The sequence below is a fragment of the Hyphomicrobiaceae bacterium genome, from assembly GCA_041397645.1.
Taxonomy (GTDB): domain Bacteria; phylum Pseudomonadota; class Alphaproteobacteria; order Rhizobiales; family Hyphomicrobiaceae; genus Hyphomicrobium_B.
In genome coordinates, this window is record JAWKWE010000005.1 from 400,896 (window position 1) to 456,948 (window position 56,053).

Sequence of the window (56,053 nt, forward strand, 5' to 3'; positions counted from 1 at the left end):
AAAGGCACGGCGATCCGGCGGCACAGCAAGCTGATCGAGCAACTTGGCGCAGCTCTCCGGCATCACTGGGCTGGCAAGGATGGCAAACTGGCGCACGCACTCCGCCGTCACATAGAGAACAGTCTCCATGCGCTCTGGATCGGCCCTTTTCTTCGCCCACGGCTCTTCGGCTGCGAAGTAGCGATTGGCTTGCGCAATCACACCCCAGACAGCGTCAAGGTAGGAGGTGATGGCCTGACGGTTCATCGCTTCGCGCGCTTGCGCGTAAAGCGCATCGGTTGCGGCGAGCAAAGCATTGTCGGCCTCGCTGAAATTGCGCGGGGTTGGGAGCTTTCCCTCACAGTTCTTGTAGATCATCGACAGCGAGCGTTGCGCCAGGTTGCCGAGGTTGTTGGCAAGATCGGCGTTGATGCGGTTCGCGATGGCCTCGGGCGAATAGTTCCCGTCCTGTCCCCACATCACCTCGCGCAGAAAGAAGTAGCGCACCTGCTCGCGTCCGTAGGCTTTGACGAGATCGAACGGATCTACGACGTTGCCGACCGTTTTCGACATTTTCTCGCCCTTGTTCAGAACGAACCCGTGGCCGAACACCCGTTTTGGCAACGCCACTCCTGCGCTCATCAAAAACGCGGGCCAATAAATTGCATGAAAGCGAATGATGTCCTTGCCGATAACGTGGACGTTGGCTGGCCAGTATTTCTTGCGAGGATTATCGCCCGCATTCAACAAACCGGTGGCGGTGATATAGTTGTTGAGCGCGTCAATCCACACGTACATGACGTGACCCGGTGCATCCGGCACCGGAATGCCCCAGTCGAGCGTTGAGCGGGAGATCGAGAGATCCTCAAGTCCCATCTTCACAAATGAGATGACCTCGTTGCGTCGATCGGGCGGAAGAATGAAGTCCGGGTTGGCCTCATAATGAGCGAGCAGCTTGTCTTGATAAGCGGAGAGACGGAAGAAATAGGTCTCCTCTTCGGTCCATTCGACGGGCGTGCCGTTCTGCGTTTCGAATCTCTGGCCGTCGCGGACTTCAGTCTCGCTCTCTTTGAAATAGGTTTCCTGACGTACTGAGTACCAGCCGCCATACTTTTTCTTGAAGATGTCGCCGTTTGCTTCCATGCGGCGCCACAGCTCCGCGCACGCCTCGTAGTGGCGCTGCTGGGTGGTGCGGATGAAATCATCGTTTGACAGGCCCAGCACGCTCGCCATTTCGACAAAGCGCGCTGCGTTGCGGTCAGCGAGTTCACGCGGGCTGATGCCTTCCTTCACGGCCGTCTGTTTCATCTTGAGGCCGTGCTCGTCGGTGCCTGTCAGGAAGAAGACATCCTTGCCGTCAGCGCGCTCGAAACGCGCGATGGCGTCCGTTGCGATAGCTTCGTAGGCATGGCCGATGTGCGGCACGCCGTTGGGATAGGAAATGGCGGTCGTGATATAGAAGGTCTCAGTCACGAATGATACTCGATCATAAAGAGATGTTGGTCTGCGCTACACGGCGAAAGCGCACCTCATCTCCGAGCCGCCGCTTCGAGCCGGGACAAAGTGTCTAGGATGAGCGACTTGCGATCGAGATTGAGCGCCGCAGCGTCCGCCTTGTCGCGCAGCAGTGTTTCCCACAACTGGGCATAGGTAGCAAGTTTGCCAGCCCCCATAAGCCGCTTTGCCGCTGCGATGTCGCCGCTTCTCCCCTCCCCCGTCGCGCCAGCCCGGACCAGTCGGTTGAGCTGGTCAAAGAAAAGATCGTAAAAAAGCTCGAATTTCTGCTCTTGAGCCGCCGGTTGCAGGTCGTCGGCAAGAGTATGAGCGCCAGCGATATCGAGTGCGGGCAGGTTTGCAAAAATCTTATCGATGTGCGCCTGCAGGGCCAGCCCCCCTCCCTCCATAAGGGCAAGGAGGCGGCGCGGGCTGCCTTTGGCGAGGCCTTCAAGATTGGCAAAGTCGTCTTCGTTGAGCGGAGGCTTTTCGGCGGCAGACAGAGCGGCTTGCGCTGCCTTGCGCAAATCATCCCCGCCAAGCGGCTCCAAGGCCAGTGTCCGGCAACGCGAACGTATGGTGGCCAATAGTCGCCCCGGCGCCGAAGATACGATCAAAAACACCGTGTTTGGGGGAGGCTCTTCAAGAGACTTCAACAGTGCATTGGCCGCGTTGATATTCAGTTCGTCGGCGCTATCGACGATCACCACGCGCCAGCCCTGCTCACCGGCACTCAGCGACAGGAAGGATCGCAGGCGGCGAACCTCGTCGACCGGAATGGTCGACGAAAACCGCTTGCCCTTAGGATCATAGGGCCGTCTGATGACGATCAGACCAGGATGAGAGCGTGCGATGATTTGCCGGGCGGTGGTCGAACCCGGCTCAATGACGAGCCCCGAGGCAAACATGCCGCGCTCGTCGGGACGCGCGAGGATTGCACCGGCCGCCTTGTAGGACAGCGTCGCTTTACCGATGCCTTCTTCCCCTGTCACAAGCCACGCATGGTGCATCTTGCCCGAGGCAAGAGCATTGGACAGCGTGGTCTCTGCCGCTGTCTGACCATAAATGGCCTTGGTCTCGCGTGGATGCGGAAAGCCTTCAAGGCGGTCAGCCTCGGGCAATGCCTCGATGTCGGCTGTAACGGGCGCACGCGCCATGGATCAAAGCACCTTGGCCAGAAGACGCTCGCTGACCGCCTGCCAGACGGCTGCCTCAACATTTTCGGGCGAGAGCAAGCCGTCGATGATCACGCAGCGATCAGGTTCGGCTTCCGCAATTTCCAAAAAGCCCTGACGAAGGAACTGATGCGTCTCGAGGCGTGCTGCATCATAACGCGATAGCGTTCCCCGGGAATTCGCCCGCTCCATGGCGATCTCCGGCGGCAGATCGATGATAAGTGTCAAGGACGGGTAGTCTGGAGCAACTGTGTACTTCTCTAACTGCGCTATGAGTTCACGCTCCAGGCGATAAAGCATACCTTGATAGACACGGGTGGAATCCATGAAGCGGTCGGAGATCACCCATGTTCCCTCATCCAGCGCAGGCCGAATGACGCCCGTCATATGCTCCGCACGCGCGGCAGCAAACAACAGCAGCTCCGTAACCGGATCCTGCGGATGATCTTTCAAAATGATGGAGCGGATATCTTCGCCCATCGACGTGCCGCCTGGTTCGCGCGTTACGAGCGTCGCGATGCCGGCGCCCTCGAGGCGCGCGGCAAGGCGCTTGGCCTGGGTAGACTTGCCAGCGGCCTCGCCGCCTTCGAAGGTGATGAATTTTCCGCGTGTCATGCCAGTTCCTGCTCGCCGCGCGCTCCGGGGTTCGCGCTCTTGCAGCGGACCTTACAGCGTCAAACGCCGCAACGCCATGATCACCAGAGTATCGATACCCCGCCACGCCAAACCGGCAGGTTCCACATCTTCCTGAGCGTAAAGGGGAATTTCGGCCGAGGCGCTGGATGTACTGGAGATCTTCAGTGTCGCCACCTGATCGCCTTTACGCACGGGCGGCTTGAGTGGCGCGCGATATACGATTTCAGCCGACAGGCGCTGATTGGCGGGGTATTTCGGCAGAGAGATGGTGACATCTCCCTTGCTGGTCAGCGGCACGAACATTTTGCTGCCGCCCCATACGCGCGCCCGTCCGACGACTTCATTGTCGTCAAAGACCCGAACCTTGCTGAAGGCGTTGAAACCCCACTCCAAGAGTTTGGCGGATTCGGCCTTGCGCGCATCTGCAGTCTGTAATCCGCTGACCACGACAATCAACCGTTTCCCGTCACGCACCGCCGACCCGACGAGGCCGTAGCCTGCCTCGTTGGTATGACCTGTCTTGAGACCATCAGCACCAATATCCAGAAACAGCAGCGGATTGCGGTTGTAGAACTTGTGCTTGCGGTACAGAAATTCTTTTTGTCCGAACACGGAATACTGGTCGGGATATTCCTTGATCAAGTACTGCGCAAGCAGAGCCAGCTCGCGCATTGTCATCAGCTGGTTTTCGTTTGGCAGGCCCGTCGCGTTACCAAAAGTCGATTTCGTCAATCCGATGCGGCGGGCCTCTTGCGTCATCAGTCTAGCAAAAGCGGCCTCGCTGCCTGCCATCGCTTCAGCGACTGCAATGCAGGCATCATTGCCGGATTGAATTGCGATGCCCCGGATGAGATCACCGACCGTTGCTGTGGTGTTGACAGGAACCATCATGGCCGACGTTCTCGACGGCGCCCCACCCTTGCGCCAGGCGTTTACGCTCATGGTGTATTCATCGGAGGTGGAAACCTTCCCCTCCTTGATCGCCTTGAACAGCACAGCAAGTGTCATTAGCTTGCTCATGCTGGCGGGGGGCGCAAGTTCATCGGCGCGCTGCTGGAACAGTACGGCACCAGTTGCCGCGTCGATCAGGATCGCTCGCGCGGCCTTCGTCGTGTAGCCTTGGTCGCCTTGCGCAACTCCAGGCAATACGCTCAAAGCAAGAAAGGCGAATGCAAGGATTGCGAGCGCCGCCTGCCGCACCGCTGGGATAGTGGATCTTGCCATTCAGTTCACTCTATCGGCCGCACAACTCTGCACCCCGGGGCCGAGGAATCCCGCATGCCCGGAGTGTCGCGGCCAGCATAGAAGCTGTCAACGGCACAATCGTGAAATTACGGACCTATTCGGCAACAACAATCCCGCCACTGAGACCGCGCGCAGAAATATGCGCTAATGTGGCATGGGCCTCCTCGGCGGCCATCGGGCCAATCCTGACGCGATAAAGGCGTTCCTCTCCCATCGCGACGGGAGCCACTTCGACCGGGCCCAGCGTACCAAGCTCGATTCGCAGCCGTTCGGCGCGGTCACGCTCGCGGAACGTTCCGACTTGTACATAGGCCGGCGCGTTCGATGACAGAGTTCTATCGATCGAGCCTGTCATCGACCTGCGGTCAGGTGCGCGCGGCGATGCCTTCCAAACCAACCCGCCGCCAGCGTCCGGCAGCGCACTACGTTCAACGGATCGATAACTGCTGCTCGGAGGCGGAGCGGCGACCGCCATGCGCTGCGCAGTCCAAGTTCGTGAAGTTGCTGCCCGATCCCATTGTGGCGACGGATCTGAGGCCGGCATAGGTTTGCCTGCAAGTGCTGTGCGGTAGGACGTGGGCGACCATGAAGTGGTTGATGCTGCTGCGGTGGGCCTTGGTGCCAGCAGACGCTGGGGCGGGGGGGCTGCATAAGCGACAGCCGAACCGGAGCCTCCGTTCCAACGCTGGCTTGCGAGAAACATACGTTCCCGGCGATCATCGCCGTTGAGCGGCGCACGCCCAGCATAGCGAACACGTACGCGGGCGCGACCTTGTCCCAGATATCCGAGAGCCTGTGCGGATGCATGAGACAGGTCTATGACCCGGTCCTTGACGTAGGGCCCACGATCGTTGATGCGCACCAGTATGGTGCGATTGTTCTGAAGATTGGTGACGTAAGCGTAGCTTGGCAGCGGCAGCGTCGGATGCGCCGCCGTCAGCGCGTGCATATCGAAGAGTTCGCCGTTTGCTGTCTTGCGGCCGTGGAAATCATCGCCGTACCACGAGCCGATGCCGACGCGATCATATCCCGGCTCCTCGCGCGGCACATACCAGCGACCGGCAACCTTGTAGGGGCTACCTAGTTTGAAAGTTCCCCCGCCTTTGCGCAGTGGTCCGCGCGCGCTGGTCACTCTTGGGGAGCTCGAAACGCCATATTCGTCTTCGCTGAACGCGGGTCGCGACAGGCGCGTTGCAGATGGGCCGTCTCCGCTGCCCGAGCACGCGGCAAGAAGAGCTGCAACGCTGATGGCGAGCCCAAAATGGGGCGCCAAAGCCAACCATCCGCGTTCTGACATCAGACTAATACTCTTGCACGCATACCAAAAACGGCCTCGGATGATGTTCTCTAACCAGAGAGATTGTCCTAAGCAGGCCAGAAGCATGGCAAAATAGGCTTAGCGGGCGGTAAACGCCGTCAGGTCTTGAGACGCGGCCATGAACCGTATAGGAACGCAGTCCGCAGTGCAGGACCTCTGCGCGCTGGAGGGGTGGTCGAGTGGTTTAAGGCACCGGTCTTGAAAACCGGCGTGGGCGTAAGTCCACCGTGGGTTCGAATCCCACCCCCTCCGCCACTTGCCCCCGCGAAAGCATTCTCCCGATCCGTCAGCGGCCGGATTTTTCCGTTGTATTCGAGGGTTATGCGGGAGGGGCTGTTAACCGGCCAACGCCCCGAAGGGCGGACACGCGTTCTCTCCGGGCCGATATTCTCCGGACCTGTTAACCGCCGCGCTTTCGGTGAACAGCTTTAAGTCATTGCTTTCAAGTGATCTTTCGAAGTCCGTGATGCACGCGATTTGGAAAATCCATCTGGATGGCGGATGGAACAGAGATCGAACGCCGCCCGTTGCGCGCTGGTTCGGCTGCGGCTGGGACCAATCTCACCCCAGCCGCTGTTCGTGCTTTGTGCTGAGTCAACCGCGTGTTACGGTCATGAAAAAGTGTGAGGCGAGCAGTTGGCCCAGAAGTCAGACATCGAATGGACGGACGCGACGTGGAACCCGGTGACGGGCTGCACCAAGGTCGGTCCCGGTTGTGACAACTGCTACGCCGAGCGGTTCGCAGAGCGCTGGCGTGGAATCCCTGGACACCCCTACGAGCAGGGCTTTGACCTGACACTCTGGCCGTCGAGGCTGAAGCAGCCCGTGCTCTGGAAAAAGCCGCGGATGATCTTCGTGAACTCGATGAGCGACCTCTTCCACAAGGACATCGACCGTACATTCATCGACGCGGTGTTCGACGCCATGGAGCTGGCGGACTGGCACGTCTACCAGGTGCTGACCAAGCGCAGCTCGCTCATGCGCAACTACGTTCGGAAGCGGTATGATGGAGGGCCGGTCCCTCGGCACATCTGGCTCGGCGTTTCTGTCGAGGACGCCGCGCACGCGAGCCGGATCGAGCACCTGAAGCAGATCAATTCCGACGCGCGCTTCATCTCGTTCGAGCCGCTGCTCGGACCGGTCGGGGATGTCGATCTGCAGGGCGTCGCTTGGGCCATCGTCGGGGGGGAGAGCGGGCCCCGGGCTCGGCCCATGGACGAAAGCTGGGCCCGCCAGATCCGGGACATCTGCGAACGTGACGACGTCGCTTTCTTCTTCAAACAATGGGGTGGCGCCCGTCCGAAGTCGGGGGGGCGTCTGCTCGATGGTGAGGAATGGAACGGCTTTCCGTGGCAAATCGTCCCGAAGCCGATCCTCGATCAGATTTCAGCGTGAACCATTTCGCACGGAGTACCGCCATCATTGAAGAAATCGCATATTGAAAATACGGTTGGCCCATGGGCTCGGCAAAAGCTCGATGGCCTCGAGGCATATCTTCACGCTTACACCATTGCGCTGAAGAAACAGCCCTTCGAACTGGTCTACGTCGACGCATTCGCCGGCGCGGGACGGTCAAGAATCCGCGACGCCTGGGCCGGTGCTGATGACGAAGACCTTCAGCTTCTTGATGACGAGTTCGTTCGGTCCGAGGAGCAGTTCATCGAAGGCTCCCCGCACCGAGCCCTCGCTCTCGAACACCCTTTCACCCAATATCATTTCTTTGACGCAGATGCAGGGCGCGCGGCCCTTCTCGAGGGCTTGAGGGCCGAGTACCCGGCTCGAAAGATCAGCGTTCAGGTTGGCGACGCGAACGAATTGATCCAGAAGCTGGTCCCGCGGATTGCGGGGCGGAACATGAGGGGTGTTGCTTTCCTCGATCCTTATGGCCCCCACTTGGACTGGCGAACCGTCGCAGCTCTGGGATCAACCAAGAAGTTTGAGGTGATCATAAACTTCCCGCTTGGAATGGCCATCAACAGATTGATCACGCGCTCGGGTGACATTCCCGAAACTTGGCGCGCGGGGCTGAACGGCTGCTTCGGCGGTGCGGACTGGGAGAGCCTCGTCTACGCAGAGCGCACCGACCTCTTCGGGGATACGACCCGCCACAAGGTTGACGATGCAGCCAAGCGGCTTCTTGACCACTACGTCGGCCGCCTGAAGACCTTGTTCGGCCACGCCGCCACACCGAGTGTCGTCAGGAACACGCGAGGTGTCCCAATCTACTACATGCTGTGGGCGGGGCCCCATCCCCTCGGGCACAAGATCGCCGACTACATCTTGGCGAAGGGTGATCGGATCACGCCACCAAAAACTCGGTCCGTTCGACGATGACCAGCTGGTGGCCCCGATTGCTAGCCGAGCCGGAACGCAGGCCTTGAAAGCATCCGAACGGCGAGACCGATCGAAAAGATCGCGTCATGGCGCAGCAGGTCGTCCGCCGATCTGCTCTCATCGATGCTACGACGATCAAGATTGCTGCCGTCATCGACATGCCGGAAGTGCGACAACGGGTTTCGCAGCGCCATCATGCGGCGGAGGTCGGTGACGTCTTCATCAGAGACTACCTCGCGCTCTCGGCAGCGGCGGAGGGTGTCGGCGAACTGGATGCGATCCGGAATGTCATCAACCAGAAGCCCGGCGTGAAGATATGCCGCCAGCAGATGCTCCACGAGCCCCTGACACAGCAGGATCGTCGCCACATAGTTGCCGTGCACGAACGACGAACGCGCTTCGACCCAAGCGTGATAGGCCGCATGGCCGCCGAAAATCATCGTCCCGGATCGACCCATCTGGCCGCCCAGATCTGTCAGCATCCGGAAACGGCCGACCTTCCCTGGCAGGTCGTCATGAAGGTCGGCCAGCAGATGACGGACGAAGTCCAGATCCGAAAGGTCCGATAGCAGATCGGGCTGATCGTCCCGGCTCACAGTCACGCGGCCTTCGCCCCACCGTCGAAGATCTCGTGCAGCATGGCCGGAATCAGGGCCTCCACATCCTGCGCGGTGTTGGCGCGGATGGTGCGGGCTTCGTGCGCCTTCGTCTGAAGGCGGTCGAACCAGTGCTGTCGACCGATTGGTGGGACCGGCACTTGCAAGCTTTCGAGCTTCTTCAATCCCAGCGTCCGGTTCCGTCCCGCTCCGCCAGGAGATGCTTCACCCAGCTTCTGCAATCCCTCGGGCGTCGAGAAATAGAAGCGTAGGAACTCGACGGTTGCGGTTTCCGGCGCGGGAACGCAGGTCAGGAAACGATGTGAGCCGACCCGGCCATCGTCTTCTGGCTGAGCGACGGCGACAGCGCCTTCCCAGGCAAAGACGATGTTGAACACGAGGTCGCCCGCGCAGATGCGGAACAGCTTCTTGTTGCCGACCTCAACGCCGGGCAGTTCGGGTTTGTGGAACGTGCCCCGACCGAATGACCGGACGCCGAGTTCCGGATAGGCAGCGTCGAGATCGATCTCGACCGGTCTTCGCACCAGCGGCGCGACCTCGGCCATGGGGCGCAGGGGGGCGCCGTCGATGGCGCGCTGGAAGGCTTTCAGCAGCAACGCCTGCGTCTCGCGCTCGGCCGCCTCGATGGCGTTGCGGCGTTCGTCCACCAGCGCCGCGACCCGGTCGAGCTTTTCGACGATACGGCGCTGTTCGTCGAGAGAAGGCAGAGGCACCGTCATCTTCAGGAATTTCGCTTCCTTCATGCGAACGCGGTTTGTCGAACCCTCGCTCGCTCGGCGACATAGATCGATGAACTCGGGCGTGCGTGAATACCACTCGAAGAAATGTGGCAGCACCGTCGAAGCGTCGATGTTGAAGCAGGGGAAATCATTGCTGACCAGTGCACCGTCCAGGTCCTCTGGAACGATCCCGAACGCTCCATGACGCGCGTCGATCCTGGAGATCAGGAACTGACCTGCCTTGGCGCAGTACTGTCGGGCGGCAGCAATCGCGCTTCCCGGAACTTCGCCACGCAGCGTGAGACCCTTTCCCCACAGACGTGCGGTGATCTGCTTGTAATTTTCATCCGGCTTTACCGGGACCCAGTCCTCTGCCTTGGTCAGAAACCTGTCGATGGTTATCGTCTGCGACATCACACCCGCTCCGCCAGCACGGCCTTGATCTCGTCCATGATCCCGATGATCCGCTGTTCCTGTGCGATGATCGCGTCCACGATCTCGAGCGGCGCGCGATGATCGGCGACCTCGCCGGAATGCGGGTTCTTGATGTCCAGGTTACAGGCGACAACGCGATCCTGCTCGTCGCGCTGGATCAGATCACCAGCGGAGACCTTCCACGCGCGCTCGTTCGGCTCGCGCTTCTTCCACCAGGCAAGGCAGTCCGCAAATTCCTCATAGGCCATGGGCGCGGTCTTCGAGTACTTCTTGCGGCCCTCCGGCAGCGGCATCTCGTAGTACCAGATGTCCCTCGTTGGTCCGGTCGTGTCGAAGAAGATCAGGTTTGCCGGGATGTCCGTGTAGGGCGCGAACACCCCTTCGCGCAGCCGGACCACGGTGTGCAGGTTGAACTTCTCGAGCAGGTCCGCCTTGATCCGCGCCGAGATGCCATCGCCGAACAGCGTGCCGTGCGGAACGACGACGGCGGCCCGCCCGCGCCCGGCGCGCTTCAGCCTCCGCATGATCAGTTGCAGGAACAGCAGCGCCGTTTCGGCCGTGCGCCGGTCCTCGGGGAAGTTGTTGAGGATCCCTGCCTCCTCCTCGCCGCCGAATGGCGGATTGGTCAGGATGACATTGACCCGCTGATCCTCGCCGATCTCGGCGAGGCGGAAGCGAAGGGCATTGCCCGGGTCGATGCGCGGGGCATGCAGGCCGTGCAGCAGGAGGTTGAGCTGGGACAGAAGGAACGGCAGCGACTTGGCCTCGCCGCCGAAGAAGCTGTCTTCCTGGAGGATGCGTCGCTTCTCGACCGTATCGGCCTGGCGCTCAAGATGCAGGAATGCCTCGGTCAGAAATCCCCCGGTGCCGCATGCCGGGTCGAGGATGGTCTCGCCCAGCTTGGGATCGGTCACCTCGACCATGAACCGCACGACCGGCCGGGGCGTGTAGAACTCGCCCGAGTCCCCTGCAGCGTCGCGCATCTCGCGCAGCAGCGTCTCGTACAGGCGGCCGAGTGTGTGAACTTCTTCCGAAGAATCGAAATGGATGCCGTCGATCAGGTTGACCACGTCGCGCAACAGGTAGCCGCTCTCCATCCGGTTGGCGAAGCCCTGGAAGACGGTTGCGATCACGTCGCGCCGCTCGCGCCGCCCATTATCGCCGCGCAAGCCTCGGAGATAGGCGAAGAGCCCCGGGCCGCGGGTCCCGTCCGGACGCTCCGTCATCTCGGAAACGAGGAACGACAGGAGGTCGGGGCCGGTGATGCCATCCGCATCCGCTGCCCAATCGCGCCAGCGATAAGGGGCCTCGATGATCGAGCGATAATCCTTGCCCGCAAGTTCTGCGCGTCCCTCCTCGATTCGCTCCATGTCGTCGAGGAACTTCAGGAACATTATCCAGGTGAGCATCGGCAACCGATCAAGGTCGCCGTTCAGCCCCTTGTCCTTCCGCATGATCTTGCGGGCGGACTTGATGATGCTGTCGAGACGCTGGGCAGTGGTCAGTTGCTTCGGCGCAGCCTTCTTTCGGGCGGTTGTAGCCAAGATAGAGCTCCTTTAATTCAAGCGGTGTAGAGCAGACGCTGCAGCTCGGTGACGGCGCTGCGCAGCTCCTTGCCCCCGCCGAAGCGGGCAGCGATTTCTATGACGTTGCCCCACTCGCTGAACGGGGGCACTTCCAGGATGTCGGGCAGCTTGAACTGGGCACTGCCATGTTCGGCATACTTTTCAAGCACGGCATCTAGAACTTCGCGGGCATCCGGCCCGAAGCGGTCCAGAAACTCGTCCTGCTCCCTCACCAGACGGTCAGCGCGCTCGCGCCGGGTGCGCAGCGGCGCGTTATAGGCGAGATGGCAAAGGAGATCGAACGGGTCGGCCTCCGGCTTTCCGACTGCATCAGCCAGGGAATCGAGATGGATGCCCTTTTCCTCGAGCCGCTCGACGATTTCCGCCCGGCGCTCGGGATCGAGCCAGTCCGTGCGCAGTTCCGACGCATTGGGGTAGAGTGTGCGGACCTTGTCGCCAGTGTAATCGGTGAGCTGGCGGCAGGCGAGTTGCCGGCCGTCAGAATCGAGTTCGTACACGAGGTGCCGGACGATCGCGACCTCGCCGCCGTCGACATAGAACTTGCGGGGCCCGTTCTCGCCCTCGTCCCCCAGCTCGACCGGTCCATCCGGGATATCGGGCCCTTCAGGAAAATCGTCCGGATCCGGCGCCACTTCTTCGATCTCGCGCTCTTCCACGATGTCGCCGTCCGCATTGATCACCGCTTCGTCCTCGCGGACGGGATCGCCGTCAAAGGCGGGATCGGCGAACATGCGCGTCGCGGTTCCGGTGTAATCGATGATGTTGAAGGCGAGCTTGCCGTAGTCGGGCCGGAGACGGGTGCCCCGTCCGATAATCTGCTTGAACTCCGGCATGGAGCCGACGACCCGCGCGAGCACCACGTTCTTGCAGGTCGGGGCGTCCACGCCGGTCGTGAGAAGCTGCGACGTGGTGAGGATGACCGGCGTCTGGGTCTCGACATCCTGAAACTTCGCCCTGTGCGCGCTTCCCACATCGCCTTCGTCGGACGTCACACGGCAAACGTAGTCGGGATGGTCCTTCACGAGATCGGTGTTCAGGGCGGCGAGCGCCTGCCGCATTTCTAGCGCGTGTTCCTGGTCGACGCAGAAGACGATGGTCTTTGCGAAGCGGTCGGTCTCGGCCATGAAGCCCGCGAGATGTCTCGCAATGGCCTGCGTTCGCGCCCGCAGCGCCACGACCCGCTCGAAGTCCCGCGTGGAGTATTCGGCGTCGGGGATCTCGCGTCCATAGCGATCAAGTTGACCCCGCGTTGGTCGCCAGCCGGCAGCATCGTAGTCCGATATGACGCGATGGACCCGATACGGGGCCAAGAAGCCGTCAGCGATGCCCTGCGCGAGGCTGTACTCGTAAAGCGGATCACCAAAATAGTTGTAGGTATCGACATTGTCCTCTCGACGCGGCGTCGCTGTCATCCCAATTTGGGTTGCGGGCTCGAACCATTCGAGGATTTCCCGCCAGTTGCTGTCGTCGCGAGCACTGCCGCGATGACATTCGTCAATGATGATGAGATCAAAGAAATCGCGCGCATACTCGCGATAAAGGCCGGGACGGTTCTCGTCACGCGCGATGGACTGGTAGATGGCGAAATACATGTCGCGGCTCTTGACCGCCAAACCGCCGGCGATCTTGTGACGGGCGTCGCCAAATGGGCTGAAGTCTTTTGCCATCGGATCGTCGACCAGGACGTTGCGATCAGCGAGAAACAGGATCTTCGGGTTCCGGTTGACCCCTTTGGAATTCCAGCGTGCCGACCAGAGCTTCCAGCAGATCTGGAAGGCGACGGCAGTCTTGCCCGCTCCGGTGCACAGTGTGAGCAGGGCCCGCTTCCTGCCCTGAAGGGCGGCTTGGACCGCGCGGTTCACCGCGATTTCCTGATAGTAGCGAAGGGGTTTGGCTCGGTCTGGAAAGGTGGGCGTCAGCAGCCGTTCGGCCACTTGGTCGTCGACAATGCCCTCGGCGCGGCGGAGCCGAGCCCAAAGGTCACCAGGCGCCGGGAAATCCGAAATCGTTCGCTCGATGCCGGTCGTGTAGTCGAACTCGACAATCTCGATCCCATTGGTCGAATACGCGAACCGAAGTCCAAGGATTTCAGCATATTCCTTGGCTTGTTGGAGGCCCTCCGCGGCGTGCCGGTAGCGGGATTTGGCCTCAACGACGGCGATCGGGAAATCCGGATTATATCGGAGAAGATAGTCTGAGCGCTTCTGCTTGCCACGTCGAGCTTTGCCGCCGACAAATACAACTCGGCCGTCAGTAAAAGTTCTCTGCTCGTTTATCGCGTGCGGGCGTTCATCCCAGCCTGCTTCCTGCAGCTTCGGGACGACGAACTTCCTGCAGGTATCGGCTTCGTTCATGCGCAATCTACTTCGCCCGGTTTCGACATGCCATCGCGCAGCAAACGGCTTGTCAAAGAACTCGGCTCAGATCAACGCGCAATTCTTTGGTTTGGCAGCTCTTTCGCCTGACAACGGCTCGGAGAAGCTACAGCGTGGCCGACTGATGCCGCAAGCCTTATTCCGTCCCTGGCAGCAAGGACTCGCGCTGCCTCGACCATTCATGGGGGATCTGCACTCGCAGCGACTGAAGCGTCAGGCCCGGGGGATGCCGTGCGTCGAGTATCGCCTCGACGAGATCGGGCGCAAGCTGCGTCAGCCGAAGCACACGCGTGAGGTAGGAGACAGCGATGCCTTCCTGTGCGGCGAGGTCGGCTACCGTGGCAAAGTCACCGTTGTCGAGCATCCTCTTCCAGCGGAACGCGCGCGCAAGCGCCTTGATGAGCGTATCGTCCGGCCTCCCGCGCGCTTGGGTGCCTGATGGCCGCTGCATCTCTTTCCGCCCGCCGCGCTTCACGATGCGGAATGGCACGTGGATTGTGACCGTCTCGGAGACCGCCATCGCGCGGGTCATGCCGCTGCTCCGATGCTGCCAGACAGCATCTCGCGCGCGAGCCCTCCGAGGCCGTCCATCCGGAGCCGGAAGTTGAGCCCGTTCGTGCCGATATCGACGCGCTCAACCAGCAGCGTGACAATGCGCGCCTGCTCGGCGGGGAAGAGTTCGTCCCACAGCGGATCGAGCTGCTGCAAGGCCGCGCGTGCGTCGGCCTCGGAGATGTCGTCGGCGTAGGCACGCGCTGCCTTCCAGGTCCCCGCAACAATCTCCGGCTGGCGGAACACGGCGCGGAGCTGGTCTATGACGGCGCCCTCGATCTCGCCCGCAGGCACGCGGCCGACCGGGCACGACCCGGCACCGTGCTTCAGCACGGTCTGACTGACATAGTAGCGGTAGAGACGATCCCCCTTCCGAGTATGCGTCGGTGAGAACGCGGCGCCATCGGGCCCGAACAGCAGCCCCTTCAGCAGCGCGGGCGTGTCGGCGCGGGTGCGGGCCGCGCGCTTGCGCGGGCTCTCCTGCAGGATGGCGTGGACGCGGTCCCAAATCTCGGGATCGATGATGGCGTCGTGCTCGCCGGGATAGCTGTCGCCTTTGTGGACCGCCTCGCCGATGTAGGCGCGGTTGCTGAGCATGCGGTAGATGTATTTCTTGTCGATCCGGTTGCCGCGCGGCGTGCGGAGGCCGCGCGCGCCGACCTCCCGCGCCAGTTCCGTGCAGGACCCGATCTCGAGAAAGCGGGCGAAGATCCAGCGCACATGCGCAGTGGCGTCTTCGTCGATCACCAGCTTCCGGTTCTCGACCCGATAGCCGTAGGGCGGCACCCCGCCCATCCACATGCCCTTCTTCCGACTGGCGGCGACCTTGTCGCGGATGCGTTCAGCCGTGACCTCGCGTTCGAACTGGGCGAAGCTGAGCAGGATGTTCAGCGTCAGTCGCCCCATGGAGGTGGTGGTGTTGAACGACTGCGTGACCGAGACGAAGGTCACGCCGTTCCGGTCGAAGACCTCGACCAGCTTGGCGAAATCGGCGAGCGAGCGGCTGAGGCGGTCGATCTTGTAGACCACCACAACATCGACCAGCCCGTCCTCGATGTCCTCCAGCAGCCGCTGCAGGCCGGGGCGTTCAAGCGTGCCGCCGGAAATGCCGCCGTCGTCATACTGATCGCGGACCAGCACCCAGCCCTCGGACCGCTGGCTGGCGATGTACGCCTCGCAGGCCTCCCGCTGGGCGTGGAGCGAGTTGAACTCCTGCTCCAGTCCTTCCTCGGAGGATTTCCGGGTGTAGACGGCACACCGCAGCTTGCGGACGACCTTCGATTTTTCAGGCGGCTTCGTCATGTCCGCCCCCTGTGGTTCTTGAGCCCGAAGAACACCCAGCCGTTCCAGCGCGTGCCGGTGATGGCGCGCGCGATGGCGGACAGCGACTTGTACGGCCGACCTTGCCACTCGAAGCCGTCGGTCGTGACGGTGACGACCTGCTCGACACCCTGCCATTCGCGCAGCAGCCGCGTGCCGGTGATCGGGCGGTCACGGTCGGCGCGCATGCCACGCTTCTTCCTGTCGCCGCCGTCCAGTTCCTCGCCCAGCCGTTCCAGCCGCCGGATCGTCTCCGGTTTCAGCCCGCCATAGGCGAGTTCCTGGATGCGATAGGCGATGCGGCTTTCGAGATAGCGGCGGTTGAACGGCGGCGGTTCGCTGTCGAACAGGTCGCGCCACTGCTTTTTCAGGTCAGGCGTCGGCGTGGTCTTGAGCGCGGCGAGGCGCGCGGGGATGGGATCAGGCTTCATGCATTTCTCCGGTGAGTTGGAGTTGCATGACGGCATTGGTCGGGCGGATAGTGTAGGCAACTTTCTCCAGTATCGTCAGATACTTCGCCCTTCTCCCGCATGCGCAACCGAACAAGCCCGAGCGCCAACAGGCCGCAGAGCTCGGCGCGGCGCTCGGCGGGCGTCATGTGGTCGGGAGGGAGCGGGTTCGGGCGTTTCATGTCTCGGTGGCTATGCTCGGTGGCGTCGTTACCGATCAAAAGCCACCCCACCATCGGTGATGGGACATCTCTCCCAACAGGATTCAGGATTGCGAACAGGTAGAGAACATCAGGACTTGCCGATCACCGATTTGTCCGCGACAATCGCGAGTTGAATCAGTCGAGAGCAGTAGTTCATTGAGGTAAGTTCATGACGCGCGAAGCAACTCCGATCGGTCCCCATCTCCTGGAGCGGATCGAGGATGCGCGCGTGGATCTCGCCTCTGTGGACGTAACTGTCCGGCGAAAAGGCAACGTTGCCCTCGGTCTCCAGAGGCGACATCGCGGTATCAAGCTCCGAGCACGGCGCCACGATCGCCATCAGTAGCGCAAGTCAGAATTCTCGGAGACTTCAATGGTACGCGTCCCGGCTAAAACCTGCCCCAATCTTTCTCGGCTATTCGATGATGCAGAGCCCGAATTGCTGTCCGGATTCCTCAAGAGCAAGGCTTTCGAGAGGCTGAGCTGGCTCGCGCCCTACAGGTTCGACCCCAAGAATCCGGACGGTCCGTCGGTTGCCAGAAACATGCTGCCGCAGGAAAAGAAGGACCGGCTGGGGCCCCTCGAAGCTGAAGCTGCCCGGATCGTCACAATCGCAAGCGACCGTGGCGAGTATGTCCTCGAAGGTCTCGCCAAGACCACGCTCGAACCCGAGCGCACCAAGGAACTTTTGAACCAGCGGGACAAGCTCGCGCGAAGCCTTTGGGCTTACGCCAACGAACACGGCTTATTTGAAGCGGCGGAGAACAGCCTGCACCTTCGCCTCTACCGGCGCTATGACAAGCACTACCAGACTTTCATGGCCGAGCCTTCGGTCGACGGGGGCCCGGACGCCGGCAGCGCATTGCTCGAAGAGCTTCTGGTTGATCTCAACAAGCGTCTCGATCGCGGCGACGGCTACAGCATCGACAAGTTCGACATCCCCGAGGACGGCGATGAACCGGTGGCGGAGATGTACCTGCTGTTCCATCCCGATCCCCCCACAAGCGTTCGGGAGATCGATGACGACGGCAATAGATCGAGCATCTATTTTCGGCCGCCCGGAGAGGCGATGATCGTCTACACGCCATCGACCGGGCGGGTCCATGTCCGTGCCGGCAACCGAAAGCTCAGGCACACAGTCGCCGAACGCTTCATCGAGACTGCTCTCGAGCAGACCTACTCCAACCAGCCCGTCGATTTTCAGGCGTACGACATTTCGCAGTTCCTGCAAGGACTCGATCTTGAACCGCCGGAACTCGACGACGTCGTGATCGAACGCGCACAGGTGATCCGCGCTGACATCAGCATCGGCAATCTGGCCAACCGTCTCTCGCTTTCCACCACGATCGACCAGGACATCTCCGAAATCATCGACAGCCAGCCGGGCCTTCCGAGGATTTTCGAGCGGGCGCTCGCAATCCGTTTCGTCGAGATTGCGGTCCGGTATTTCCGCGCGGGACGGGATGAGGCGCAAACCCTCAACTTCACCCTCACCGACCGCAACACTAGCAGCCTTCTCAGCATCGACGACCCTTTCGAGCGCGTTCTGGGGCATCGCTTGCTCAGACACTGGAACATCCTCCGTGATGGTCGCGCGCCAGGCGAAGGGGAGAGCATGGCGGTCATGCCCGCCTTGCTGGCCATCTGGGATATCGGAGCTGACAGGGTCACCGGCGCATGGCTCCAAACTCGCGGTGTCGATCCTGGCCTCCTGACCGATCTGGGCTTCCTCGTGCCGGCCGGCTGGGAAGGCGACGACCTGATCGACGATGAAGACGAGGTCGGCCCGGTGGCAGCCGAAGTGGTCGTTCGTATCGAGAAGGGAGATGCGGAGGAAGAAGACCGTAAGGTGGCCGACCTCAAGGTCACCGAGGGACAGGCGACGTCTGCGGGCAACCCGGATCGCTACAGGATCTATCGGGTGCGTGACGGCTGGGTCGCGCAACACCTGAAGGAACGTCTCGAAAAGGCGCTCGATGCGCCCGCCATCGAGAAGCTGACCGATCATCTCCTCTACCTTGGAACGCTCAGTGTCGATGGCGGAGATGTTCCGATCTACCTTGCGCGTGGTCTCGACCGGGAGAGGGTCCGGTCTGCCGTCGATACGGAACTTCGGGCGCGCCACAACCTCGGTATTGGACTGGTTCTGCAGGCCGGCACCGCTCCCGGACCGTGCCTGGCGGCCAATGTTCTGACGCCGCTTGTTGATCAAATCGACACCAAGCAAGCCGAAATCGCGTTGGTCGCAGACAAGCTCCGGTCCGTGTTCCGGCGACATCGGATATTGGCCCGTGGAGGCATGACGGTCGGACTCACCCGTAGCGGCGATGATATCGCGACCCTCTTCGTGCCAGGGAAAGGCACCATCGACATCAAGGGCGAAAACCGCATCCAGATCATCCAGCGGCTGGTCGATGCCCACAACAACGGCCCGACGCCGATGTCGACCAAGGATCTTGTCAAGGGAATCGCTGAAGACCAGTCCCTGTCGAACATCTTCAAGCAGCCGCTGTGGGACAAGCTGAAGGCCAACTTTCTGAGAAGTCTTGGCGCCAAGGGGCCGTGGGAGATCGCAATCTGACAGCTGGCTCCGATCCGGCTCCGATTGGGGGGTCTGACGGGCTCCGATTCTTCAGGCCAATGGGAGTGCTCCATCGATCAGAGGAGCACTTCCATGCCGACTCCCTTCCCCCCGCGCCAGACAGCCCAGTCGAGCTGGTCCGGCGCCGCGAAGACCAAGCCCACCACCTCGAACTCGGAATGGCGCTGCACGCGCTGTGACAAGCTGCTCGGCGTCTGCCGGGACGGCCGCATGCACCTGCGCTTCGCGCGGGGGCACGAGTATCTCGTGGGCTTCCCGGTGCAGGCCACCTGTCGGGGCTGCGGCACGCTGAACAACGCGACCGCACCCGCGCGCTGACACGCGCTTTCACCCAACCCCCTGAATCGCAGAGACGCGCGACGTCCTGACCTGGCCACGAGAAGGCGCCGGACGCCTGGCCGCAAGGCAGGCGTCCAATGTCTATCGCGTGGCACGAGATCCGTGATCACCTCATGCATTCTTCTTCCAACCTTCACTTCCAGCGCAGTTTCGACGCCGTCCGGCGTGCGCAGGCTGCCCTCACACCGTTCCGGGATCCGGCGGCCCTGCTGGACGGGCTGCACGGCACGACCGGCGATCAGGGCCAGAAGAACCTGATCCTCTCCGCGCTCGTCAGAGCGGCGCAGGGCGACGGGCCCGCGTCCGACTGCGCCCTGACGCTGCTGTTGCTGGCGCTCTGGCCCGGCCTCGACGCCATCCGCCGCCGATCGATCTGGCGCAGGCTCGGCACCGCCGACGAGGTCGCGTCCGACGTTCTGGCGCGCACCACCGAGGCAGTCCGCAGCCTCGATCTCAGGCGCGTCAACTGGATCGCGGCCACGGTGCTGCGCAACGTCGAGCGCGACATGATCCGCGTGCGCCGGCGCGACTCGGCGCGCGAACATCTCGCCAGCGGCGCCAAACCCGACGAGGTGGCGGACAGCGGTGACAGCGGGATCGGCGCGGCCGGGTACGCACGGCTGAACGACGCCGTGCGGAAGCTGCTCGGCGATGACGCCCTGCTGGTGATCCGCGTGGCGATCGAGGGTTTCTCGCAAGCCGAGGCGGGAGCCGAACTGGGCTTGACCGAGGCTGCCGCCCGCAAGCGGTACCAGCGCGCCATGCGCCGGCTGCACGACGCCCTCGAGGAAATCCCCTGAACGGATGTCCCGATCCGGTCCTGCGGGTGGCTTTTCCCATTCGAGCGCCCCGAGCGCCTTCCCTCCAACCGAAAGCAGACACGCATGAACCGCACTGCCGATCTGTCGCTCGAGGATTTCAGGCGTCTTCCGGGGCTCTATCGCCGCTGGGAGCTGACCGAGGTCTGCGAGCCCAACCGCAACTATCAGATCGAGGACGCCGGCACGCACGCGGACGGGACGCCGCTACTGGCGATCTACGTCGCCGAGCCCGCGCCCGACGTCCGCGAGGCCGCGTGATGGGCCTCCTCGATCACCTCATCTCACGGAGAACCGCCATGCCGGACCAGCCGGACGACATCACCCGTCTTCGCAAGGTGAACTACGCCCTCGAAGATCTCCCCGAAACCATCGCCTTCCCGCAGCGCGCGGGTGACGAGCCGCGCGAGCCGCTGCCGGTCGTCGAGGCGACCGTCGACGAGATCGCCTTCGCGATCGTGGAAGCGGAGCGCGAGAGCACGGCCGCCTACCGCCGCGCCGACGCGCTGAAGCGCCTCTACAAGCTCGCCCGCGAGGCGGGGTGCATCGGCGCAGATCGCGCCGCCACGGCGGTGATGAAGAAGGAGGGCCAGTGATGGCCCTTCCCATCATCGGCGCCGATGAGAGGCTCGCGCAGCGCAAGGGCATCAAGGGCGTCATCTTCGGCCGGTCCGGCATCGGCAAGACCAGCCTGCTCTGGACGCTGAACGCCTCGACCACGCTCTTTCTCGATCTCGAGGCCGGGGATCTGGCGGTCGAGGGGCTGGAGATCGACACGCTCCGGCCCCGCACCTGGAAGGAATGCCGCGACTTCGCGGTGTTCATCGGCGGGCCGAACCCGGCGCTGCGCGAGGACCAGCCCTACAGCCAGGCGCATTTCGACGAGGTCTGCGGGCGCTACGGCGATCCGGCGGTGATCGGGAAATACGAGACCGTCTTCATCGACTCGATCACCGTTGCCGGGCGACTCTGCTTCCAGTGGTGCCGCGGCCAGCCCGAGGCCCTCTCGGAGAAGACCGGCAAGCCCGACATCCGCGGCGCCTACGGGCTGCACGGCCGCGAGATGATCGGGTGGCTGACCCATCTGCAGCACACGCGCGGCAAGCATGTCTGGTTCGTGGGCATCCTCGACGAGCGGCTCGACGACTTCAACCGCAAGGTCTTCCAGCCGCAGATCGACGGCTCGAAGACCGGGCTCGAACTGCCCGGGATCGTCGACCAGGTCATCACCATGGCCGACATCCCGGACCCCGGCGGCCAGCCGCAGCGCGCCTTCGTCTGCCAGACGCTGAACCCCTGGGGCTATCCGGCCAAGGACCGCTCGGGCCGCCTCGACAGGGTCGAGGCCCCGCATCTCGGCCGGCTGATGGAGAAGATCCAGCGCCCCGCGGCGCCGGCCTCCGAACGCCTGACCTGGCCGCCGTTGACCCCGGCCGATCCCGCCCCCGCGCAGGAGCCCGGCCATGGCTGAGCGCCTCTCGCCACGCCCGGTGTCCCGATCCGGTCGCCGGGGTGGCTTTTCCCCTCTGACGCCACTGCGCGTCCCATCCTCCAACTGAAAGGAGCCGCGCAATGTCCGGACCCTGGAACGACTTCAACTCCGCGCAATCCAACACCAACGTCATCCCGAAGGGCACGCTTGCCAAGGTTCGCCTGACGCTCCGCCCGGGCGGCTTCGACGACCCCTCGCAGGGCTGGACAGGCGGCTGGGCGCGCCGCGCCGCCACCGGCGCCGTCTATCTCGACGCCGAATACACGGTGCTCGAGGGGCCCCATGCCCGGCGCAAGATCTGGTCGCTGATCGGCCTCTACAGCCCGAAGGGACCGGACTGGGCGAACATGGGGCGCGGCCTGATCCGCGGCATCCTCAACTCAGCGCGCGGCGTGTCGGACAAGGACAACTCGCCCGAGGCGCAGGCCCGCCGCCGCATCAACGGGTTCGGCGATCTCGACGGGGTCGAATTCGTCGCCCGCATCGACATCGGCACCGACACCAACGGCGAGGACAAGAACGAGATCCGCGCCGCGGTCACCCCGATCATCGCGACTACGCCGCGCTGATGGGCACGGTAGCGCCGCAGTTCGCCGCTGCCCCGGCGCAGGGCCACGCCCCGCAGCAGCCCACCACGGCCACCCAGCCCAGCCAGCCCGCGTCCGCCCCGGCGCCGCCGGTCGGCCGAGCTGGGCGCAGTAAGGGGGAGACCGGCCATGCGCCTGCGCCCCCGCCAGAAGACCTTCGTCGAGCGCAGCGTGGCTGCGCTCGCTTCCCGCGGCAACACGCTGGGCGTGGCGCCCACCGGCGCGGGCAAGACCATCATGCTCTCGGCGGTCACCGGCGAGATGATCGGCGACGGGGCCAAGGCCTGCGTACTGGCGCATCGCGACGAGTTGACGGCGCAGAACCGCGCCAAGTTCCAGCGCGTGGTGCCGGGCGTCGCCACCTCGGTGATCGACGCCACGGAGAAGTCCTGGGGCGGCCAGGTCGCCTTCGCCATGGTGCCGACGCTGGCGCGGGCCTCGAACCTCGCCGACATGCCGCGTCTCGACCTGCTTGTCGTCGACGAGGCGCACCATGCCGTCGCCGACAGCTACCGCCGCATCATCGACCGCGTGCGCGAGGCCAATCCCGACGCCCGCATCTTCGGGGTCACGGCGACGCCGAACCGGGGTGACCGGAAGGGGCTGCGCGAGGTCTTCGACAACGTGGCCGACCAGGTGCGGCTGGGCGAGCTGATCGCCTCGGGCCACCTGGTGCCGCCGCGCACCTTCGTCATCGACGTGGGCGTGCAGGACGAGCTGCGCTCGGTCCGCAAGACCATGTCGGATTTCGACATGGCGGAGGTGGCGGGCATCATGGACCGCGCCCCCGTCACCGACGAGGTGATCCGCCACTGGAAGGAAAAGGCGGGGTCCGAAGGACGGCAGACCGTGGTGTTCTGCTCCACCGTCGCCCATGCCGAGCACGTCACCGACGCCTTCAGGGCGGCGGGCGTTTCCGCCGCGCTGATCCACGGCGATCTGGCAGCCGAGACCCGCAAGGCGATCCTCACCGACTACGCGGCGGGCGACATCCGCGTCGTGGTCAACGTGGCGGTGCTGACCGAGGGCTGGGACCATCCGCCCACCTCCTGCGTCGTGCTGCTGCGCCCCAGCTCCTACAAGTCCACGATGATCCAGATGGTAGGTCGCGGGCTGCGCACCGTCGATCCCGAGGAACACCCCGGCATCGTCAAGACCGACTGCGTCGTGCTGGATTTCGGCACATCGAGCCTGATCCACGGCACGCTGGAACAGGATGTCGATCTCGACGGCAAGACCGAAACCGGCGAGGCGCCGACCAAGACCTGTCCTGCCTGCGAGGCGGAGATCCCGCTGGCCGCCACCGAATGCCCCCTATGCGGCGAGGCGTTCCCGCGGGAGGACGAAGAGGCCGGTGAAGGTGGCGGTGCCACGCCGCTCTCGGGCTTCATGATGACCGAGATCGACCTGCTGCAGCGATCCAGCTTCGCTTGGGTCGACCTCTACGGCACGGACGATGCGCTGATGGCCACCGGCTTCGCAGCCTGGGGCGGCATCTTCTGGCTGGACGGGGTCTGGTACGCCATCGGCGGCGCGAAGGGCGAACGCCCCCATCTGCTGGGTGTTGGCGAGCGCACGGTCTGCCTCGCGCAGGCGGACGACTGGCTGAACACCCACGAGACCGATGAGAGCGCCTTCAAGACCCGCTCCTGGCTGCGCCAGCCGCCCACGGAAAAGCAGCTGCAATACCTGCCGCCCGAGTGTCGCCATGACTTCGGCCTGACGCGCTACCGCGCCTCGGCGCTGATGACCTTCGGCTTCAACAAGCGCGCCATCCGCCAGCTGATCGACAGCGCGGCCAGCCCCGAACGGAGGGCGGCATGACCCATGTCCACATCCACCCCCATCACGGCCGAGGACCGGCGGCGGCTCTGGCATCCGCGTGGAACGCTCTGTGCTGTCTGCCGGCAACCCACCCGTGGTTTTGGCTGGTTCGATCCGCACCGTTCGAAGCGGCCCCGGCCATCGGTCTGGTTCTGCTCGATGCCCTGCCAGTCCTTCTGGACGCGCTTGGCGCGGGAGCGTTTCGCCATGGTTGACCTGACCGAGGAGGAGCGCGCCGCGATCACCGCCACCATGAAGCGCGTGGCGCTGCTGATGGACGAGATCGGCTGGGCCACCCCGCTTGCCGAACTCACCGAGGCGCAGGTGCGCGCACTGATCGAGGAGGCCGTCGAGGGCTTCCGCGAGGCCATGTCCGACATCGCCCGGGCGCAGACGCCGGAGGTGCCGTTTTGACCCTCGATTACAATCACCGCCCCAGCTTCGCGGACCGGGTGAACGCCGCCGTCGACCAGGCGCTGACCGCCGATCAGGCGACGCGGCCGCCCCGCGACTACCTCGGCGGCTCGCGTCTCGGCCATGCCTGCGAGCGCGCCCTGCAGTTCGAGTTCACCACGACGCCGAAGGACGAGGGCCAGGACTTCAGCGGCCAGTCGCTGCGCATCTTCGCCATCGGCCATGTGCTCGAGGATCTGGCCGTCGCCTGGCTGCGTGGCGCGGGCTTCGACCTCTACACCCGCAAGGGCAACCGGGCCGATGGCGGCCAGTTCGGCTTCTCCGTCGCGGGCGGGCGCATCCGCGGTCATGTCGACGGCATCATCGCCGCGGGGCCCGAAGGTTTCGGTCTCGCCGTTCCCGCGCTCTGGGAATGCAAGACCATGAACGCCAAGAACTGGCGCGCCTGCGTCAAGGACGGCGTGAGCAAGTCGAAGCCGGTCTATGCCGCCCAGATCGCGGTCTATCAGGCCTACATGGAAACCAGCGTGCCCGGCATCAGCGCCGCGCCCGCCGTGTTCACCGCGATCAACAAGGACACGGCCGAGATGCACCACGAACTGGTGCCCTTCGACGCCGATCTCGCGCAGCGCATGTCCGACCGGGGCGTGCGGATCCTGCAGGCGACCGATGCGGGCGAGTTGCTGCCGCGCGTCGCCACTACGCCTGACTTCTTCGAATGCCGCTTCTGCCCCTGGTCCGAGCGCTGCTGGGGGCTGCCGGCATGAGCGACGATGGCGTCCTGCATTTCAACCCGTGGATGGATTTCAACGACGGGCCACCGTCCGAGAACCCGTTCGGCTGCGACCCTGACCCCAGCAGATCGCCGTCTTCCTCGACACCGTGTTCAGCTGGTGCGAGGGGCTGATCCGCTCCGGGGTTTCGTCGACAAGGGTCAGGGCCGAGACGGCAAGCCGCACAACATCTGGATCGCGGCCGACGACAGCGCACCAGGGAAACTCGCGACCTTCGCCGCGTGGGCGAACCGCGAGGGGCGGCCGTCTATGTCATCCCAGGCACCGTCGCCGAGCAGGGCCAGGCCCGCGCCGCCGATGTGCTGCAGATGCAGGCCGTCGTCGTCGATCTCGACGCGGGCGACATCCCGGCCAAGCTGGACCATGTCACCCGCCACCTCGGCGCGCCCACGCTCATCATCGAAAGCGGCGGGCGCACGCCCGAGGGCGCGGCGAAGCTCCATGTCTGGTGGAAACTGACCGAACCCGCCGAGAGCGAAGAGCTGGCCACCCTCTGCCGCCTGCGGGGCGAGATCGCCGTGAAGGTCGGCGGCGACACGCATTTCCGCTCGGCACACCAGCCGATCCGGGTGCCGGGCACGGTCTATCACAAGCACGGCCACCAGCGTCTCGTGCAGATCCGCGAACATCGCGACGTCGAGGTGGACCTTGTGGATTTCGCCGAACAGGTCGCCGAGATGCCGCCGCTGCCAGGCGTAGGCTTCGCCAGCGACGTCTCGGCCCACCAGGCCAAGCCCGGCATCGACGCGGTGCTCACCACGCCGGTGCGCGAAGGCGCGGTCGACGACTGGTCGCGGTTCCAGGGGGCCAGCGCCGCCATCGGCCATTACGTGCGCCTGGTGCACGAGGGCCGCCTCGACCCGTTCGCGGGCTGGGACGCGATCTGCGGCTACAACGCCGCCATGCTGCGCCCGTCCTGGCCGCTCGATCGGCTGCAGGCCGAGTCCGAACGGCTCTGGGCGCTGCATGTGAAGCGCAACGGCCCGCCGCTCCTGCGCGCGGCCCATGTCGATGCCCCGGCCAGCCCGCTGCCGACCTTCAGCCTCGGCGCGCTGCTCGACGACACCAGTCCGATGCCCGAGGACGTCATCGGGCCGCGCGTGCTGACGCCGGGCGGGCTCCTGGTGCTGGGCGGCGCGCCGAAGGTCGGCAAGAGCGACTTCCTGATCTGCTGGCTCGTGCACATGGCGGCGGGAGTGCCGTTCCTCGGCTTCACGCCGCCCCGGCCGCTGCGCGTGTTCTACCTTCAGGCCGAGATCCAGTATCACTACCTGCGCGAGCGCATGCAGCAGATCGCGCTGCCCGCCGCCGTGATCGCAGCCGCGCGCGACACCTTCATCGCAACGCCGAAGCTGAAGCTGCTGCTCGACGCGGAGGGCGTCGCCCGTGTGGCCGAGGCCATCCGGACCGCATTCCCCGACGCGCCACCCGACATCATCGTCATCGACCCCATCCGCAATCTCTTCGACGGTGGCCCCGAGGGCGGCGGCGAGAACGACAACACCGCCATGATGTTTTTCCTGAAGGACCGGGTGGAGCTTCTCCGCGAGGCGGTCAATGAGGACGCGGGCGTCATCCTCGCCCACCACACCCGCAAGGCCAGCAAGTACCAGGTCAAGGACGATCCCTTCCTCGCGCTCTCCGGCGCCAGCGCGCTGCGGGGTTTCTACACCTCCGGGCTGCTCATGCACCGCCCCGACGAGGATAGTAGTGTCCGCAGGCTGGAAATCGAGCTGCGGAACGGCCCCGCGTTGCCGGGGAAGCTGATCGACAAGGTGAAGGGCGAGTGGGTCGAACTGAACCCGCTGAACGAGCGCCTGGTGCGCAAGGAGGTCGGGGCCAAACTCGATGCCGAACGGCTGCGCAAGCACGATGTCATCCTCGGCATGTTGCTGGATGAGGCGGCGAGCGAGCGCCTCTACACCGCCATGCAGTTCGCCGAGACCTTCGAGAACCGGGGCGGTCTGGGCAGCAAGCACACGATCCGTGAGCGCCTCAGCGTGCTGGCGACCAAGGGGTTCGTGAAGTTCCTGCGCGACCCCTCGGGGTTCGGCTTCCCCGTCACCCGGTCCCGGTTCGGCTACCTCTGCGTGGAAGGCATGCAGTTCGGCGCGCCTGTCGAGGAGATCGATCCGGCCACCGGCGAGGTCACCACAACCGTCCGTCCGGTCCTGCCCAGCCACTTCAAATGCCCCCAATCCGGGCTCTGCCTGCAGGTCGAAAACCCCGCCGTCTGGGTCTACCCGGAGGGGCTCGAAGACGACCTGACTCATATGAGTGAGGCCTGACTCATATGACAGCGCCAACTGTGCAATCAATGAAATCAATGGCTTACGGGCAAATAAGAGTTAGGTCCCTAACTCATGCCCGAAGACTTCATGAAGTCTTATTCCGCAATGATTTCAGCCACTTGAATACCTCGGAACAGTTAGGTGTCAAACCCCCATACTACGTATGGGAGGGCCACCCTACAGGGTTGGCCACTCCTCCCATACGTCCGGGCCAGCCGCGCGCCGCCGTGACGCTCCCTTGTGCCTTCCGATCCGACGACGGCGGCCCCGTACGCCAAGCACCAGACCGCCGTCGTCTTCCACCACCACAGGCCACCGGCAAAGGAGACCCATCATGGCTCAGCCAACTCTGATCCCGAATTGCGACGGCGCAAGGTTTGAATCGCTGCCGCTCGACACACCCCGCAACCGCTGCATCCTCGCGCTCGACCTCGGCACCTCGACCGGCTGGGCGATCCGCAGCCACGACGGTCTGATCACCAGCGGCACCGTCTCGCTGCGCCCGGGCCGCTTCGACGGCGGCGGCATGCGCTACCTTCGCTTCACCAACTGGCTGACCGAGATCGATCGGCTGTCCGGGCCCATCGCCGCCATCTGGTTCGAGGAAGTTCGCCGCCACGCAGGCACCGACGCGAGCCACATCTACGGCGGGCTCATGGCCACGCTGACCGCATGGGCCGAGCTGCGCGGCGTGCCCTACGAGGGCGTCCCGGTCGGCACGATCAAACGCTACGCCGCTGGCAAGGGCAACGCCGACAAGGCCGCGATGGTCGCCGCCGTCCGCGCCCGCGGCTTCAGCCCGGCCGACGACAACGAGGCCGACGCCATCGCGCTCCTGCTCTGGGCGATCGAGACGAAAGGAGGTGTCGCATGAGATGGCATCCCCACGGCTACGGCGGCCGACGCCGCGATCCCGAACAGGTCAAGCGCGAGGGCTGGCGGGAACAGGGCGTCCTCGCGGTCTCCGCCGATGACGACCGCCTCACCTGGCCCGAGCGTGAACTTGTCCGCCAGCTTGGCGAGAAGCTCTACGGCCCGCGCCCTTCCGACAGGGAGGCGCGCCATGGCTGATCGCGAATGGACTGCCGACTGCGTCGCCGATCATTTCGAGGAAGCGTTCCGCACCCTGCGCAAGCTGCCGCCGGTGAAGGCGCAGGGCTACTTCAACACCTGGCCCGACATCGTGCGGACCAGCCGCGAGATCGCGGCGATGGAACCCCAGCCGATGCGGGTCTGGCCCTCGGCCGCCGCGATCACCCGGCTCGAGCAGACTTTCGACTGGGTGCTCTGGATCGAGGAGGCGGAGCGCAAGCTGGTCTGGTCGCGCGCGGCCCGCGTGCCGTGGAAGCAGATCAGCGGGGAGCTCGGCTGCGACCGCACGACCGCGTGGCGGCGCTGGCAGCTGGCGCTGACCAAGATCGCTGCGCGCCTGAATGCGCAGTGACTCCAATGTGTTGCAACACTTTTTCCTTCGACATCTGCAACATGATCGTGCTATTCCGAAGGCAAGATGGGGAGAGTGCGCTGGAAAGCTCGCTCTCCCCTTTGCGTTGACGGGGGCCTTCTGGACCCCGGTATCCAGCGAGGGTCCGGCCGGGGTCCAGCCCACGGCAGTTTCCGGTTCCTTCCTGGCGATATTCGTATGCTGGCGGGCGAAGCGCGGAACATCGCCAGCGACAGGGCCGGATTTTTGGGAAGCCACCCGGAAGCCGGAGCCACGCGCGCCCCGCGCAAACACCAATGAACGCTGGCCTTCCGACCGGACACCGCTGGTGGCCGCTGGACCCCGTGTGGAGTCCGGCCCGGCATCCGGAGTCCGGAAGCCACCGGCATCCACCCGACCGAGGAACCGTGCCCATCATGACGTTGAGCTTCGCCCCGGACGCGATCGAGACGTGGCCGCTGTCGCGCCTCCAGCCCTACGCGAAGAACGCGAAGGCGCATGGCGCGGATCAGGTCGCGAAGATCGCCGCCAGCATGGCCGAGTTCGGCTGGACCGTGCCCTGCCTCGTCGGCGAGGACGGCGAACTGATAGCAGGCCACGGGCGCGTGCTGGCCGCGACGCAGCTCGGGCTGACCGAGGCGCCGGTGATCGTGCTCGGGCACCTGACCGAAGCGCAGCGCCGGGCGTACCGGATTGCGGACAACAAGCTGACGGAACTCGGCACCTGGGACGAGGCGCTGCTGTCGGCGGAACTGAACGACCTGCTGGCCGAAGACTTCGACCTGTCGCTGGTCGGGTTTTCCGATGGCGAACTCGACAAGCTGCTGGCCTTCGATCTCGACGGTGGCGGCGAGGAAGAGGGCGCCGGGGGCTCCGTGCCGCCGGTGACCATCCCCGAACCCCCACGCAATCCGGCGTCGCGGACGGGCGATCTCTGGATCCTCGGCGATCACCGGCTGCTCTGCGGCGACAGCACCAGCGCGGCCGATGTGCGCCGCCTGATGAACGGTGAGCGCGCGATCCTTTTCGCGACCGATCCACCGTATCTCGTCGACTACGACGGCTCGAACCATCCGACCCGCAACAAGGACTGGTCGGCGTCCTACGGCACGACTTGGGACGACAGTTCGCAGGGCGCGGAACTCTATGACGGGTTCATCGCTGCAGCCGTGGCGGAAGCCATCGCCGAGGATGCTGCCTGGTACTGCTGGCACGCCTCGCGCCGCCAGGCGATGCTGGAAGCCTGCTGGGAGAAGGCCGGGGCCTTCGTCCATCAGCAGATCATCTGGGTGAAGGACCGGGGCGTCCTGACCCGCTCGCACTATCTCTGGAAGCACGAACCTTGCTTCATGGGCTGGCGCCGTCCGAACCGCCCGCCGAAGGTCGCCGAGCAGACGCTGCCCTCGACCTGGGAGATGCCGTCTTTCGCCAAGGACGAACGCCCCGACCATCCGACGCCGAAACCGCTGGACGCGTTCGGCATCCCGATGCGCCAGCACGTGGCCCGCAGTGGCCTCTGCTACGAGCCGTTCTCGGGCTCTGGTTCGCAGATCATGGCAGGCGAGGCCAACGGCCGCCGCGTCTTCGCGATGGAAATCAGCCCCGCCTATGTCGATGTGGCTGTCGAGCGCTGGCAGGCTGAGACCGGCCGCGACGCGATCCTCGATGGCTACGGCCGGACCTTCGCGCAGGTGAGGACCGAGCGACTGGGCGACGGTGCCGACGCCCCGGCCGATCCCCCGGCAACGGACACCGCCCCCGAACCCGCGCGAAAGCGCAAGACCCCCGCGTGACATGCATGACCTGGCTTTACCTTCCTCCGGACGCGCTTCCGGAGCCGGAGACGCATGTCTGTTCGGCCTCTCCCTCTGTTCCGGCGCGGGCGGGCTCGACCTCGGGCTCGCCATCGCCATCCCCGGATATCGTGCTGTGGGCCATGTCGAACGGGAAACCTTCGCCGCAGCCACTCTCGTGGCGCGGATGGAAGACGCGGCCCTGGATCAGGCTGTTGTCTGGGACGACGTTGGAACCTTCGACGGCCGCCCGTGGCGCGGCGCGGTGGACATCGTCACAGCGGGCTATCCGTGCCAGCCGTTCTCGGTCGCGGGCAAGCGCCGGGGCGCGGACGATCCGCGCCACCTCTGGCCACATGTCGCCCGCATCATCGGCGAGGTCGAACCGCCCTTCGTGTTCCTCGAGAATGTCGCCCATCATCTCCGCCTCGGCTTCCCCGAAGTCGCAGCAGGACTGGTCGGCATGGGCTACCGCCTTGCGGCAGGCCTCTTCACGGCGGCGGAAGTCGGCGCGCCCCACAAGCGCGAGCGGCTGTTCATCCTCGCCATCCGCGAGGGGGACGAGTTGGCCGACCCCGCGCGCCTGCTCTGGCACCCGGTCGAGTGGCGGGAACCGGACGGAACTGCTGCGGCTCTGGCCGACGCCGAGGGCCAGTGCGAACGAGAACCGGCAGACGAAGCCGACGCCCTCGCAGGCAGCGGGTCAGCACGGCATGAACCTGGCGACGACGGCCGCGCTCTGGCCGACGCCGCAGATCGACAGTTTCCGCAGCCGGGGTGGCGAACGGCGCGACGAGAAGGGTCTGGACCGCATGGCGCGGGACTGGCCGACGCCGATGGCGAACGATGGCTGCAAGCCGAGCGCTGGCAACCGGCGGACAGCAGACGTGACCCATTCGGCTGGGATGTGGATGACGCCGACAGCGCGGGATCACAAGGATGGGGCGACGACATTGGCGAACACGCCGGTGAACGGCCTGCTTGGCCGCCAGGTCCTGGTGACGCCGATGGCTGGGAGCGATACCTCCGAGCCGCGCCGGACCTTGAACCCGCTGTTCGTCGAGGCGCTGATGGGCTGGCCCACCGGGTGGACCGGCTTCGCCTCTGTGGCAACGGAGTGGTCCCGCTGGTTGCGGCGCATGCGCTGCGAACTCTCGCGGCTGAACTGCTGGCCGATGGATGAGGCAGCGGCATGAAGCAGTCCCGCCTCATGTCGCTGGTCGAGTCCGTCGCCAACGTGATCGTCGGCTACGGCGTTGCGGTTGTGACGCAGATCCTGATCTTCCCGATCTTTGGCCTGCACACGACGCTGGCGCAGAACCTGAAGATGGGCGCGGTCTTCACCATCGTGTCGATAGCGCGTTCCTTCGCCCTGCGGCGGGTGTTCGAGGCGATCCGGATGCGGAGCGCCAAATGATCGACCGCCGCCCCAGCGGGACGGCGGCCATCGACTTTTCGGAGTCCGGTGCGTCAGGCGGCAGGGAGTTTGTACACGCGCCCCCGATCCTCGACCTTCTCCGAAGTCACTTCGAGCCCGAGCTTCTTCTTCAGCGCCCCGGCCATCGCCCCGCGGACCGTGTGTGACTGCCAGCCAGTCGCGGCCATGATCTCCTCGATGGTAGCGCCGTCCGGCGCGCGCAGCATGGCGATCAGCGTGGCCTGCTTGGTGCCCTCGCGCGGCGTGCGCGTCTTGGGCGCGGCCTCGGTCTCGGTGCGGGTGTCCGGCGCGGGCTCCTCAGTCGGCGCGTCGGTCGCGCCTGCAGGCGCGGTGTTCGCGCTTTCGGGCTCGATCCCGATGGCGGCGAGACCGGCGCCGGTGATGTGCAGGAGGATGGCGCGACCGTCCTCGTCGTTGCGCCAGACGCGGTTGAGCGCGGCGTCGGCCTTCGTCTGGATCTCCGTCGTCGTCTCGGCGATCAACTCGCGGGAGAGCAGCGCGCCCACCACCTTGGCGGCGGCGCCTCCGCGCAGGGAGCCGGGGAGCGGCAGGACGTTGCGGTCCTCGCGCTGCGCGGCGGTGCTGAGGATCACGAGCTGAGTGTCGGAAAGCTGGGTCATCTTCGTCTCCGTATCGGGGCGCGCGGGATGCGGGCCCTTCTGCGAGGCCGAGCCCGCCGGTCGGCGGGCGGCACCCGAAGTGGTTGATCTTACTCGGCGTATTCGCCCTTGCCGAAGGCGCCGTCGGTGATCTCGCGCAGCTTGGCGCGGTAGTGGTTCAGGGTGCCGACATGGCCCCAGTTGATCTCGTCCGGGTGGGTCTCGAAATGGTCCGCGCTGAGGGCGGCGAGCCGCTCCAGCATCGCGTCGATCTCGAACTTCGCGGCGATGAAGGCGTCGAGGGCTTTCGTGTTGTCGGTCGCGCGGCGGGTCATCGGGGTGGGCTCCTTGGTGAGTTGCATCGTCCTTGTGGAAGGGACGTTCGCTCCGGTCGCGACGCTTATCAACTCTATAAGCACATGACTTCGAATGATAATCGGAGCTGTCTATGCAGGGCATGAGCGAGCGCCAGTACGCCGCCCATGTCGGGCTGTCGCGGGGCGCGATCCAGAAGGCGAAGGCGGCTGAGCGCCTGGTCCTCTATCCCGACGGCAGCATCAACGCGGCCGCCAGCGACGCCAGACGGGCCGAGACGACGGACCCGTCGAAGACCCGCAAGCCGCCCGCGCCGAAGCTGAAGCCCGTCCCCGAGGCTGCCGTGGCCGCCGTCGGCGACACGCTGCGCGAACAGGGTCTGGCTGTTCCGGCGGTGGGCGGCGGCACGACCTTCCTGCAGGCCAAGACCGCGAACGAGGTGCTGAAGGCGCAGGAGCGACGCATCCGGCTCCAGAAGCTGAAGGGAGAGTTGATCGAGCGGGCCCGCGCGCTGGCGCTGGTGTTCCGGCTGGCGCGGGAGGAACGGGACGCATGGGTGACCTGGCCTGCGCGCGCGGCGGCGCTGATGGCGGCCGAGCTCTCGGCCTCGTGCAGCGACGCGACGGGCCAGCAGATCGCCGTGGAGCCAGCCGCGATGCAGAAGGTGCTGGAGAAACATGTACGCGCCCACCTCGACGAACTCGCCGAGGTCCGGCCCGACTTCCGGTGAAGATGACGCACTGACGGACTTCGACGGCGCGGGCGAGATCCTGCGCGCCTGGGGCAACGGGCTGCGGCCTGATCCGGACCTGACCGTCTCGGAATGGGCGGACCGGCACCGCATGCTCTCGGGCCGCGCCTCGGCCGAGCCCGGGCGATACCGCACGGTGCGCACGCCCTACATGCGCGAGATCATGGACCGGCTGTCGCCCGGCGACCCCACGCAGCGGATCGTGTTCATGAAGGCCGCGCAGGTCGGGGCGACCGAGGCCGGGAACAACTGGATCGGCTTCGCGATCCACCAGGCGCCAGGGCCGATGCTCGCGGTCCAGCCGACGGTCGAACTGGCCAAGCGAAACTCGCGCCAGCGGATCGATCCGCTTATCGACGAGAGCCCCGAGCTGCGGGAGCGAGTCAAACCGGCCCGGTCCCGCGACGCGGGCAACACGATGCTGTCGAAGGAATTCGCTGGCGGCATCCTGATCATGACCGGGGCCAACTCGGCGGTCGGGCTGCGCTCCACCCCGGCGCGCTACATCTTCCTCGACGAGGTCGATGCCTATCCGGCGTCCGCCGACGAGGAAGGCGATCCGGTCACGCTGGCCGAGGCGCGGTCGCTGACCTTCGCCCACCGGCGCAAGGTGCTGCTGGTCTCGACCCCCACAATCCGGGGGCTGAGCCGGATCGAACGGGAATACGAGGCCAGCGACCAGCGGCGGTTCTTCGTGCCGTGCCCGCATTGCGGCCACGCCCAATGGCTGAAGTTCGACCGGCTGCGCTGGCAGAAAGGCTGCCCGGAGACGGCGGAATATCACTGCGAGGGCTGCGAGCAGCCCATCGCGGAGCACCACAAGACGGCGATGCTGGAGGGCGGCGAATGGCGGGCGACCGCCACGGCCGCCGATCCGACCACGGTCGGCTATCACCTCTCGGCGCTCTATTCGCCGATCGGCTGGCTGAGCTGGGAGCGGATCGTGCGGGCCTGGGACGCGGCACAGGGGTCGGACGAGGCGATCAAGGCATTCCGCAACACCATCCTCGGCGAGACATGGGTCGAGACCGGGGAGGCGCCCGACTGGCAGCGGCTCTACGACCGACGCGAGCGCTGGACATCCGGCACGGTGCCAGCGGGCGGGCTGTTCCTGACCGCCGGGGCCGATGTCCAGAAGGATCGGATCGAGGTCGATGTCTGGGCCTGGGGGCGTGGTCTGGAAAGCTGGCTCGTCGATCACGTTGTCATCGAGGGCGGCCCTGATCGGCATGACGCCTGGTCTGAACTGACGGCGCTGCTGGACAAAAGCTGGCCGCATGAACGCGGCGCGCATCTCAGGATCGCGCGGCTGGCCATCGACACCGGCTACGAGGCCCCGGCGGTCTATTCCTGGTCGCGGGCGCAGGGGTTTGGGCAGGTGTCGCCGGTGAAGGGTGTCGAGGGGTTCAACCGCTCGAGCCCGGTCTCGGGCCCGACCTTCGTCGATGCGACCGAGGGCGGCAAGCGGCTGCGGCGCGGGGCGCGGCTCTGGACCGTGGCGGTCTCGACCTTCAAGGCCGAGACCTACCGCTTCCTGCGGCTGGCGCGGCCGACCGAGGAGGAGATGGCCGAGGGTGCCGCGTTCCCGCCCGGCTCGGTGCACCTTCCGCACTGGGTCGAGAACGAATGGCTGAAGCAGTTCGTGGCCGAGCAGCTGGTGACGGTGCGCACGAAGCGCGGCTTCGCCCGGCTGGAATGGCAGAAGCTGCGCGAGCGCAACGAGGCGCTGGACTGCCGGGTCTACGCCCGCGCCGCCGCCTGGATCGCCGGCGCGGACCGCTGGCCCGACGAGAAATGGCGCGACCTCGAGGATCAGCTCGGGGCGGCCCCCACCGACACCGATCCCGCCGGGCAGATCAACCGGCCGGGACAGGCCCCGCAGGGCAAGCGCCGCTCCGACTGGCTCGGGCGGCGCGGAGGATGGTTCTGAGTGAGGACCGGTCCGCGCAGCGGATGCGAGGCTCCAGTGGAGCGTCGCAAGGGAACGAACGCACTGAGCGGGAGCGAAGGGCATGGACTGGACGGAAACCGAGCTCTCGGCGCTGCGCCGGGCCTATGCCAGCGGCACGACCCGGGTCAGCTATGACGGCAAGTCCGTCGACTACGGCTCGGCCGAGGATCTGCTCGCCCGCATCCGGACCATCGAGCGCGCCGTCGCGGGGACCACGCGGCCGCTGCCGGTGGCCGGGCTCGCGGGCTTTTCGCGCGGTGATCGCTGATGTCGGCCAACTGGTTCGACAGGGCCATTGCCTCCGTCGCCCCTCGGGCCGCCGCCAGGCGCGTGCTGGCCCGTCAGGCCTTCGAGACCCTGACGCGCGGCTATGACGGGGCCGCGAAAGGGCGACGGACGGACGGCTGGCGCGCGCCGGGATCCTCGGCCGACACCGAGATCGGCGTGGCCGGGGCGCTCCTGCGCGACCGGATGCGTGATCTGGTGCGCAACAACCCGCATGCGGCGAAAGCCGTCGCGGTGCTGGTCAACAACATCATCGGCGCGGGGATCATGCCGCGCGCCGCGAGTGGCGATGACAAGCTGGACCGCAAGGTCGACGCGCTCTTCGAGCGTTGGACAGCGGATTGTGACGCCGATGGCCAGCTCGACTTCTACGGCCTGCAGACGCTGATCTGCCGCGAGATGGTCGAGGCGGGCGAAGTCCTGGTGCGCCGCCGCCTGCGGCGATCCTCGGACGGCTTGGCCGTTCCGCTGCAATTGCAGGTGCTGGAGGCCGACTTCCTCGACGCCACGAAATCCGGCGTCCTCGGCGCGGGGCGGTTGGTGCAGGGGATCGAGTTCGACCCGGTCGGCAAGCGCAGGGCCTACTGGCTCCATTCCGAACACCCCGGCGACGCCTACGGGGCCTTGCAGAACGGTCTGCAGAGCCGCCCGGTCCCGGCGAGCGAGATCGCCCATGTCTATGAGAAGCAGCGCACGCAGGCGCGCGGGGTTCCCTGGGGCGCGCCGGTCATACGGTCCCTTCGCGATCTCGACGATTACGAGGTGGCCGAGCTGGTTCGCAAGAAAACCGAGGCCTGCGTCACCGCCATCGTCTTCGGCGAAGACGAGGCGCAGCAGGGCATCGCGCCCTCCGTGGTCGATGCTGACGGGAACCGGGTCGAGCAGTTCGAACCGGGGCTGATCGCCTATGCGCGTGGCGGCAAGGACATCCGGTTCAATCAGCCCTCCGCCACCGGCGGCTACGGCGAATACAAGCGCGCCAGCCTGCACACGATCTCGGCCGGGTTCCGTGTGCCCTACGAGTTGCTGACCGGGGACCTGTCCCAGGTCAACTATTCCTCGATCCGGGCGGGCCTCGTCGAGTTCCGCCGGATGATCGACGCCGTCCAGTGGCAGCTGTTCATTCCGATGTTCTGCGCGCCGGTCTGGCGCTGGTTCACGGAAGCGGCATGGGCCGCAGGCCAGATCCCGTCGCCGGATGTCCCGGTCGAATGGCAACCGCCGAAGTTCGAGGCGGTCGATCCGCAGAAGGATGCGATGGCGGACCTGCTGGCGATCCGGTCGGGCACCATGACGCTGGCGCAGGCCATCGCCCGGCAGGGCCGCAACCCCGACGCCGTGCTGGCCGAGATCGCTGCAACCAATGCGAAGCTCGACGACCTCGGCCTCGTGCTCGACAGCGACCCGCGCCGCGTCACCAAAACCGGCAGCGCGCAGGCGGGCGACCCGACAGCCCCCGCCGACACGGAAACCACACCGGCGCAGGCCGACCAACAGGACTGACCCCTATGGATACAATGATCGAACTGCCGGCCCTGCGCCGGTCGGCGGAGCTTGCGCCGAACAGCGTCGACAACGACGCGCGCACCGTCGAGGTGATTTGGTCGGCCGGGGCCCGCGTCCGTCGCGCCAGTTTCTTCGGCGAGCCCTATGACGAGGAGCTGAGCCTCGATCCGGCCCATGTGCGGCTCGACCGCCTGAACGCGGGTGCGCCGTTCCTGAAAGTGCACGAGCTTGAAACGCTCGACGCGGTGATCGGCTCGGTCGTGCCGGGTTCGGCGCGGATAGAGAACGGTCGCGGCATCGCGCTGGTACGGATCAGCGAGCGTGCCGATGTCGAGCCGATCTGGCGCGACATCCAGGCCGGGCACATCCGTGCGGTCTCCATCGGCTACCAGGTCCACCGCTTCGAGGTCTCGAAACCCGAGGCCGCGCGCGAGCTTTGGCGGGCGGTGGACTGGACCCCCTTCGAGGTCTCCGCCGTCGCGGTCGGCGCCGACCCGGCAGCGGGCTTCCGCGCCCAGCACCCCCTTCACGACTGCGTCCTTCACCGCCGGGACGCCCCTTCCACAACGAAAGGACCGATCCCGATGACGGACAAGACCGAAGCCCCGGCGAGCGACGCCGCAACCCCCGCCACCACCCAGCCGACCGAGCCGGTCGAAACCGAGGACACCCCCATGACCGAGCCGAATGCGGCTGCGCCCGACACGAAGGTCGCCGCAGTGGAAACCCGGACGCAGCCGAAGCTTCCGAAAACCGATGCCCCTGCGGCACCCGACACCGAGACGGTCGCCACCCGCGCCCGCGAGGCGGAGCGTGACCGCGTCTCCACGATCTACGATCTGGCCGGGCGGCTGAACCTCGAGCGCAGCTTCGCCGAGGATCTGGTCAAACGCGGCGTCAGCGTCGACGAGTCCCGCCGCCTGATCCTCGATCAGGTCGCCGCGAAATCGGACGAGACCCGGACCTTCCCGCATGTCTCCGTCCCGCTCGGCGGCCGGGACGAGCGCATCACGCGCCGCGATGCCGTGGCCAACGCGCTCCTGCACCGCTACAGCCCGACGCTGTTCCCGCTGGAGGACGCGGCCCGCCAGTATCGCGGCATGACGCTGCTGGAGCTCGCCCGCGAAAGCCTCGGCAATGCCGGGGTGAACACCCGCGGCCTGTCGCGCGACGAGGTGGCGACGCGCGCGCTGCACTCCACCTCGGACTTCCCCGAGATCCTGTCGGCCGTCACCAACAAGACTCTGCGGCAGGCCTATGACGCCTATCCCCGCACGTTCATGCTGTTCTGCCGCCAGGTGCTCGCCACCGACTTCAAGGCGATGCACCGGGTGCAGCTCGGCGAGGCCCCGCAACTGCTCGAGGTGAGTGAAAGCGGTGAGTTCAAGCGCGGCACGCTCGGCGAGAGCAAGGAGAGCTACAAGGTCAAGACCTATGGCCGGGTGGTCGCAATCACCCGGCAGGTGCTGATCAACGACGATCTCGACGCCTTCACCCGGATCCCGGCGATGTACGGCAACTCCATCGCCCAGCTGGAAAGCGATGTGGTCTGGGGGATCATCACCGCGAACCCGGCGATGGCCGACGGCACGGCGCTGTTCCACGCCAACCACAAGAACCTCGCGGGCACCGGCGCGGCGCTGGCCGTCGATGCGGTGGGCGCGGCCCGTGCCGCGATGGCCAAGCAGACCGGCCTCGACAAGAAGACGGTGCTGAACGTCCGCCCCGCCTTCCTGATCGTGCCCGCCTCGCTGGAACTGAAGGCCGAGCAGCTGGTCGCCCAGAACCTCGTGCCCGCCGCGACGTCCAGCGTCGTGCCGCAGTCGATCCGAACGCTCGCGCCGATCAGCGAGCCCCGGCTCGACGCAAACAGCGAGACCGCCTGGTATCTGGCCGCCAGCCCGAACCAGATCGACACCATCGAGTACGCCTATCTCGAGGGCCAGCAGGGCGCCTACATCGAGACCCGCAACGGCTTCGACGTCGACGGCGTCGAGATCAAGTGCCGCCTCGACTTCGGCGCCAAGGCCATCGACTGGCGCGGCCTCTACAAGAACCCGGGCGCATAACCAGCACCCCAACATGCTGAACCCTGAAATGCGGGCGGTCCCATCGGGCAGCCCTTCGTCATTCCAAGAGGATCCTCCTGATGAAAAACTTCGTCCAGCCCGGCAACACCATCACGCTGACCGCACCCTATGCCGTCGCCTCCGGCGATGGCCTGCTCGTCGGTTCCATCTTCGGCATCGCCGCAGGGGACGCCGCCATCGCCGAGCCCGTCGAGGCAGCGCTCACCGGCGTCTTCGACATCACCAAGATCGGCTCCCAGGCCTGGACCGCGGGTGCCAGGGTCTATTGGGACGACACCAACAAGCGCACCACCAATGTGGCCACCTCGAACACGCTGATCGGTGTCGCTACCGAGGCAGTCGCGGGCGGGGCCGGAGATACCATCGGCCGGGTGCGGCTCAACGGCGCGTTCTGATGAGCGCCTTCGCCGCCGCCGTTGGCGCGCTCTTCGCGGATCCGAACATCGGCAGGGATGCGGTCTACACGCCCGAGGGCGGCGCGCCCGTTATGGTGCGCGTCGTCGCCCGGCGCGCAGATGCTGTCTCCGACTTCGGCGATGCGAGGATCTGGTCCGAGACCACACGGATCGACCTGCGCGTTGCCGAGGCGGCGAACCCGCGCCCCGGCGACCGGATCGAGATCGAAGGCGACGCCTTCCTCATACAGGGCGAGCCTGTCCGCGACCGTGAACGGCTGGTCTGGACCGTGGATCTGAGGCCCGCGTGAAACTGAAGCTCGACATCGATCCCGACATTGTCGCGATGATGCAGGCCGAGGTGGCGGCGGGCGAACGCGCCGTGACCGCTGCCATGCGCGAGGCCGGGACCGGGCTGAAGGCCGCGTGGCGCTTGCAGGTCACCGGCGCAGGGCTCGGCGCACGGCTCGCCAACACGATCCGCAGCCAGACGTTTCCTAAGTCGGGCGAGAGCCTCGACGCCGCCGCGCTCGTCTGGTCCCAGGCCCCGGTCATCGTCGGCGCACATGATACCGGCCCGCTGATCCGTTCCAAGGATGGGTTCTGGCTCGCCATCCCGCTGCCCGCCGCAGGCAAATCCCTGCGCGGCGGCCGGATTACGCCCGGCGAATGGGAACGACGACGCGGGCTGCGCCTGCGCTTCGTCTATCGCCGCACCGGCCCGAGCCTGCTGGTGGCGGAGGGACGGCTGAACACGAAGGGCCAGGCGGTCGAGTCGCGCTCGAAGACCGGGCGTGGCAAGGTGACCGCGCCGATCTTCCTGCTGGTGCCGCAGGTCAAGCTGCCGAAGCGGCTGGACCTGGTAAGGGATGCCGACAGGGTGTTGGACAGCGTACCGGATCTGATCGTGGCGAACTGGTTGGAGGACAGGATCTGATGTCTGCCGTGCCGACAAAGCCGCCGTTTGCTGCAACTGCAAGTGCAGCTTGAACGCCTTTCCGGATTGGAAACCGGGTGGCAGTGCGGAAACCAGTATTCGCTCGACACAGAAAGCTGCGTATAAGGGCGGCACTTCAAGGAATCTCTACAGGGAAGACGGTATGGGCGGCATTGCCTTCGAATTCGATCCCAAGGAAGGCTTGGGTGGAGGCTTCCTCACACCGGTCTACTTCGACAACGAGGTGCTGGTGAAGCACCTTTACAGCCCAACAATCGCGGTAGAATTCGCTAGCGAAACCTATGGCACCGTTTACTGGCCTGAACGCTATATGTCTTTCGGCATCAACCCGAAGGGTGCAGTCATCGCATGGCTGGGAGACTTGAAGGAGCTACCTGTCGCGGAGCAACACCACTGGCGCGAGCACAACATTCCCGCTCAGAACGACATGAGGTCTGAGTTTTTTGACGCTCAAATCAACGCGCAGTTCACTGAGCCTCCTGTGGGCATCCAAGTCATCAATGCCTTGGAGGAATGGACTACCGCCTTCGCCCGCAAGAACGGAATAGAGCTCTACAAGCCGAAGGCGTTTAAGGACCGCATCGAAGCCGTAAGACGCTACCGCCGCATCATTATCAAGTCCGAGGACGACTTCATTCGCTTTGTCAGCGAATTGAACGAGATCATCAACGAGAACGTCAACAATGATCAGATTCGAAAATTCCTGAAATCGAACAACGTTACACCCAAAGACGGATTCAAGGGCAACAAGCTGCTAGAGATGACTTATCGGGACGTACTCGGCGACACAACGAACCTCATCGCGCCATTCTTCTGGCTCTATGATTTGCGTCTGTGGGCAGACCACGACATGGGCGACGACAAGCTCAAGGACGTCGCAGCGAAACTCGGCATTGCAGACCTGAAGGACTTTGAATCGATCTTCACCAAATTGCTTGAACACCTCCGAGACACCTTGGCCGCGCTGAAAGCCGCCTATGGTTGATTGAGTAAGCTTGAATGTCCTCTTTTGGTAAAGTGATTTTACATAGACACGTTCGCTGCGTCCAATCCGACTGTCAGTAATGGGCTCCATTCGCCCAATTCGAGCATGATATGCCCACCCGTCGCGAAACAATCCTCGCCGCGCTGCACGCGCGGCTCTTGTCGCTACCCGCGACCGCTCTGCGCGGTGAAGTGCTGCCTGAGCGTGTGCCGTCCGAGGGCCTGCTGATCCTGCGCGACGGCGAGCCGGGTGCGCCCGAGGTCACGCTGTCGCCCCTGCGCTATCACTACCAGCACCGCGCCGAGATAGAGGCGGTGGTCCAAGGCGCCGACCGTGACGCTGCCTTCGACACGCTGACCGCCGGCATCGGTTTGGCGCTAGCCGCCGACCGAACGCTGGGCGGCCTCTGCGATTGGGTCGAGGCGGAAGCTCCACGGCCCATCGATCTGTTGGTCGAGGGCGCGGCCAGCCTGAAGGCCGCCGTGATCCCGGTGGTGTTGCACTATTCCACGGCCGATCCGCTGGCCTGACCCCGACAATCCGAGGAGAACACCATGGCACGAGCCCAAGGGGCGCGGGCGCTGATGGCGCTTGCGTTCGAGACGACCTATGGAACGCCGCCCGCCAGCGGCTTCACCCGCATGCCCTTCGCCAGCACGTCGCTCGGTGCGGAGCAGCCGCTGCTGAACTCGGAGCTTTTGGGGTACGGCCGCGATCCGCTGGCACCGATCAAGGACGCGGTGACCGCCGACGGCGATGTCGTGGTGCCGCTCGACGCCGAGGCCTTCGGCTTCTGGCTGAAGGCGGCCTTCGGCGCTCCCACGACCACGGGCATCGAGGCCCCGTACAGCCACGAGTTCCAATCGGGGTCCTGGACGCTGCCCAGCATGTCGATCGAGACCGGCATGCCCGAGGTGCCGCGCTACGCGATGTATTCCGGCTGCGTGCTCGACCAGATCACCTGGCAGATGCAGCGCTCGGGCCTGCTGACCGCCACCGCGCGGCTGGTAGCTCAGGGCGAGACGGTGGGGACCACGAGCGGCGCCGGAACGCCCGCTGCGCTGGAGCTGAAGCGCTTCGGCCATTTCAACGGGGCGATCACGCGCAATGGGACGGCGCTCGGCAATGTGGTCTCGGCCGAGATCACCTACGCCAACAACCTCGACCGGATCGAGACGATCCGCTCGGACGGCCGTATCGACGGCGCGGACCCGTCCATCGCCGCGCTGACCGGCCGGATCGAGGTGCGCTTCGCCGACCAGACGCTGGTGACGCAGGCGATCAACGGCGAGGCCTGCGAGATGGAATTCGCCTACGGGCTGCCGTCGGGCGAGAGCTTCACCTTCACGGTGCACGCCGTCTACCTGCCGCGCCCGCGGATCGAGATTTCCGGGCCGCAGGGCGTGCAGGCGACATTCGACTGGCAGGCCGCCCGCGACAGCGTCGTTGGCCGGATGTGCACCGCCACCCTCGTGAACGATGTGGAGACGTATTGATGCTGACGCTCGACCTGACAAACTCGCCCCGCTGGCATGACCTCGCCCCCGGCGTGCGAGTGCAGCTGCGCCCGCTGACGACCGCCCTGATGGTGGCGACGCGCAGCGATCCCGCCGTCGAGGCAGTTCCGGAGGAGGCCTCGGACGAGGAGCGCGCCGTCGCCTTCGCCAAGGCGCTGGCGCGCCGGGCCGTGCTCGCCTGGGACGGCATCGGCGACGCCGACGGCAACCCCATCGACCCGGGCCCCGAGGCCATTGACGCTCTGCTCGATGTCTGGCCGATCTTCGAAGCCTTCCAGCTGACCTACGTCTCGAAGGGCCTGCTGCTGGAGCAGGAAAAAAACGCCTCCGCGCTCTCGCCGACTGGTCCTTCGGCGGGGGCGACCGGTACTGCGAAGCCTGCGCGAAAGCCTGCCCGGACTGCCCGGCGCGGCTGAACCGGCCGCTCACCCATGAAGGCTGGCAGGTCTGGGACCTGGTCGGTCGGCTCGGCGGCCAGCTGCGTGTCCTGCCCGGCGCGGTGATCGGCTGGGACATGTCGGCGGCGCTGGCGCTCGGTGACGCCCTCTGCGTGCCGCCGCTCGCCATGGCCGAACTGCTGCCCGTCATCGAGGCGGTGATGGTCGCCAAACTCAACGAACAGATGGAACGCCCCGATGGCTGAAAAACGCGTCAGCGTCCGCCTTGCGGCGGTCGGTGGTCGGCAGGTACGCGCCGAACTGGAAGGCGTGGGCGAGGCCGGGTCGCGCGGCTTCGGACGGCTGAGCCGGGAGATGGAAGCCGCGAACGCCCGGCTCGCGGCCTTCTCGCGGCGGGTGCGGGTCGCGGCTGCCGCTGCCGTGGCCGCCGCAGCCGCTGCTGGCGTGGCGATGATCCGGTCCAGCCTGCAGACGGTCGATGCGCAGGCGAAGCTGGCGCAGTCGCTCGGCACCACCGTCGCCTCGATCCAGACGCTGGAGCGCGCGGGCGATCTGGCGGGCGTCTCCATGTCCGGCATCGAGCAGGCCACCAAGGATCTGACGCGCCGTCTCAGTCAGGCGGCCGCCGGGACCGGCCCTGCTGCCGACGCGCTCGACCGGCTGGGGCTTTCAGCAAATGAGCTGATCGCCTTGCCGCTGGACCAGCGCGTGGGCGCGATCAACGCGGCGATCGAGAGCTTCGTGCCTGCCGCCGAGCGCGCGGCGGTCGCGGGCCAGCTCTTCGGCGAGGAAGGCTCCATCGCGATGAGCCGGATCGACACCGCGACGCTGCGCCAGGCGACGGAGGACGTGCGCGCTTTCGGGGTTGTCGTCTCCGAGCAGGACGCCGACCAGATCGAGCGGACGAACGACGCCATCTCGCGGCTCGGGTTGGTCTGGCGCGGGCTCTCGAACCAGTTGGCGGTCGCAGCGGCACCTGCGCTGGAAGCCGTCGCCGATGCCATGGCGGCGGTGGCCAGCCGCACCGGGCCGCTCGGCATCGCGATCCGCGGTCTCTTGGACAACATCGGCCGCCTGACCACCTATGCCGCCACCTTCGCGGCGTTCCTCGCGGGACGTTGGGTCGCCGGCATGGCGGCTGCGGCGCTCTCGGTCCGGGGCCTCGCCACGGCGCTCGTTGTCCTGCGCGGGGCGCTGATCCGCACCGGCATCGGCGCGCTGATCGTCGGCGCGGGCGAGCTCGTCTACCAGTTCACCCGGCTCGTCTCCGGCGCGGGCGGCTTCGGCGAGGCCATGTCCCTCCTGAAAGACCTCGCAGTCGAGGTCTGGGAGCGCATCAAGACGGGCGCCGCAGCGGCGGGTGCCGCCGCCACGGCGATGTTCTTCGACCTGAAGGCGGATGCCGCATCGGGCATGCAGAGCGCCATCGAGAGCGTGGTGGGCTTCGGCAACACGGCCGCGAACACCTTCGAAGGCGCCTACGAGGCGATCAAGGCGATCTGGGGCCTGCTGCCCGCCGCCATCGGCGATCTCGCGTTCCAGGCGGCCAACAGCCTGGTCGATGGCGTCGAGGCGATGCTGAACGGGGTGGTCTCGCGGATCAACGGCTTTATCGGCGGCATCAACCAGGGGCTCGAAGCGCTCGGGTCGGAGCGGCGCATATCGCTGGTTCCGGACCTCGACCTCGGCGAGATCGAGAACCGCTTCGAGGGAGCGGCGACTGCCGCAACCACGGCAGCTCAGGCGGCCTTCGATCGGGCCTTCGAGGACAATCCGCTCTCCGCGCCCGATCTCGGTCTGACCGAGGCGGCGGACAGGGCGCTCGAGTCCGCCAACCTCTACCGTGGCGCGGCGCGCGATCTGGCCGAGGGGGCCCGTGCGCCCCTCGAAAGCTGGCAGGCTCTGCGTGACGCGGTGCGCGGCACCGACGAGGCCAGTGCCGATGCGCTGACCGAGGCCACTGGCGCTGCCGAGCGGCTGGAGACCGCACTTGGCGATGCAGGTCGCGCAGCGACAGGTGCAGGCGCGGCGGCCGGGGCTGCTGCTGCGGCAGCAGAGCCCGCGACCGAAGCTGCCGTCACCGGCTGGCGGGCGGTCACGGCGGCGCTGTCCGACTACGCCAGCAGGGCGCGCGATATCGGCGGCGACATCGGCCAGAGCCTCGTCGGGGCTTTCCAGTCGGCCGAGAACGCGGTGGGCCAGTTCGTACGGACCGGCAAGCTGAACTTCCGCGACCTCGTCACGTCGCTGCTGGCCGATCTTGCCCAGCTCGCGGCGCGGCGGTTCATCCTCGGGCCAATCGCCAATGCGCTCTCCGGCGTCTTCTCCGGCGCGGGCGGGATTTTCGCCAACATCCTGCATGCGGGTGGGATCGTCGGGGCCGCGGGGCCCTCGCGCATGGTGCCCGCCATGGCTTTCGCTGCCGCGCCGCGAATGCATTCCGGCGGGATGGCGGGGCTACGCCATGACGAGGTGCCCGCGATCCTGCAGCGCGGCGAGCGGGTGCTGTCGCGGCGCGAGGCGCAGAGCTACGGCGCGGATGGGGTCAACGTCACCATCATGGCGCGAGACGCCGAAAGCTTTCGGCAGTCCCGCACCCAGGTCGCAGCCGACATCGCCCGCGCCGTGTCACTCGGGCGGAGGGGTATGTGATGGCGTTCCACGAGGTCCGCTTCCCAGACAATATCAGCCGCGGCGCGCGGGGCGGGCCGGAGCGGCGCACGCAGATCGTCGAGCTCGCCTCTGGCGACGAGGAGCGCAACGCCAGCTGGGCCAACTCGCGCCGCCGCTACGATGTCGCCTACGGCATCCGCCGCGCTGACGATCTCGCCGCCGTTGTCGCCTTCTTCGAGGCGCGGAACGGCCGCCTGCATGGCTTCCGCTTCAAGGATTGGGGCGACCACAAGTCCTGCCTGCCTTCGGGCACGCCGTCGCCCACCGATCAGGTGATCGGTACCGGCGATGACACGACAACCGCCTTCCAGCTGGTGAAGCGCTACGCCTCGGGCGCGCAGTCCTGGACACGCGCCATCGCCAAGCCAGTGACCGGAACCGTGCGCATCGCGCTGGCCGGCGTCGAGCAGCCCTCCGGCTGGTCCGTCGACACGACGACTGGCGTCGTGACCTTAGACACCGCGCCCGCTGCGGGCGTCGCCATCACCGCCGGCTTCGAGTTCGACGTGCCAGTGCGCTTCGACACCGAAGCGCTCGACGTGACGCTCGACCTCGAGCGGCTCGGCTCGATCACCTCCATCCCGCTGCTGGAACTGCGCCGATGAAGACCCTCGACCCCGCCCTGCAGGCCCATTTCGACGAGGGCACGACGACGCTCGCCTGGTGCTGGCGGATCGCCCGCGCCGATGGCGTCACCTTCGGCTTCACCGATCACGACCGGACGCTGAGCTTCGACGAGACCGACTTCGAGCCCGAGAGCGGGCTCACCGCGTCCGAGGTGCGCTCGGGCTCGGACCTCTCGGTCGATGCGCAGGACGCAGAGGGCGTGCTGACCTCGGACCGCATCACCGAGACCGACATCCTCGATGGGCGCTGGGACAACGCGGAGGTGGAGGTCTGGCGTGTGAACTGGGCCAACACCGGCCAGCGCGTGCTGATGCGGCGCGGGGCGATAGGCCAGATCCGGCGTGGGCGGCTCGCCTTCGTCGCGGAGGTCCGCTCGCTCGCGCATGTGCTGGGCCAGACAGTCGGGCGGACCTTCCAGGCGACCTGCGATGCCGCGCTCGGGGACGCCCGCTGCGGCGTCGACCTGGAGGATTCCGCCTACAAGGGCACGGGCGCCGTCATCGATCTCCTGCGCGACAGGGCCTTCACCGCCTCGGGGCTCGGCGGGTTCGCTTCCGGCTGGTTCACCTTCGGCACCATCGAATGGACGAGCGACGCGAATGCGGGGCGTCGCGCGGAAGTGCTGGGCCATGACGTGACGGACGGCGTCGCGATCCTGACCCTGCTCGAGGCGCCGGTGCGGTCCATCGCCGAGGGCGATGCCTTCACCATCCGCGCGGGCTGCGACAAGCGCATGGAGACCTGCGGGGCGAAGTTCGCCAATACCGTCAACTTCCGGGGTTTCCCGCACATCCCGGGCCAGGATGCCGTACTGCGATACGCCACGAAGGACGGCGGGCACGAGGGGTCGGTGCTGTGAACGCCGCTGATCCCCAGCACGTCATCACCATTGCGCGGTCCTGGCTCGGAACGCCGTATCATGATCAGGCCAGCCTGCGCGGTGTCGGCTGCGATTGCCTCGGGCTGGCGCGGGGCGTCTGGCGCGAGGTCGTCGGCCCCGAGCCGTTCCCGATCCCGCCCTACAGTCGGGACTGGGGCGAAACCGGCCCGCGCGAGGTGCTGGCCGAGGGCGCGCGGGGCATGATGACTGAGATTGCCCCGTGTGAAGCCGGACCCGGCGCGCTGGTCCTCTTCCGTATGAAGCCCCGCGCCATCGCCAAGCATGTCGGGATTCTGACCGGCCCCGACAGCTTCCTCCACGCTTACGAGCGGCTCGGCGTGATCGAGGAACCGCTCACGCAATCCTGGCGACGGCGCATCGCCTTCGCCTTCCTGTTCCCGCAACGCTGAGACCCCGACATGGCCACCCTCGTTCTCGGTGCCGCTGGCGCCGCCATTGGCGGTTCGATCGGCGGCGCGATCCTCGGAGTGAGCGCCGCGACCATCGGCGGCTTCATCGGCTCGACCATCGGCTCGGTCGTGGACAGCTGGATCATCTCGTCGCTGACGCCTACGCAACGCATCGAGGGTGCACGGCTTGACACGCTGCGCATCACCTCGGCCACCGAGGGCGCGGTGATCCCGCGGCTCTATGGCCGGATGCGGATGGGCGGCAACATCATCTGGGCGACGGATTTCCGCGAGGAAACGAAGACCACTACTCAAGGTGGCGGCAAGGGCGGCGGGGGCGGCAAGGTCAAGACCACCGAGTATCTCTACTATGCGAGCTTCGCGGTGGCCTTGTGCGAAGGCCCGATCACCGGCATCGGCCGCATCTGGGCCGACGGCAAACCAATGGACCTCTCCGGCGTCACCTGGCGCTGGTATCCCGGCGACGAGACGCAGACGGCGGACCCTTTCATCGCGGCCAGGATGGGGGCGGCCAGCACGCCGGCCTACCGCGGCACGGCCTATGTGGTCTTCGAGGAGCTGGCGCTCTCGACCTACGGCAACCGCCTGCCGCAACTTTCCTTCGAGGTGTTCCGGCCGCTCGCCGATCCCGACACGGCCGAGGGGCTGACCCAAGCCGTCACCATGATCCCGGCCTCGGGCGAGTTCACCTATGCAACGCAGGCCATCCGCAAGACCGACGGCGGCGCACAGATCCCTGAGAACCTGAACGCGCTGGCAGACTCCACCGACATGGTGGAGGCGCTGGACCGGCTGCAGGCTACGGCCCCGGAGGTCGAGAGCGTGAGCCTCGTGGTGGCCTGGTTCGGCGACGACCTGCGCGCCGGCTCCTGCAAGGTGCGGCCGGGTGTCGAGGTGTCGGCCAAGTCGACCACGCCCGCCAGCTGGTCGGTGAATGGTGTGAGCCGGGCCGGTGCCTTCCTCGTCAGCCGCGACGACGAGGACCGCCCCGTCTATGGCGGCACGCCGTCCGACTTCGCGGTGGTTCAGGCCATCCAGGAGATGACGGCGCGCGGACTGCGCGTCACCTTCTATCCCTTCATCCTGATGGACGTGCCGCCCGGCAACACGCTGCCGAACCCGTATTCCGACAGCGCCGCGGAGACGGGTCAGCCCGCGTTCCCCTGGCGCGGCCGGATCACCTGTTCTCCCGCCGCCGGTTTCGCCGGGACCGTGGACAAGACCGCCACGGCCGCAAGCCAGGTCGCGGCGCTGTTCGGCGCGGCCACGCCCGCGAGCTTCAGCGTCTCGGGTCAGACGGTTTCTTGGACCGGACCATCCGGCGACTGGGGTCTGCGGCGCATGGTGCTGCACTACGCCCATCTCTGCGCGGCGGCGGGCGGGGTCAATGCATTCCTGATCGGCACTGAGATGCCGGGGCTGACGACGATCCGCTCGAGCGCGTCCATCTATCCGGCGGTGCAGGCCTATCGGGACCTCCTCGCGGATGTCCGCTCGATCCTCGGGTCCGGGACGAAGATCGGCTATGCCGCCGACTGGTCGGAGTATTTCGGGCACCAGCCGGGCGACGGCAGCGGCGACGTGTTCTTCCACCTCGATCCGCTCTGGGCCGACCCGGAGATCGATTTCGTCGGAATCGACAACTACATGCCGCTGTCGGACTGGCGGGATGGCTTCGAGCATGCGGATGCGGCCGAAGGCTGGCCCGCAATCTACGACCGAGCCTACCTGCAGGCGAACATCGCGGGCGGCGAAGGCTTCGACTGGTTCTACGCCAGCGCGGCCGATCGCTCCACGCAGGTTCGGACCGCGATCACGGATGGTGCGGCGGCAAAGCCGTGGGTGTTCCGCTACAAGGATCTGCGTGCCTGGTGGTCGAACGCGCATTACGACCGCCCGGGGGGGGTGGAGAGCGGCACGCCGACGGCGTGGGCGCCGCAGTCCAAGCCGATCTGGTTCACCGAGCTCGGCTGTCCGGCCATCGACCGTGGCACGAACCAGCCCAACGTCTTCTTCGATCCGAAGTCGTCCGAGAGCTTCACGCCACACTTTTCGCGGGGTTGGCGCGACGACGCCATCCAGCGGGCCTATCTCGAGGCGACGTATCTCTGGTGGTGCACGCCGGCGAACAACCCGGTGTCCTCGGTCTACGGCGGCCGGATGGTGTATGTCCCGGAATGCGCCGCCTGGACCTGGGACGCGCGGCCCTATCCGTTCTTTCCCGCGCTGACCGACGTCTGGACCGATGGCGCGAACTGGCGGCTGGGGCACTGGCTGACCGGGCGGCTTGGCGCGGTGTCGCTGGCGGCCCTCGTCCGGCACCTCTGCCTGCGCGCCGGGCTGCCCGAGTCCCGGATCGACGTCACCGGGCTCTGGGGCGCGGTTGAGGGCTACGCCATCACCGCGCTGGAAAGCCCGCGCGCCTCCGTCACCACGTTGTCTCGCCACTTCGGCTTCGACGCGGTGGAGACCGAGGGGGTGATCCGCTTCGTGATGCGCGGACGGGCGTCCGTCGCCACGCTCGCGCTCGACGACCTTGTCGCGGCCCGCGAGGGCGACGTGCTGGAACTGTCGCGCGGCCAGGAGACGGAACTGCCGCAGGCGCTGAAATGGCAGGTCGCGCGGGCCGACGAGGATTACGACGCGGCTCTCGTCGAGGCACGGCGCATCACCGTGGACACGACGCGGATTGCCTCCGAGTCCTTCCCGATGGCCGTGCCGCCTGAGGAGGCCGAGCGCCGCTGCCGCCGCGCGCTGATGGAAGCCTGGACCGGTCGGGAAAGCGCGGTGTTCCGCCTGCCGCCCTCGCGGCTGGCACTCGACCCGGCTGATGTGGTGACGCTCGCGCATGACGGCCGGGCCGTCCCGCTGCGGCTCGTCTCCATAGCCGATGGGGACGCGCGCGGCATCGAGGCGGTGCGCCAGGACCGGGCGACGTACGATCTGCCGCCCGGCGATCCCCGCGCGGCGTCGCTGACGCGGGCCCTGGTGTTCGGCGCGCCGGATGCGGTGCTGATGAACTTGCCGCAGCTGACCGAGGATCAGCCCGCGCATCGGCCCTTCGCGGCGGCGCATGCGGTTCCGTGGCCCGGCGAGATGGCGGTCTTCCGCAGCCCCTCGACCGATGGGTTCGACTTGCTGACCACGTTCGGCAGCCGCGCCCGGATTGGGGCGCTGGTCTCGGACCTCTACGCGGGCCCGACCTCGCGCTTCGATCTCGGCAATGCTCTTGTGGTCGATCTGCTGACCGGCACGCTGGAAAGCGTCACCGACCTGACGCTGTTCGGCGGGGCCAACGGGCTGGCCATCGAGAGCGTGCCCGGCGTCTGGGAGATCGTCCAGGCGGGCGCGGCTGAGCTGCTGGCGCCCGGCCGGTATCGGCTCACCCGGCTCGTGCGCGGCCAGCGCGGCACCGAGGGTGCGATGGGCTACCCGGCGCCCGCTGGCGCCCGCGTAGTCGTGCTGGACGACAGCCTCGCGTCGCTGCCGATCGCGGAGGCCGATCTCGCCCTCCCGTGGAACTGGCGCATCGGCCCGGCGAGCCGTCCGGTCAGCGACGAGACCTATGTGGTGCAGGCCTTCACGCCTGAGGGCGTCGGGCTGCGGCCGTTCTCGGTCGCCCATGTCGAGCAGCCGTGGCGCAAGCCGCGCACGCCCGGCGACCTGACGATCCGCTGGACGCGACGATCCCGGTCGCTCACGGCCGACAGCTGGGGCGGTCTGGAGGTGCCGCTGGCGGAAGAACTCGAAGCCTACGAGGTCGAGATCCTCGACGGCGCCGCCGAGAAGCGGGTGCTGAGCGCGACCACCACCAGCGCCATCTACACCGCCGCCCAGCAGAGCGCCGATTGGGGCGCACCGCTCGGCCCCGGCGACACGCTCGATATCCGCATCTCCCAGCTCTCCGCCCTCGTGGGGCGGGGCGCGCCCAAGACCGTCACGCTCACGTTCTGAGGCCATCTCATGTCCGACGCCACGACCCATCTCTTGCTGCCGTACATCCTGGCGGCGCAGGCCCAGAAGCACGTCACCCTCAACGAGGCGCTGAGGCTGCTCGACGGGCTGGTGCAACTCTCGGTGCTCGACCGTGATCTGACCGCGCCGCCCGCCAGCCCCACTGATGGCGACCGTTACATCGTCGGCTCCGGCGCGACGGGCGACTGGGCGGGCTGGGACCTGAACGTCGCGCTCTGGACCGACGGGGCCTGGCTGCGCCTGCCGCCGCGCACCGGCTGGCGGGCGTGGGTCGAGGATGAGGGCCTGCTGCTGGTCTACGACGGCGCGGGCTGGGTCGGGACCACGCCTGCGGCGCTACAGAACATGGCACTGCTCGGGATCGGCACGACGGCGGACGCTTCGAACCCGTTCTCGGCCAAGCTGAACGCGGCGCTATGGACCGCCAAGAGCGTCGCCGAGGGCGGCAGCGGCGATCTGTTCTACACCATGAACAAAGAGGCGGCGGGCGACGATCTCGGGCTGACGCTGCAAACCGGTTTCGTGACCAAGGCGCTGGTGGGGCTCTTCGGCTCCGACCGCTTCCGCCTCGCGGTCTCCGCCGACGGCAGCACCTTCTTCGACGGGCTGAGCGTCGACAACGCCACCGGCATCGTCGACCAGCCCCGGCTTCCGCGGTTCAAGGCTTACACCAACTACGACAACTATGTCGGCGTTGGAACCTGGACGAAGATCGGCCTGAACAACACCGACTACAATGATCAGGGTGCCTTCGACGCCGCGAACAACCATTTCGTGGCCCCGGTCGACGGCACCTACCTCTTTGGCGCGACGCTGCTCTACAAGATCAACGCCAGCGCCACGGCCCGCATGCGCGGGCGGCTCGTGCTGAACGGCACGACCGAAATTCGCGGCTCCCTCGGCGAAATCTCCGCTACCCATGTCTCGCTCGCCACCGCGATCTGGCTGCAGACGATAGTCCCGCTGACTGCGGGCGATACCGTCGAGCTGCAGGGGTATTTCCGGGTCGCGGACGGCTACTTCGCCGCCGACCACACGTCCTTTTGGGGCTGCAAGATCGGCTGAGCGGCGGAAGGAGGATCCGATGACACCACCCCGATCCGAGGGCTTCGTGCGCATGCCCGACGCCGAGTTCGAGGCGATCCTGACCCGGGCGGCGGAGGAAGGCGCGAAGCGCGCACTCGCCGATGTCGGCCTCGACGGCGACGAGGCCGCGCTCGACATCCGCGATCTGCGCTCCCTGGTGGATTGCATTCGGCTGATGCGCCGCACCGCGATGCAGACCGCCGTCCGCATGATCACCACTTGCGTCATGTTGGCGCTGCTCGCGGGCATCGCCATCAAGCTCAAGATCTTCGGCGGCGGCCCGTAGCCGCTCCAATCTGCCATCATCAGCCCAACAGCACCCGCCCTCGAGGCGGGTTTTTTCGTTTCGGAGGACCCTTATGAACACAACCTTCCACCGCCATTGGCGCGACGTGCCAGAGAGCACCTGGCGCTGGCCGAATTTCAGCCCTGCCGAAATCGCCTGCCGCGGTACCGGCAAGCTGCTGATCAACGAACTTGCGCTCGACAAGCTGCAGGCGCTGCGCGACCGGCTGCGCAAGCCGCTCATCGTCCGCTCCGGCTATCGCAGCCCCGAGCACAACCGTGCGGTCGGCGGCGCCACCCGGTCGAAGCACATGGACGGCGCCGCCTTCGACATCGCCATGACGAACCATGACCCGTTGGCGTTCGAGGCTGCGGCGCGCGAGGTCGGGTTCCTCGGCTTCGGCTTCTACCCCCGCTCGGGTTTCATGCATGTCGATCTCGGGCCCGCGCGGCAGTGGGGCGAGCGGTTCCCGGTCCGGGCGACGGCATTCGCAGCCGAGACGCCGCCCGCCCGCGAAGTACTGGCAGAAAGCCGCACCATGAAGGGCGGCGGCGCGGCTGGCGTGGCGACGCTGGGTGTCGCGGGTGTCGAGGTGGCGCAGAGCGTCCTCGCCGAGACCCAGACCGCCATCCTGCCGCTGGTGCCTTATCTCGATACCCTGCGGTGGGTGTTCATCGTCGTCGCGCTCGGGGGCATCGTGGTCACGATCTACGCCCGCCTCGACGACTGGAAGCGGGGGAGGCGGTGATCGCCGCGCTTCTGACCGGGTTCGCCGCCAGCCCGTGGACGCGGGCGGCGCTGCGCTACGGCGCCATCGTCCTCGCCGTGCTCCTGTTCCTGCTGTCGCTTCGGCGGTCCGGCGAACGAGCGGGACGCCTCGCCGAACGCCTTGAGACCACGGAGAAGGCAAATGATGTCCATCGCCGGATGCTGGAAGCGGCGGCTCGCCGCCCTCGCGATCGTAACGAGCTTGCTCAGCGGCTGCGCGACGGTTCGTTCTGAGCACGGCAGGCTCGCGACATGCCCGCCCGTGGTCGATTATGGCAGGGAGTTCGAGGCGCGGGCGGCCGAGGAGCTGGCCCTGCTGCCGCAGGGATCGGCGATTGCGATGATACTAAGCGACTACGCCGTGATGCGGGAGCAGGCGTGGGCATGTCGCGGACGATAACGCCCGACATCCTTGACCTACTGCTGTTTTCGATTAGGTCGCCGCCCTGTCCAGAAATCTCGCAAAGGGATGGGCTCTTGCTCGATCTCTGGCACGACAACTGGGCACAAACGGGGATGGATCGAAAAAGCCGCGCAGTTGATCGCTTCGAAGCCTTGAAAGACTGCGGCTGCCGACCGAAGCGTCGCCGGGTTGTTGAAGATTCCTCCGGTCAGCGCAGCGATGATCTCGGGTACGGCCGGGTCAGGCTTGACGATTTCGTTAGTGCTTACAGCGACGCGGGGTCCAGGCGACGGGCCCAATCCTCGACGGTACCGGTCTCGATCCGGCGCCTGGCCAGCCGCCTCCAGCCGTCGGGTAGACCCGGCAGATCAGCAAGCGCTGCAAGGGCATCAAGATCGAGCACGTCGCGATACAGGAGGCGCGCGACGCGCGTCAGCGGCCAATCGGGGTGAGGCCGAAGTGCAAGCTTTGCTGTCATGCGCGCTTCCATCGAACCCCGCTCCAGCACCCGGAAATACCAGCCGGTGCGGCCGGTATCCTGCACCCGGCGGGCCATGTCCGCGACGTCGAAACGAAAATTGAGCTTCCAGCAGGGTTGGCGCGACTGACTGACCTCCAGGAGGGCGCCGCCAATGCGCCAGCGGTCGCCCAGGCAGACATCCTGTTCTGTCACGCCCCTCACCACCAGATTCTCGCCGAAGCCGCCAGGGCGCAGGCGCGAAGCGATCTCCGGGAGTTCCTGTTTCCAGAGCTTGTAGTGGCTTACGGGATAGGCATGCAGCGCCTTGTCAGGCCCGCCATGGCGTTGCGGATCGCCCTGAGCGTCGCCTGCCAATCCCAAGGTGTCGGCCATAACCGACCCCGACACGATCTGCTTGTCGATCCCCGAGGGAGCACTGGT

57 protein-coding genes, 1 tRNA gene and 1 pseudogene (2 of these 59 only partly in view) are annotated in these 56,053 nt (G+C 66.2%); 43 read left to right on the top strand and 16 right to left on the bottom strand.

Annotation, left to right across the window (positions count from 1 at the left end):
* The 5 genes and pseudogenes from metG to R3D51_15720 all read right to left on the bottom strand — a co-directional run.
* Positions 1 to 1,452 (bottom strand): annotated as a pseudogene (gene metG / locus R3D51_15700) (methionine--tRNA ligase); it reaches 159 nt to the left of the window's first position.
* Between the two features lie 56 nt (positions 1,453 to 1,508).
* A complete protein-coding gene (locus R3D51_15705; protein MEZ5900928.1) occupies positions 1,509 to 2,630 on the bottom strand; it encodes a DNA polymerase III subunit delta' in 1,122 nt (373 codons plus the stop codon).
* A gap of 3 nt (positions 2,631 to 2,633) precedes the next feature.
* Positions 2,634 to 3,263, bottom strand: a complete 630-nt coding sequence (tmk, locus tag R3D51_15710) for a dTMP kinase (GenBank protein ID MEZ5900929.1) — start codon at positions 3,261 to 3,263, stop codon at positions 2,634 to 2,636.
* 51 nt (positions 3,264 to 3,314) lie between these two features.
* Positions 3,315 to 4,508, bottom strand: coding sequence for a D-alanyl-D-alanine carboxypeptidase family protein (locus tag R3D51_15715; GenBank protein MEZ5900930.1), 1,194 nt, complete (start codon positions 4,506 to 4,508; stop codon positions 3,315 to 3,317).
* Positions 4,509 to 4,623: 115 nt separating this feature from the next.
* A complete protein-coding gene (locus R3D51_15720; GenBank protein MEZ5900931.1) occupies positions 4,624 to 5,826 on the bottom strand; it encodes a septal ring lytic transglycosylase RlpA family protein in 1,203 nt (400 codons plus the stop codon).
* Positions 5,827 to 6,012: 186 nt separating this feature from the next.
* Here R3D51_15720 and R3D51_15725 point away from each other — a divergent pair.
* The 3 genes from R3D51_15725 to R3D51_15735 all read left to right on the top strand — a co-directional run bounded on the left by R3D51_15725 (position 6,013) and on the right by R3D51_15735 (position 8,181).
* Positions 6,013 to 6,102 (top strand) — tRNA-Ser (locus tag R3D51_15725).
* Between the two features lie 381 nt (positions 6,103 to 6,483).
* Positions 6,484 to 7,242 carry a phage Gp37/Gp68 family protein gene (locus R3D51_15730; protein MEZ5900932.1) on the top strand — a complete coding sequence of 253 codons (759 nt, stop codon included), beginning with the start codon at positions 6,484 to 6,486 and terminating at the stop codon, positions 7,240 to 7,242.
* Between the two features lie 27 nt (positions 7,243 to 7,269).
* A complete protein-coding gene (locus tag R3D51_15735) occupies positions 7,270 to 8,181 on the top strand; it encodes a three-Cys-motif partner protein TcmP (protein MEZ5900933.1) in 912 nt (303 codons plus the stop codon).
* A 20-nt stretch (positions 8,182 to 8,201) separates the two neighbouring features.
* On the opposite strand, the gene R3D51_15740 is transcribed toward R3D51_15735, so the two are convergent.
* The 8 genes from R3D51_15740 to R3D51_15775 form a co-directional block, all read right to left on the bottom strand.
* The gene (locus tag R3D51_15740) at positions 8,202 to 8,783 is read right to left on the bottom strand and encodes a hypothetical protein (protein ID MEZ5900934.1); all 582 of its coding nucleotides are present in this window, start codon (positions 8,781 to 8,783) and stop codon (positions 8,202 to 8,204) included.
* Positions 8,780 to 9,931, bottom strand: a complete 1,152-nt coding sequence (locus R3D51_15745) for a restriction endonuclease subunit S (protein ID MEZ5900935.1) — start codon at positions 9,929 to 9,931, stop codon at positions 8,780 to 8,782. Before R3D51_15745 ends, R3D51_15740 begins: the two co-directional genes overlap by 4 nt.
* On the bottom strand, positions 9,931 to 11,496 hold the full coding sequence (locus R3D51_15750) for a class I SAM-dependent DNA methyltransferase (protein ID MEZ5900936.1): 1,566 nt from the start codon (positions 11,494 to 11,496) through the stop codon (positions 9,931 to 9,933). The genes R3D51_15745 and R3D51_15750 overlap by 1 nt, the downstream gene beginning before the upstream one ends.
* Positions 11,497 to 11,513: 17 nt before the next feature.
* Complete coding sequence (locus tag R3D51_15755; GenBank protein MEZ5900937.1) at positions 11,514 to 13,892, bottom strand: DEAD/DEAH box helicase family protein; 2,379 nt, start codon at positions 13,890 to 13,892, stop codon at positions 11,514 to 11,516.
* Between the two features lie 157 nt (positions 13,893 to 14,049).
* The gene (locus R3D51_15760) at positions 14,050 to 14,445 is read right to left on the bottom strand and encodes a hypothetical protein (GenBank protein MEZ5900938.1); all 396 of its coding nucleotides are present in this window, start codon (positions 14,443 to 14,445) and stop codon (positions 14,050 to 14,052) included.
* Positions 14,442 to 15,767, bottom strand: coding sequence for a recombinase family protein (locus R3D51_15765; GenBank protein ID MEZ5900939.1), 1,326 nt, complete (start codon positions 15,765 to 15,767; stop codon positions 14,442 to 14,444). The genes R3D51_15760 and R3D51_15765 overlap by 4 nt, the downstream gene beginning before the upstream one ends.
* Positions 15,764 to 16,216 (bottom strand): DUF2924 domain-containing protein, encoded by a 453-nt coding sequence (locus tag R3D51_15770; protein ID MEZ5900940.1) that lies wholly within the window; start codon positions 16,214 to 16,216, stop codon positions 15,764 to 15,766. The genes R3D51_15765 and R3D51_15770 overlap by 4 nt, the downstream gene beginning before the upstream one ends.
* A 309-nt stretch (positions 16,217 to 16,525) precedes the next feature.
* Positions 16,526 to 16,777 carry a hypothetical protein gene (locus tag R3D51_15775; GenBank protein ID MEZ5900941.1) on the bottom strand — a complete coding sequence of 84 codons (252 nt, stop codon included), beginning with the start codon at positions 16,775 to 16,777 and terminating at the stop codon, positions 16,526 to 16,528.
* A gap of 33 nt (positions 16,778 to 16,810) precedes the next feature.
* Here R3D51_15775 and R3D51_15780 point away from each other — a divergent pair, with 33 nt between their 5' ends.
* The 18 genes from R3D51_15780 to R3D51_15865 all read left to right on the top strand — a co-directional run bounded on the left by R3D51_15780 (position 16,811) and on the right by R3D51_15865 (position 32,252).
* A complete protein-coding gene (locus tag R3D51_15780; GenBank protein MEZ5900942.1) occupies positions 16,811 to 19,018 on the top strand; it encodes a hypothetical protein in 2,208 nt (735 codons plus the stop codon).
* 93 nt (positions 19,019 to 19,111) lie between these two features.
* Entirely contained in the window at positions 19,112 to 19,357 is a 246-nt protein-coding gene (locus R3D51_15785) for a hypothetical protein (protein MEZ5900943.1), read from the top strand.
* 98 nt (positions 19,358 to 19,455) lie between these two features.
* Positions 19,456 to 20,178, top strand: coding sequence for a sigma-70 family RNA polymerase sigma factor (locus R3D51_15790; protein ID MEZ5900944.1), 723 nt, complete (start codon positions 19,456 to 19,458; stop codon positions 20,176 to 20,178).
* A gap of 84 nt (positions 20,179 to 20,262) precedes the next feature.
* Positions 20,263 to 20,457: a hypothetical protein gene (locus tag R3D51_15795; GenBank protein MEZ5900945.1), complete on the top strand. Its 195-nt coding sequence runs from the start codon at positions 20,263 to 20,265 to the stop codon at positions 20,455 to 20,457.
* A gap of 38 nt (positions 20,458 to 20,495) precedes the next feature.
* Complete coding sequence (locus tag R3D51_15800) at positions 20,496 to 20,792, top strand: hypothetical protein (protein ID MEZ5900946.1); 297 nt, start codon at positions 20,496 to 20,498, stop codon at positions 20,790 to 20,792.
* Positions 20,792 to 21,667 carry an ATP-binding protein gene (locus R3D51_15805; protein MEZ5900947.1) on the top strand — a complete coding sequence of 292 codons (876 nt, stop codon included), beginning with the start codon at positions 20,792 to 20,794 and terminating at the stop codon, positions 21,665 to 21,667. The genes R3D51_15800 and R3D51_15805 overlap by 1 nt, the downstream gene beginning before the upstream one ends.
* A 101-nt stretch (positions 21,668 to 21,768) precedes the next feature.
* On the top strand, positions 21,769 to 22,257 hold the full coding sequence (locus R3D51_15810; protein MEZ5900948.1) for a hypothetical protein: 489 nt from the start codon (positions 21,769 to 21,771) through the stop codon (positions 22,255 to 22,257).
* 147 nt (positions 22,258 to 22,404) lie between these two features.
* Positions 22,405 to 24,099 carry a DEAD/DEAH box helicase gene (locus R3D51_15815; GenBank protein MEZ5900949.1) on the top strand — a complete coding sequence of 565 codons (1,695 nt, stop codon included), beginning with the start codon at positions 22,405 to 22,407 and terminating at the stop codon, positions 24,097 to 24,099.
* A complete protein-coding gene (locus tag R3D51_15820) occupies positions 24,096 to 24,314 on the top strand; it encodes a hypothetical protein (protein MEZ5900950.1) in 219 nt (72 codons plus the stop codon). Before R3D51_15815 ends, R3D51_15820 begins: the two co-directional genes overlap by 4 nt.
* Positions 24,307 to 24,513, top strand: coding sequence for a DUF6511 domain-containing protein (locus R3D51_15825; GenBank protein MEZ5900951.1), 207 nt, complete (start codon positions 24,307 to 24,309; stop codon positions 24,511 to 24,513). Before R3D51_15820 ends, R3D51_15825 begins: the two co-directional genes overlap by 8 nt.
* Positions 24,510 to 25,280, top strand: coding sequence for a hypothetical protein (locus R3D51_15830; protein ID MEZ5900952.1), 771 nt, complete (start codon positions 24,510 to 24,512; stop codon positions 25,278 to 25,280). The genes R3D51_15825 and R3D51_15830 overlap by 4 nt, the downstream gene beginning before the upstream one ends.
* 248 nt (positions 25,281 to 25,528) lie before the next feature.
* Entirely contained in the window at positions 25,529 to 27,595 is a 2,067-nt protein-coding gene (locus R3D51_15835; protein MEZ5900953.1) for an AAA family ATPase, read from the top strand.
* Between the two features lie 337 nt (positions 27,596 to 27,932).
* Positions 27,933 to 28,472 (top strand): hypothetical protein, encoded by a 540-nt coding sequence (locus R3D51_15840; GenBank protein MEZ5900954.1) that lies wholly within the window; start codon positions 27,933 to 27,935, stop codon positions 28,470 to 28,472.
* Positions 28,469 to 28,669 carry a hypothetical protein gene (locus R3D51_15845; GenBank protein MEZ5900955.1) on the top strand — a complete coding sequence of 67 codons (201 nt, stop codon included), beginning with the start codon at positions 28,469 to 28,471 and terminating at the stop codon, positions 28,667 to 28,669. Before R3D51_15840 ends, R3D51_15845 begins: the two co-directional genes overlap by 4 nt.
* On the top strand, positions 28,662 to 29,042 hold the full coding sequence (locus tag R3D51_15850) for a DUF6362 family protein (protein MEZ5900956.1): 381 nt from the start codon (positions 28,662 to 28,664) through the stop codon (positions 29,040 to 29,042). The genes R3D51_15845 and R3D51_15850 overlap by 8 nt, the downstream gene beginning before the upstream one ends.
* A gap of 416 nt (positions 29,043 to 29,458) precedes the next feature.
* Positions 29,459 to 30,835 (top strand): ParB N-terminal domain-containing protein, encoded by a 1,377-nt coding sequence (locus R3D51_15855; GenBank protein MEZ5900957.1) that lies wholly within the window; start codon positions 29,459 to 29,461, stop codon positions 30,833 to 30,835.
* 1 nt (position 30,836) lies between these two features.
* Complete coding sequence (locus R3D51_15860; protein MEZ5900958.1) at positions 30,837 to 32,018, top strand: DNA cytosine methyltransferase; 1,182 nt, start codon at positions 30,837 to 30,839, stop codon at positions 32,016 to 32,018.
* A gap of 9 nt (positions 32,019 to 32,027) precedes the next feature.
* Complete coding sequence (locus R3D51_15865; GenBank protein MEZ5900959.1) at positions 32,028 to 32,252, top strand: hypothetical protein; 225 nt, start codon at positions 32,028 to 32,030, stop codon at positions 32,250 to 32,252.
* A gap of 53 nt (positions 32,253 to 32,305) precedes the next feature.
* Here R3D51_15865 and R3D51_15870 read toward each other — a convergent pair whose 3' ends face one another.
* A complete protein-coding gene (locus R3D51_15870) occupies positions 32,306 to 32,893 on the bottom strand; it encodes a DUF3489 domain-containing protein (GenBank protein MEZ5900960.1) in 588 nt (195 codons plus the stop codon).
* 89 nt (positions 32,894 to 32,982) lie between these two features.
* Entirely contained in the window at positions 32,983 to 33,207 is a 225-nt protein-coding gene (locus R3D51_15875) for a hypothetical protein (protein ID MEZ5900961.1), read from the bottom strand.
* Positions 33,208 to 33,320: 113 nt separating this feature from the next.
* On the opposite strand from R3D51_15875, the gene R3D51_15880 reads away from it, so the two are divergent.
* The 22 genes from R3D51_15880 (at position 33,321) to R3D51_15985 (ending at position 54,983) form a co-directional block, all read left to right on the top strand.
* Positions 33,321 to 33,917 carry a hypothetical protein gene (locus tag R3D51_15880; GenBank protein ID MEZ5900962.1) on the top strand — a complete coding sequence of 199 codons (597 nt, stop codon included), beginning with the start codon at positions 33,321 to 33,323 and terminating at the stop codon, positions 33,915 to 33,917.
* Positions 33,865 to 35,868: a phage terminase large subunit family protein gene (locus R3D51_15885; GenBank protein MEZ5900963.1), complete on the top strand. Its 2,004-nt coding sequence runs from the start codon at positions 33,865 to 33,867 to the stop codon at positions 35,866 to 35,868. Before R3D51_15880 ends, R3D51_15885 begins: the two co-directional genes overlap by 53 nt.
* Positions 35,869 to 35,950: 82 nt before the next feature.
* A complete protein-coding gene (locus tag R3D51_15890) occupies positions 35,951 to 36,157 on the top strand; it encodes a hypothetical protein (protein MEZ5900964.1) in 207 nt (68 codons plus the stop codon).
* Positions 36,157 to 37,677, top strand: coding sequence for a phage portal protein (locus R3D51_15895; GenBank protein MEZ5900965.1), 1,521 nt, complete (start codon positions 36,157 to 36,159; stop codon positions 37,675 to 37,677). Before R3D51_15890 ends, R3D51_15895 begins: the two co-directional genes overlap by 1 nt.
* A gap of 5 nt (positions 37,678 to 37,682) precedes the next feature.
* A complete protein-coding gene (locus tag R3D51_15900; protein ID MEZ5900966.1) occupies positions 37,683 to 39,749 on the top strand; it encodes a Mu-like prophage major head subunit gpT family protein in 2,067 nt (688 codons plus the stop codon).
* Positions 39,750 to 39,829: 80 nt separating this feature from the next.
* On the top strand, positions 39,830 to 40,165 hold the full coding sequence (locus tag R3D51_15905) for a DUF2190 family protein (protein ID MEZ5900967.1): 336 nt from the start codon (positions 39,830 to 39,832) through the stop codon (positions 40,163 to 40,165).
* Positions 40,165 to 40,476 (top strand): hypothetical protein, encoded by a 312-nt coding sequence (locus R3D51_15910; protein ID MEZ5900968.1) that lies wholly within the window; start codon positions 40,165 to 40,167, stop codon positions 40,474 to 40,476. The genes R3D51_15905 and R3D51_15910 overlap by 1 nt, the downstream gene beginning before the upstream one ends.
* On the top strand, positions 40,473 to 41,102 hold the full coding sequence (locus R3D51_15915) for a DUF6441 family protein (GenBank protein ID MEZ5900969.1): 630 nt from the start codon (positions 40,473 to 40,475) through the stop codon (positions 41,100 to 41,102). Before R3D51_15910 ends, R3D51_15915 begins: the two co-directional genes overlap by 4 nt.
* Before the next feature lie 49 nt (positions 41,103 to 41,151).
* The gene (locus R3D51_15920) at positions 41,152 to 42,108 is read left to right on the top strand and encodes a hypothetical protein (GenBank protein ID MEZ5900970.1); all 957 of its coding nucleotides are present in this window, start codon (positions 41,152 to 41,154) and stop codon (positions 42,106 to 42,108) included.
* Between the two features lie 110 nt (positions 42,109 to 42,218).
* Positions 42,219 to 42,638, top strand: a complete 420-nt coding sequence (locus tag R3D51_15925; GenBank protein MEZ5900971.1) for a hypothetical protein — start codon at positions 42,219 to 42,221, stop codon at positions 42,636 to 42,638.
* A 24-nt stretch (positions 42,639 to 42,662) separates the two neighbouring features.
* Positions 42,663 to 43,604, top strand: coding sequence for a phage tail tube protein (locus R3D51_15930; protein ID MEZ5900972.1), 942 nt, complete (start codon positions 42,663 to 42,665; stop codon positions 43,602 to 43,604).
* On the top strand, positions 43,604 to 44,041 hold the full coding sequence (locus R3D51_15935) for a hypothetical protein (protein MEZ5900973.1): 438 nt from the start codon (positions 43,604 to 43,606) through the stop codon (positions 44,039 to 44,041). The genes R3D51_15930 and R3D51_15935 overlap by 1 nt, the downstream gene beginning before the upstream one ends.
* Positions 44,042 to 44,139: 98 nt before the next feature.
* Positions 44,140 to 44,268: a hypothetical protein gene (locus R3D51_15940; GenBank protein MEZ5900974.1), complete on the top strand. Its 129-nt coding sequence runs from the start codon at positions 44,140 to 44,142 to the stop codon at positions 44,266 to 44,268.
* Positions 44,261 to 46,675 carry a phage tail tape measure C-terminal domain-containing protein gene (locus R3D51_15945; GenBank protein ID MEZ5900975.1) on the top strand — a complete coding sequence of 805 codons (2,415 nt, stop codon included), beginning with the start codon at positions 44,261 to 44,263 and terminating at the stop codon, positions 46,673 to 46,675. The genes R3D51_15940 and R3D51_15945 overlap by 8 nt, the downstream gene beginning before the upstream one ends.
* On the top strand, positions 46,675 to 47,301 hold the full coding sequence (locus R3D51_15950; protein ID MEZ5900976.1) for a DUF2460 domain-containing protein: 627 nt from the start codon (positions 46,675 to 46,677) through the stop codon (positions 47,299 to 47,301). Before R3D51_15945 ends, R3D51_15950 begins: the two co-directional genes overlap by 1 nt.
* Complete coding sequence (locus R3D51_15955; protein ID MEZ5900977.1) at positions 47,298 to 48,182, top strand: DUF2163 domain-containing protein; 885 nt, start codon at positions 47,298 to 47,300, stop codon at positions 48,180 to 48,182. Before R3D51_15950 ends, R3D51_15955 begins: the two co-directional genes overlap by 4 nt.
* Positions 48,179 to 48,613 carry an NlpC/P60 family protein gene (locus R3D51_15960; protein MEZ5900978.1) on the top strand — a complete coding sequence of 145 codons (435 nt, stop codon included), beginning with the start codon at positions 48,179 to 48,181 and terminating at the stop codon, positions 48,611 to 48,613. Before R3D51_15955 ends, R3D51_15960 begins: the two co-directional genes overlap by 4 nt.
* Before the next feature lie 9 nt (positions 48,614 to 48,622).
* Positions 48,623 to 52,588 carry a glycoside hydrolase TIM-barrel-like domain-containing protein gene (locus R3D51_15965; protein ID MEZ5900979.1) on the top strand — a complete coding sequence of 1,322 codons (3,966 nt, stop codon included), beginning with the start codon at positions 48,623 to 48,625 and terminating at the stop codon, positions 52,586 to 52,588.
* 9 nt (positions 52,589 to 52,597) lie between these two features.
* Positions 52,598 to 53,674 (top strand): DUF2793 domain-containing protein, encoded by a 1,077-nt coding sequence (locus R3D51_15970; GenBank protein ID MEZ5900980.1) that lies wholly within the window; start codon positions 52,598 to 52,600, stop codon positions 53,672 to 53,674.
* A 19-nt stretch (positions 53,675 to 53,693) separates the two neighbouring features.
* On the top strand, positions 53,694 to 53,981 hold the full coding sequence (locus R3D51_15975; protein ID MEZ5900981.1) for a DUF6127 family protein: 288 nt from the start codon (positions 53,694 to 53,696) through the stop codon (positions 53,979 to 53,981).
* Between the two features lie 73 nt (positions 53,982 to 54,054).
* Positions 54,055 to 54,729 (top strand): D-Ala-D-Ala carboxypeptidase family metallohydrolase, encoded by a 675-nt coding sequence (locus R3D51_15980; protein ID MEZ5900982.1) that lies wholly within the window; start codon positions 54,055 to 54,057, stop codon positions 54,727 to 54,729.
* A complete protein-coding gene (locus R3D51_15985; GenBank protein MEZ5900983.1) occupies positions 54,726 to 54,983 on the top strand; it encodes a hypothetical protein in 258 nt (85 codons plus the stop codon). Before R3D51_15980 ends, R3D51_15985 begins: the two co-directional genes overlap by 4 nt.
* A gap of 434 nt (positions 54,984 to 55,417) precedes the next feature.
* Here R3D51_15985 and R3D51_15990 read toward each other — a convergent pair whose 3' ends face one another.
* On the bottom strand, positions 55,418 to 56,053 hold the 3' portion of the coding sequence (locus R3D51_15990) for an MOSC domain-containing protein (protein ID MEZ5900984.1). The gene runs 57 nt beyond the window's last position; only the last 636 of its 693 coding nucleotides appear in the window; its start codon lies off the right edge, out of view — the gene reads right to left on this strand; its stop codon occupies positions 55,418 to 55,420.

Excerpts from the sequence above, each read along its gene's own strand:
- R3D51_15895 (MEZ5900965.1), top strand. The coding sequence starts at position 36,157 with ATGTCGGCCAACTGGTTCGACAGGGCCATTGCCTCCGTCGCCCCTCGG.
- R3D51_15720 (MEZ5900931.1), bottom strand. The coding sequence starts at position 5,826 with ATGTCAGAACGCGGATGGTTGGCTTTGGCGCCCCATTTTGGGCTCGCC.
- R3D51_15945 (MEZ5900975.1), top strand. The coding sequence starts at position 44,261 with ATGGCTGAAAAACGCGTCAGCGTCCGCCTTGCGGCGGTCGGTGGTCGG.
- R3D51_15820 (MEZ5900950.1), top strand. The coding sequence starts at position 24,096 with ATGACCCATGTCCACATCCACCCCCATCACGGCCGAGGACCGGCGGCG.
- R3D51_15800 (MEZ5900946.1), top strand. The coding sequence starts at position 20,496 with ATGCCGGACCAGCCGGACGACATCACCCGTCTTCGCAAGGTGAACTAC.
- R3D51_15705 (MEZ5900928.1), bottom strand. The coding sequence starts at position 2,630 with ATGGCGCGTGCGCCCGTTACAGCCGACATCGAGGCATTGCCCGAGGCT.
- R3D51_15850 (MEZ5900956.1), top strand. The coding sequence starts at position 28,662 with ATGGCTGATCGCGAATGGACTGCCGACTGCGTCGCCGATCATTTCGAG.
- R3D51_15845 (MEZ5900955.1), top strand. The coding sequence starts at position 28,469 with ATGAGATGGCATCCCCACGGCTACGGCGGCCGACGCCGCGATCCCGAA.
- R3D51_15770 (MEZ5900940.1), bottom strand. The coding sequence starts at position 16,216 with ATGAAGCCTGATCCCATCCCCGCGCGCCTCGCCGCGCTCAAGACCACG.
- R3D51_15900 (MEZ5900966.1), top strand. The coding sequence starts at position 37,683 with ATGGATACAATGATCGAACTGCCGGCCCTGCGCCGGTCGGCGGAGCTT.
- R3D51_15765 (MEZ5900939.1), bottom strand. The coding sequence starts at position 15,767 with ATGACGAAGCCGCCTGAAAAATCGAAGGTCGTCCGCAAGCTGCGGTGT.
- tmk (MEZ5900929.1), bottom strand. The coding sequence starts at position 3,263 with ATGACACGCGGAAAATTCATCACCTTCGAAGGCGGCGAGGCCGCTGGC.
- R3D51_15775 (MEZ5900941.1), bottom strand. The coding sequence starts at position 16,777 with ATGGCGATCGTGGCGCCGTGCTCGGAGCTTGATACCGCGATGTCGCCT.
- R3D51_15930 (MEZ5900972.1), top strand. The coding sequence starts at position 42,663 with ATGGCACGAGCCCAAGGGGCGCGGGCGCTGATGGCGCTTGCGTTCGAG.
- R3D51_15940 (MEZ5900974.1), top strand. The coding sequence starts at position 44,140 with ATGTCGGCGGCGCTGGCGCTCGGTGACGCCCTCTGCGTGCCGCCGCTC.
- R3D51_15780 (MEZ5900942.1), top strand. The coding sequence starts at position 16,811 with ATGGTACGCGTCCCGGCTAAAACCTGCCCCAATCTTTCTCGGCTATTC.
- R3D51_15890 (MEZ5900964.1), top strand. The coding sequence starts at position 35,951 with ATGGACTGGACGGAAACCGAGCTCTCGGCGCTGCGCCGGGCCTATGCC.
- R3D51_15805 (MEZ5900947.1), top strand. The coding sequence starts at position 20,792 with ATGGCCCTTCCCATCATCGGCGCCGATGAGAGGCTCGCGCAGCGCAAG.
- R3D51_15760 (MEZ5900938.1), bottom strand. The coding sequence starts at position 14,445 with ATGACCCGCGCGATGGCGGTCTCCGAGACGGTCACAATCCACGTGCCA.
- R3D51_15865 (MEZ5900959.1), top strand. The coding sequence starts at position 32,028 with ATGAAGCAGTCCCGCCTCATGTCGCTGGTCGAGTCCGTCGCCAACGTG.
- R3D51_15825 (MEZ5900951.1), top strand. The coding sequence starts at position 24,307 with ATGGTTGACCTGACCGAGGAGGAGCGCGCCGCGATCACCGCCACCATG.
- R3D51_15935 (MEZ5900973.1), top strand. The coding sequence starts at position 43,604 with ATGCTGACGCTCGACCTGACAAACTCGCCCCGCTGGCATGACCTCGCC.
- R3D51_15785 (MEZ5900943.1), top strand. The coding sequence starts at position 19,112 with ATGCCGACTCCCTTCCCCCCGCGCCAGACAGCCCAGTCGAGCTGGTCC.
- R3D51_15965 (MEZ5900979.1), top strand. The coding sequence starts at position 48,623 with ATGGCCACCCTCGTTCTCGGTGCCGCTGGCGCCGCCATTGGCGGTTCG.
- R3D51_15875 (MEZ5900961.1), bottom strand. The coding sequence starts at position 33,207 with ATGACCCGCCGCGCGACCGACAACACGAAAGCCCTCGACGCCTTCATC.
- R3D51_15980 (MEZ5900982.1), top strand. The coding sequence starts at position 54,055 with ATGAACACAACCTTCCACCGCCATTGGCGCGACGTGCCAGAGAGCACC.
- R3D51_15795 (MEZ5900945.1), top strand. The coding sequence starts at position 20,263 with ATGAACCGCACTGCCGATCTGTCGCTCGAGGATTTCAGGCGTCTTCCG.
- R3D51_15860 (MEZ5900958.1), top strand. The coding sequence starts at position 30,837 with ATGCATGACCTGGCTTTACCTTCCTCCGGACGCGCTTCCGGAGCCGGA.
- R3D51_15885 (MEZ5900963.1), top strand. The coding sequence starts at position 33,865 with ATGTACGCGCCCACCTCGACGAACTCGCCGAGGTCCGGCCCGACTTCC.
- R3D51_15975 (MEZ5900981.1), top strand. The coding sequence starts at position 53,694 with ATGACACCACCCCGATCCGAGGGCTTCGTGCGCATGCCCGACGCCGAG.
- R3D51_15905 (MEZ5900967.1), top strand. The coding sequence starts at position 39,830 with ATGAAAAACTTCGTCCAGCCCGGCAACACCATCACGCTGACCGCACCC.
- R3D51_15870 (MEZ5900960.1), bottom strand. The coding sequence starts at position 32,893 with ATGACCCAGCTTTCCGACACTCAGCTCGTGATCCTCAGCACCGCCGCG.
- R3D51_15925 (MEZ5900971.1), top strand. The coding sequence starts at position 42,219 with ATGCCCACCCGTCGCGAAACAATCCTCGCCGCGCTGCACGCGCGGCTC.
- R3D51_15810 (MEZ5900948.1), top strand. The coding sequence starts at position 21,769 with ATGTCCGGACCCTGGAACGACTTCAACTCCGCGCAATCCAACACCAAC.
- R3D51_15840 (MEZ5900954.1), top strand. The coding sequence starts at position 27,933 with ATGGCTCAGCCAACTCTGATCCCGAATTGCGACGGCGCAAGGTTTGAA.
- R3D51_15970 (MEZ5900980.1), top strand. The coding sequence starts at position 52,598 with ATGTCCGACGCCACGACCCATCTCTTGCTGCCGTACATCCTGGCGGCG.
- R3D51_15790 (MEZ5900944.1), top strand. The coding sequence starts at position 19,456 with ATGTCTATCGCGTGGCACGAGATCCGTGATCACCTCATGCATTCTTCT.
- R3D51_15815 (MEZ5900949.1), top strand. The coding sequence starts at position 22,405 with ATGCGCCTGCGCCCCCGCCAGAAGACCTTCGTCGAGCGCAGCGTGGCT.
- R3D51_15910 (MEZ5900968.1), top strand. The coding sequence starts at position 40,165 with ATGAGCGCCTTCGCCGCCGCCGTTGGCGCGCTCTTCGCGGATCCGAAC.
- R3D51_15715 (MEZ5900930.1), bottom strand. The coding sequence starts at position 4,508 with ATGGCAAGATCCACTATCCCAGCGGTGCGGCAGGCGGCGCTCGCAATC.
- R3D51_15745 (MEZ5900935.1), bottom strand. The coding sequence starts at position 9,931 with ATGTCGCAGACGATAACCATCGACAGGTTTCTGACCAAGGCAGAGGAC.
- R3D51_15755 (MEZ5900937.1), bottom strand. The coding sequence starts at position 13,892 with ATGAACGAAGCCGATACCTGCAGGAAGTTCGTCGTCCCGAAGCTGCAG.
- R3D51_15880 (MEZ5900962.1), top strand. The coding sequence starts at position 33,321 with ATGCAGGGCATGAGCGAGCGCCAGTACGCCGCCCATGTCGGGCTGTCG.
- R3D51_15955 (MEZ5900977.1), top strand. The coding sequence starts at position 47,298 with ATGAAGACCCTCGACCCCGCCCTGCAGGCCCATTTCGACGAGGGCACG.
- R3D51_15950 (MEZ5900976.1), top strand. The coding sequence starts at position 46,675 with ATGGCGTTCCACGAGGTCCGCTTCCCAGACAATATCAGCCGCGGCGCG.
- R3D51_15855 (MEZ5900957.1), top strand. The coding sequence starts at position 29,459 with ATGACGTTGAGCTTCGCCCCGGACGCGATCGAGACGTGGCCGCTGTCG.